Source organism: Burkholderia stabilis (genome assembly GCF_001742165.1).
Taxonomy (GTDB): Bacteria; Pseudomonadota; Gammaproteobacteria; order Burkholderiales; family Burkholderiaceae; genus Burkholderia; species Burkholderia stabilis.
This window is the reverse complement of record NZ_CP016443.1, coordinates 171,643-228,357: the sequence shown is the minus strand read 5'-3', so window position 1 is coordinate 228,357 and position 56,715 is coordinate 171,643. Positions and strand designations below refer to the sequence as shown.

Annotated in this window: 51 protein-coding genes and 1 pseudogene (2 of these 52 cut by a window edge); 26 read left to right on the top strand and 26 right to left on the bottom strand. The window is 67.1% G+C overall.

Going from position 1 to position 56,715, the window contains the following annotated elements; all coding sequences use genetic code 11:
- From BBJ41_RS19135 to BBJ41_RS19085, 11 genes are all read left to right on the top strand, one after another.
- Window positions 1-169 carry the 3' portion of a LysR substrate-binding domain-containing protein gene (locus tag BBJ41_RS19135; protein ID WP_069747927.1) on the top strand. 827 nt of this gene lie to the left of the window's left edge, so 169 of the gene's 996 nt are visible here — the last part of the coding sequence; its start codon lies beyond the left edge, outside the window; its stop codon occupies window positions 167-169.
- A 723-nt stretch (window positions 170-892) separates the two neighbouring features.
- The gene (locus BBJ41_RS19130) at window positions 893-1,303 is read left to right on the top strand and encodes a ubiquitin family protein (protein WP_069747926.1); all 411 of its coding nucleotides are present in this window, start codon (window positions 893-895) and stop codon (window positions 1,301-1,303) included.
- Window positions 1,304-1,366: 63 nt separating this feature from the next.
- Window positions 1,367-2,131, top strand: a complete 765-nt coding sequence (locus BBJ41_RS19125) for a hypothetical protein (RefSeq protein WP_069747925.1) — start codon at window positions 1,367-1,369, stop codon at window positions 2,129-2,131.
- Window positions 2,132-2,236: 105 nt separating this feature from the next.
- Window positions 2,237-4,567, top strand: a complete 2,331-nt coding sequence (gene pgaA, locus BBJ41_RS19120; protein ID WP_069747924.1) for a poly-beta-1,6 N-acetyl-D-glucosamine export porin PgaA — start codon at window positions 2,237-2,239, stop codon at window positions 4,565-4,567.
- Window positions 4,568-4,582: 15 nt separating this feature from the next.
- Window positions 4,583-6,673: a poly-beta-1,6-N-acetyl-D-glucosamine N-deacetylase PgaB gene (gene pgaB / locus BBJ41_RS19115; protein WP_069747923.1), complete on the top strand. Its 2,091-nt coding sequence runs from the start codon at window positions 4,583-4,585 to the stop codon at window positions 6,671-6,673.
- Window positions 6,670-7,941, top strand: a complete 1,272-nt coding sequence (gene pgaC, locus BBJ41_RS19110; RefSeq protein WP_069747922.1) for a poly-beta-1,6-N-acetyl-D-glucosamine synthase — start codon at window positions 6,670-6,672, stop codon at window positions 7,939-7,941. Before pgaB ends, pgaC begins: the two co-directional genes overlap by 4 nt.
- Entirely contained in the window at window positions 7,919-8,407 is a 489-nt protein-coding gene (locus BBJ41_RS19105; RefSeq protein WP_069747921.1) for a Biofilm PGA synthesis auxiliary protein PgaD, read from the top strand. Before pgaC ends, BBJ41_RS19105 begins: the two co-directional genes overlap by 23 nt.
- A gap of 118 nt (window positions 8,408-8,525) precedes the next feature.
- Window positions 8,526-10,349 (top strand): glutamine--fructose-6-phosphate transaminase (isomerizing), encoded by a 1,824-nt coding sequence (gene glmS, locus BBJ41_RS19100; protein ID WP_069747920.1) that lies wholly within the window; start codon window positions 8,526-8,528, stop codon window positions 10,347-10,349.
- Window positions 10,350-10,357: 8 nt separating this feature from the next.
- Complete coding sequence (locus tag BBJ41_RS19095) at window positions 10,358-11,629, top strand: hypothetical protein (protein WP_175972708.1); 1,272 nt, start codon at window positions 10,358-10,360, stop codon at window positions 11,627-11,629.
- Between the two features lie 266 nt (window positions 11,630-11,895).
- Window positions 11,896-12,732, top strand: a complete 837-nt coding sequence (locus BBJ41_RS19090; protein ID WP_069747918.1) for a c-type cytochrome — start codon at window positions 11,896-11,898, stop codon at window positions 12,730-12,732.
- 30 nt (window positions 12,733-12,762) lie between these two features.
- Window positions 12,763-13,242 carry a GNAT family N-acetyltransferase gene (locus BBJ41_RS19085; RefSeq protein ID WP_069747917.1) on the top strand — a complete coding sequence of 160 codons (480 nt, stop codon included), beginning with the start codon at window positions 12,763-12,765 and terminating at the stop codon, window positions 13,240-13,242.
- A 75-nt stretch (window positions 13,243-13,317) separates the two neighbouring features.
- Here BBJ41_RS19085 and BBJ41_RS19080 read toward each other — a convergent pair whose 3' ends face one another.
- The 3 genes from BBJ41_RS19080 to BBJ41_RS19070 are packed head-to-tail and all read right to left on the bottom strand — an operon-like array spanning window position 13,318 to window position 16,285.
- Window positions 13,318-14,583, bottom strand: coding sequence for a Zn-dependent hydrolase (locus BBJ41_RS19080; protein WP_069747916.1), 1,266 nt, complete (start codon window positions 14,581-14,583; stop codon window positions 13,318-13,320).
- Window positions 14,576-15,100 (bottom strand): L-2-amino-thiazoline-4-carboxylic acid hydrolase, encoded by a 525-nt coding sequence (locus BBJ41_RS19075; protein WP_069747915.1) that lies wholly within the window; start codon window positions 15,098-15,100, stop codon window positions 14,576-14,578. The genes BBJ41_RS19080 and BBJ41_RS19075 overlap by 8 nt, the downstream gene beginning before the upstream one ends.
- Before the next feature lie 18 nt (window positions 15,101-15,118).
- Window positions 15,119-16,285, bottom strand: a complete 1,167-nt coding sequence (locus BBJ41_RS19070) for a branched-chain amino acid ABC transporter substrate-binding protein (protein WP_069747914.1) — start codon at window positions 16,283-16,285, stop codon at window positions 15,119-15,121.
- 177 nt (window positions 16,286-16,462) lie between these two features.
- Here BBJ41_RS19070 and BBJ41_RS19065 point away from each other — a divergent pair, with 177 nt between their 5' ends.
- The 5 genes from BBJ41_RS19065 (at window position 16,463) to ahpF (ending at window position 20,755) form a co-directional block, all read left to right on the top strand.
- Window positions 16,463-17,359 (top strand): LysR substrate-binding domain-containing protein, encoded by an 897-nt coding sequence (locus tag BBJ41_RS19065; protein WP_069747913.1) that lies wholly within the window; start codon window positions 16,463-16,465, stop codon window positions 17,357-17,359.
- 124 nt (window positions 17,360-17,483) lie between these two features.
- On the top strand, window positions 17,484-17,702 hold the full coding sequence (locus tag BBJ41_RS19060; protein WP_069747912.1) for a ribbon-helix-helix protein, CopG family: 219 nt from the start codon (window positions 17,484-17,486) through the stop codon (window positions 17,700-17,702).
- The gene (locus BBJ41_RS19055; protein WP_069747911.1) at window positions 17,696-18,061 is read left to right on the top strand and encodes a type II toxin-antitoxin system VapC family toxin; all 366 of its coding nucleotides are present in this window, start codon (window positions 17,696-17,698) and stop codon (window positions 18,059-18,061) included. Before BBJ41_RS19060 ends, BBJ41_RS19055 begins: the two co-directional genes overlap by 7 nt.
- Window positions 18,062-18,464: 403 nt before the next feature.
- Window positions 18,465-19,028 (top strand): alkyl hydroperoxide reductase subunit C, encoded by a 564-nt coding sequence (gene ahpC / locus BBJ41_RS19050; RefSeq protein ID WP_006488685.1) that lies wholly within the window; start codon window positions 18,465-18,467, stop codon window positions 19,026-19,028.
- Between the two features lie 128 nt (window positions 19,029-19,156).
- Window positions 19,157-20,755, top strand: coding sequence for an alkyl hydroperoxide reductase subunit F (ahpF, locus tag BBJ41_RS19045; RefSeq protein ID WP_069747910.1), 1,599 nt, complete (start codon window positions 19,157-19,159; stop codon window positions 20,753-20,755).
- 121 nt (window positions 20,756-20,876) lie between these two features.
- Here ahpF and BBJ41_RS19040 read toward each other — a convergent pair whose 3' ends face one another.
- The 5 genes from BBJ41_RS19040 to BBJ41_RS19020 form a co-directional block, all read right to left on the bottom strand.
- On the bottom strand, window positions 20,877-21,602 hold the full coding sequence (locus tag BBJ41_RS19040; RefSeq protein ID WP_069747909.1) for an extensin: 726 nt from the start codon (window positions 21,600-21,602) through the stop codon (window positions 20,877-20,879).
- Window positions 21,603-21,752: 150 nt separating this feature from the next.
- On the bottom strand, window positions 21,753-22,307 hold the full coding sequence (locus BBJ41_RS19035; RefSeq protein ID WP_069750264.1) for a carboxymuconolactone decarboxylase family protein: 555 nt from the start codon (window positions 22,305-22,307) through the stop codon (window positions 21,753-21,755).
- Between the two features lie 46 nt (window positions 22,308-22,353).
- Window positions 22,354-23,688, bottom strand: coding sequence for an aspartate aminotransferase family protein (locus tag BBJ41_RS19030; protein WP_069747908.1), 1,335 nt, complete (start codon window positions 23,686-23,688; stop codon window positions 22,354-22,356).
- Window positions 23,689-23,703: 15 nt separating this feature from the next.
- Window positions 23,704-24,753, bottom strand: coding sequence for a C45 family autoproteolytic acyltransferase/hydolase (locus BBJ41_RS19025; RefSeq protein WP_069747907.1), 1,050 nt, complete (start codon window positions 24,751-24,753; stop codon window positions 23,704-23,706).
- 188 nt (window positions 24,754-24,941) lie between these two features.
- Window positions 24,942-28,481, bottom strand: coding sequence for an ABC transporter ATP-binding protein/permease (locus BBJ41_RS19020; RefSeq protein WP_069747906.1), 3,540 nt, complete (start codon window positions 28,479-28,481; stop codon window positions 24,942-24,944).
- A 120-nt stretch (window positions 28,482-28,601) separates the two neighbouring features.
- On the opposite strand from BBJ41_RS19020, the gene BBJ41_RS19015 reads away from it, so the two are divergent.
- Window positions 28,602-29,549 (top strand): LysR family transcriptional regulator, encoded by a 948-nt coding sequence (locus BBJ41_RS19015; protein ID WP_069747905.1) that lies wholly within the window; start codon window positions 28,602-28,604, stop codon window positions 29,547-29,549.
- Between the two features lie 49 nt (window positions 29,550-29,598).
- Here BBJ41_RS19015 and BBJ41_RS19010 read toward each other — a convergent pair whose 3' ends face one another.
- Window positions 29,599-29,970: an MAPEG family protein gene (locus tag BBJ41_RS19010; RefSeq protein WP_069747904.1), complete on the bottom strand. Its 372-nt coding sequence runs from the start codon at window positions 29,968-29,970 to the stop codon at window positions 29,599-29,601.
- A 304-nt stretch (window positions 29,971-30,274) separates the two neighbouring features.
- On the opposite strand from BBJ41_RS19010, the gene alr reads away from it, so the two are divergent.
- The gene (gene alr / locus BBJ41_RS19005; protein WP_069747903.1) at window positions 30,275-31,396 is read left to right on the top strand and encodes an alanine racemase; all 1,122 of its coding nucleotides are present in this window, start codon (window positions 30,275-30,277) and stop codon (window positions 31,394-31,396) included.
- 149 nt (window positions 31,397-31,545) lie between these two features.
- On the opposite strand, the gene BBJ41_RS19000 is transcribed toward alr, so the two are convergent.
- From BBJ41_RS19000 to BBJ41_RS18985, 5 genes are all read right to left on the bottom strand, one after another.
- Window positions 31,546-32,340 carry an enoyl-CoA hydratase gene (locus BBJ41_RS19000; protein ID WP_069750263.1) on the bottom strand — a complete coding sequence of 265 codons (795 nt, stop codon included), beginning with the start codon at window positions 32,338-32,340 and terminating at the stop codon, window positions 31,546-31,548.
- Window positions 32,341-32,473: 133 nt separating this feature from the next.
- A complete protein-coding gene (locus BBJ41_RS18995) occupies window positions 32,474-32,926 on the bottom strand; it encodes a DUF3592 domain-containing protein (RefSeq protein WP_069747902.1) in 453 nt (150 codons plus the stop codon).
- A 138-nt stretch (window positions 32,927-33,064) separates the two neighbouring features.
- Window positions 33,065-33,220 (bottom strand): hypothetical protein, encoded by a 156-nt coding sequence (locus tag BBJ41_RS40495; protein ID WP_156814824.1) that lies wholly within the window; start codon window positions 33,218-33,220, stop codon window positions 33,065-33,067.
- Between the two features lie 53 nt (window positions 33,221-33,273).
- Window positions 33,274-34,227, bottom strand: a complete 954-nt coding sequence (locus BBJ41_RS18990; RefSeq protein WP_069747901.1) for a hypothetical protein — start codon at window positions 34,225-34,227, stop codon at window positions 33,274-33,276.
- Window positions 34,228-34,557: 330 nt separating this feature from the next.
- Entirely contained in the window at window positions 34,558-35,463 is a 906-nt protein-coding gene (locus BBJ41_RS18985) for a LysR family transcriptional regulator (protein WP_069750262.1), read from the bottom strand.
- 90 nt (window positions 35,464-35,553) lie between these two features.
- On the opposite strand from BBJ41_RS18985, the gene BBJ41_RS18980 reads away from it, so the two are divergent.
- Window positions 35,554-36,084, top strand: coding sequence for a DMT family transporter (locus BBJ41_RS18980; protein WP_069747900.1), 531 nt, complete (start codon window positions 35,554-35,556; stop codon window positions 36,082-36,084).
- Window positions 36,085-36,124: 40 nt separating this feature from the next.
- On the opposite strand, the gene BBJ41_RS18975 is transcribed toward BBJ41_RS18980, so the two are convergent.
- The 5 genes and pseudogenes from BBJ41_RS18975 to BBJ41_RS18955 form a co-directional block, all read right to left on the bottom strand.
- Entirely contained in the window at window positions 36,125-36,490 is a 366-nt protein-coding gene (locus tag BBJ41_RS18975) for a response regulator (protein WP_006486240.1), read from the bottom strand.
- Window positions 36,491-36,525: 35 nt separating this feature from the next.
- On the bottom strand, window positions 36,526-37,485 hold the full coding sequence (locus BBJ41_RS18970) for a chemotaxis protein CheX (protein ID WP_069747899.1): 960 nt from the start codon (window positions 37,483-37,485) through the stop codon (window positions 36,526-36,528).
- Between the two features lie 22 nt (window positions 37,486-37,507).
- The gene (locus BBJ41_RS18965; protein WP_069747898.1) at window positions 37,508-38,080 is read right to left on the bottom strand and encodes a hypothetical protein; all 573 of its coding nucleotides are present in this window, start codon (window positions 38,078-38,080) and stop codon (window positions 37,508-37,510) included.
- Window positions 38,077-38,805: a methyl-accepting chemotaxis protein gene (locus BBJ41_RS18960; protein ID WP_069750261.1), complete on the bottom strand. Its 729-nt coding sequence runs from the start codon at window positions 38,803-38,805 to the stop codon at window positions 38,077-38,079. Before BBJ41_RS18960 ends, BBJ41_RS18965 begins: the two co-directional genes overlap by 4 nt.
- A gap of 22 nt (window positions 38,806-38,827) precedes the next feature.
- Window positions 38,828-41,208: pseudogene (locus tag BBJ41_RS18955) on the bottom strand (MCP four helix bundle domain-containing protein).
- Window positions 41,209-41,265: 57 nt separating this feature from the next.
- Between BBJ41_RS18955 and BBJ41_RS39320 the strand changes: the two are divergent.
- Window positions 41,266-41,502: a hypothetical protein gene (locus tag BBJ41_RS39320; protein ID WP_083281920.1), complete on the top strand. Its 237-nt coding sequence runs from the start codon at window positions 41,266-41,268 to the stop codon at window positions 41,500-41,502.
- 149 nt (window positions 41,503-41,651) lie between these two features.
- On the opposite strand, the gene BBJ41_RS18950 is transcribed toward BBJ41_RS39320, so the two are convergent.
- Window positions 41,652-42,059 (bottom strand): type II toxin-antitoxin system VapC family toxin, encoded by a 408-nt coding sequence (locus BBJ41_RS18950; RefSeq protein WP_069747897.1) that lies wholly within the window; start codon window positions 42,057-42,059, stop codon window positions 41,652-41,654.
- Entirely contained in the window at window positions 42,056-42,298 is a 243-nt protein-coding gene (locus tag BBJ41_RS18945) for an antitoxin (protein ID WP_069747896.1), read from the bottom strand. The genes BBJ41_RS18950 and BBJ41_RS18945 overlap by 4 nt, the downstream gene beginning before the upstream one ends.
- Before the next feature lie 262 nt (window positions 42,299-42,560).
- On the opposite strand from BBJ41_RS18945, the gene BBJ41_RS18940 reads away from it, so the two are divergent.
- Window positions 42,561-43,244, top strand: coding sequence for an alpha/beta hydrolase (locus BBJ41_RS18940; protein WP_069747895.1), 684 nt, complete (start codon window positions 42,561-42,563; stop codon window positions 43,242-43,244).
- A gap of 52 nt (window positions 43,245-43,296) precedes the next feature.
- Here the strand turns inward: BBJ41_RS18940 and BBJ41_RS18935 are convergent, their stop codons facing one another.
- A complete protein-coding gene (locus BBJ41_RS18935; RefSeq protein WP_069747894.1) occupies window positions 43,297-44,802 on the bottom strand; it encodes an amino acid permease in 1,506 nt (501 codons plus the stop codon).
- Window positions 44,803-45,245: 443 nt separating this feature from the next.
- Here BBJ41_RS18935 and BBJ41_RS18930 point away from each other — a divergent pair, with 443 nt between their 5' ends.
- Complete coding sequence (locus tag BBJ41_RS18930; protein ID WP_069747893.1) at window positions 45,246-46,220, top strand: LysR family transcriptional regulator; 975 nt, start codon at window positions 45,246-45,248, stop codon at window positions 46,218-46,220.
- Window positions 46,221-46,304: 84 nt separating this feature from the next.
- Here the strand turns inward: BBJ41_RS18930 and BBJ41_RS18925 are convergent, their stop codons facing one another.
- Window positions 46,305-47,369 (bottom strand): asparaginase, encoded by a 1,065-nt coding sequence (locus tag BBJ41_RS18925; RefSeq protein WP_069747892.1) that lies wholly within the window; start codon window positions 47,367-47,369, stop codon window positions 46,305-46,307.
- A 326-nt stretch (window positions 47,370-47,695) separates the two neighbouring features.
- On the opposite strand from BBJ41_RS18925, the gene BBJ41_RS18920 reads away from it, so the two are divergent.
- The gene (locus BBJ41_RS18920; protein ID WP_069747891.1) at window positions 47,696-49,927 is read left to right on the top strand and encodes a TonB-dependent receptor; all 2,232 of its coding nucleotides are present in this window, start codon (window positions 47,696-47,698) and stop codon (window positions 49,925-49,927) included.
- A 45-nt stretch (window positions 49,928-49,972) separates the two neighbouring features.
- Here BBJ41_RS18920 and phnY read toward each other — a convergent pair whose 3' ends face one another.
- The gene (gene phnY, locus BBJ41_RS18915) at window positions 49,973-51,427 is read right to left on the bottom strand and encodes a phosphonoacetaldehyde dehydrogenase (protein WP_069747890.1); all 1,455 of its coding nucleotides are present in this window, start codon (window positions 51,425-51,427) and stop codon (window positions 49,973-49,975) included.
- Between the two features lie 59 nt (window positions 51,428-51,486).
- Window positions 51,487-51,834: a GNAT family N-acetyltransferase gene (locus tag BBJ41_RS18910; protein ID WP_069747889.1), complete on the bottom strand. Its 348-nt coding sequence runs from the start codon at window positions 51,832-51,834 to the stop codon at window positions 51,487-51,489.
- A 266-nt stretch (window positions 51,835-52,100) separates the two neighbouring features.
- On the opposite strand from BBJ41_RS18910, the gene pdxR reads away from it, so the two are divergent.
- Window positions 52,101-53,627, top strand: a complete 1,527-nt coding sequence (pdxR, locus tag BBJ41_RS18905; protein WP_069747888.1) for a MocR-like pyridoxine biosynthesis transcription factor PdxR — start codon at window positions 52,101-52,103, stop codon at window positions 53,625-53,627.
- A gap of 158 nt (window positions 53,628-53,785) precedes the next feature.
- On the opposite strand, the gene BBJ41_RS18900 is transcribed toward pdxR, so the two are convergent.
- The gene (locus tag BBJ41_RS18900) at window positions 53,786-54,271 is read right to left on the bottom strand and encodes a hypothetical protein (protein ID WP_156814823.1); all 486 of its coding nucleotides are present in this window, start codon (window positions 54,269-54,271) and stop codon (window positions 53,786-53,788) included.
- Window positions 54,272-54,622: 351 nt separating this feature from the next.
- On the opposite strand from BBJ41_RS18900, the gene BBJ41_RS18895 reads away from it, so the two are divergent.
- Both BBJ41_RS18895 and xsc read left to right on the top strand, forming a co-directional pair.
- Entirely contained in the window at window positions 54,623-55,021 is a 399-nt protein-coding gene (locus BBJ41_RS18895) for a nuclear transport factor 2 family protein (protein WP_069747886.1), read from the top strand.
- Between the two features lie 175 nt (window positions 55,022-55,196).
- Window positions 55,197-56,715: the 5' portion of a sulfoacetaldehyde acetyltransferase gene (xsc, locus tag BBJ41_RS18890; RefSeq protein WP_069747885.1), read on the top strand. It continues 299 nt past the right edge of the window; only the first 1,519 of its 1,818 coding nucleotides appear in the window; its start codon is at window positions 55,197-55,199; its stop codon lies off the right edge, out of view.

Genomic DNA, 56,715 nt, shown 5'->3' with positions numbered 1-56,715 from the left:
GGAAATCCGCCTGTACCGGTCGGCGCGCAAGCGCGGGCTCGCGGCCGAGCAACTGTGGACCTACATCATGAACCGGCCGCGCGGGGCGCTCGAAACCGCGAGCGGCGCCGCGCAATCGGCCGCGCCGGCGATGCGCATCGCGCGCCGCACCGCGGGCGGCAGCCGCTGATACGCGCGTTCGTGCCGAGTCCGTTCGCGGCGTGAGCGCGGGTATCAGCGCGGTCCCGGGCCATCCGGCGTCCGCGTACCGGCGCGGTGCGCCGCGTCGGGCCGAACGCGCCCTTCTCTCCCGCAACAACCGGCGATCATGCCCGCCGCAGCCCGCAAAATCACCGGTGCAAGCGCGGAATCGATATCAAACAAATTGCAAACGTTTGCTTTTTAAAATCGTATCTTCTACTCCTGCCACACCGCCCCCGAATATCCCGTCATATTTTCCAGACAGAAATACCCCGTTACAAAACAAATTAAAAGTTTCGATTTATCTGTAACAGACAAAATCGTCAAAATCGCTGAATCATCATTTTTAAATTCCAGCCCTGTACCCGAACCCTCCTTAATTGCGATCGAACACAGGCGCAAAACTTCCTTTTATCAGTCGTTATTTTCCGGTACGAATGTCGATACCTCCGACCTGATTCAATGCGTGCTCGATCATCGCTACCTGCGAGCAATATTCATATCCGGCAATATCGACTTTCTTCAGCAATAAGCGATTCATACGAATCGACCGTTATCCTATTTAAATAAGACCTTTCATCCTCGTCGGATTCCGGCCACACGCGGTTGTTGGTTAAAAAACCATCGTGTATCAATAGCGTGTCGCAAAAAGAACGCAGGCAAATCTGACTCGGAATAAATGCGCGCCATTCATTCCGGAAAGGAGGTTGCAGTGTCTTCCTCGTTTCGAGAGCATGCTCGCCCTTTTCTAGGCGCCGTCGTATCCGCGCTCTGCATGAACGCCATGGCCCAGACACCGGCATCCGGTTCAGGCTCGGGCCGCTACGTGATTTCGTATATCTGCGGCGATGCACAGATCGACGGTACGGCGCCGCTTCCCCCAGACGGCCGTCCATACAACCTGGGCGTGTCGTTTGCGTCGGCCCGCACCGGGCAACCGCTTGCCAACGTACAGGTGCGCCTGAGGCGTCACGGCCGCGTGCTCGTCGAATTCAACGCGTCGGGGTCGCGCTGCCTGTTCAGCGTGCCCGATGCGAGCTACCGGGTCGAAGGCACCTATCAGGGGGCCACTCAGTTTGCGATCGTCGAAACGGGCGCACTCACCACGCAGTTGCGGTGGTGAGTGCCGCCTGAACCCGCCGCGACCGCGTCATGCGGCGCGGCGCATCGATTCGAGGAGCATGGAATGACGCGTGCAGAACGATCGGACGGTTCGCCCGCCGGCCAGCCGAAACCCTCCTGGGGCCCGGGAAAGAACGCGGCGCTCAGCTTCGTCGCGTTTGCCGCGATCTTCGGCATCTTCACGTATGCCGAGCGGGACGCGACGGTCGGCCACGCCAGCGTGACGCACGACCTCTCCGGCGTGATCGGAACCGCCGTCGGGAAATACCGCAAGGCGATCGTGGCCGCGACATCCCGCGCAACCGGCGCGTCCGGCGCAGCGGTCGCGCAGGAGCCGGAACCGGCAATCGCGCAGGCCACGCCGCCCGCGCCGCCGGTTTCAACAGCGCCGCCCGTCTCGCCCGCAGCCGAACCGCAGGCTGCGACGCCTGCGGCGCCCCGCACCGCCGCGAAACACCGGCAATCGCCGCATGTGCCGCCCGTGACGCTGGCGGCCGACACGCATGCCGTCCCGGCCCACAGCCGCGCCTTCGCGCGGTTCGGCGATGCGCATCGCGCGCCGCGAACCGAGACGCTGGCGGGTACGAGCAAACGCATGGATTTCGTGCCGAAACCCCGCTCGCGCAACACGGACACCGCGCGCATGCAGACGGCAAGCATCACGCACGCGGAACTGGAAGGCGCCCGTGCGCTGGCGAAGGCGCGCTGGTGCGCGCGGGTCGACCAATGGAACTGCGTGGAGCAAAACGCGAGCCGCGCGCTCGCGATCGACCCGACGAACAGCGAATCGCGCGCCTTGCTCGGGCAAGCGGTACGCAATCACCTGTGAGCCGGTTCCGCATGGCCGGGCCGTCGCGGCCCTGCCGTGCGACGAACGGCTGCGCCCATCGTCAGGTGTTCAACCGATGTGATCGTTTCGAAGTGAGGACACCCCGTGGCCAACTATCGTCAACGCAAACGCACCCTCGTCGCGCCGTCGAATCGGCGGCTCCTCGTGCACACACCGCTCGTGTTGCTGCTCGTCGCGTCCGGCCCCTGCTTCTCTGCCGAAGGCGATACGGAATCGGGCGGCATCCGCGAAATCGCCGGCGCCAACGGCGTGCCGGATCCGAAACCGCCGGACCCGGCGACACAGGGTTCGCTCGCGCCGGACGGGCCGGACGCTCAGGACGCACCGCTACCGAATGCACCGACACTGATCGCGCAGGCCTCGAGCGCCCAAATGCCGAATACCGGCGCGCCTGCTGCTCAGGCGCCATCCCCGCAGACACCCGGCACGCCGATGCCCGATGCGCAGCCGCCGGTTGCCCAACCCGCTGGCGCTCAGGCATCCGAAGCGGAAACACCGAATGCGCAGGCGCCCGACCTCCGCACCGCCGACCCGGCCACCGTCCGCAACGACGTGTTCGGCCTCGCGTCGAGCGGCGGCGCGATCAAGGCGCTGGAAGAAGCGAAAGCGCGCCCCGACGTTTTCTCCGCCGTCGATCTCGCGCGGCTCGAGGAACTGTCGATTCGCCAGCAGGTGCGCGGCGGGCGCGACAAATCGCGCGCGATGACGAGCACAGACCGCTTCGACGGGCTCGACGGCGCATTGCGCGCCGCCGACGCGCTCGACAAACGGATGCCGCCCACGCCCGAGTATTCGCCGGTCAGGACCGCGCTCGCCGGCGACCGCACGGTTGCCTATGCGGCGCGCGGCGACATGAAGACGGCCGTCGCGACGTTCGAGACAATTCCGCCGGATGCGGAAGTCTCGATCGACGCGCTGGCAGCCGTCGGCGACGCATACCTGTACCTGAGCGAACCGGGCAAGGCCAACGTCGTGTACCAGCGCGCGCTGAAGCAGGCGAGCGCGTCGCCGACGGACAGTGCGACGCGCGGCTTCCAGTACGGCGCGCGCACACGCACGATCGAATTGCGCGAGGGGCTGTTCTGGTCGTATGTCGACCAGGGGCGCCCGGCGGAAGCGAACCAGGCGCTCGACGATATCGGCAAATCGCTGCCGCCGGCCAACCAGGTGCGTACGTGGGGGCCGGAAAACGACGACTACCTGCGCTACTACCGGCTGCGCGCGCAGTACCTGATCTACACGGGCCGGGTGGACGAAGGAATCGCCGCGCTCGAAAAGCTCGAGAAGGAAGTGCCGTTCAATGCCGAGGTGCGCGCCGCGCATGCGGACGCCGTATCGGGCCAGTCGCATCCGCGCCAGGCGATCGCGATGTATCGCGCATCGCTGACCGACCACCCGGACAGCGTGGACATGCTCGCCGGGCTCGGCCGCGCGGCACTGTCGGCCGACGACTACGCGACCGCGAAGAGCGTCGACCAGACCGTCGACGACACGTTCCCCGACAGCGGCGCCGTGCGCGGATTCAAGCGCGACTACAACGCGTACCGCAGCCCCGTGTTCACGACCGACCTGAGCTACGAACACGGCAACAGCGCGCTGGCCGACAACAGCTTCACGTCGGACAGTTATGTGTATTCGCAACCGTTCGGCGACAACTGGCGCGTGTTTTCCCACACGTTCTTCGGTTATGCGCAAACCGACGGCGGCAACATCAGCCGCACGCGCACGGGTGTCGGCGGCGACTACCGGCACGGGCCGCTGACGGTCCAGGGCGAAGTCACGCGCTCGCTCGGCACCGACGGGCGAACCGGCGGCCGCGGTTCGATCACGTACAACCTCGACGACTACTGGACGGTCAGCGGCGCGCTCGATTCCAACGACAACTCGCTGCCGTGGAAGGCCTATGTCGCGCACATCTGGGGCCGTTCGGCGAACGTCGCGGTCGTGTACCGCCAGAACGACCGCCGCGAAGTCAAGCTGAGCTACGGCGTGAGCCGCTACAGCGATTCGAATCTCCACCAGGAGATCGCCGCGACCGCCACGCAGCGCGTGTACACGTCCGCGAACCAGCTCGTCAACGTGTCGCTGGATCTCGGCACCGACAGCAACACGCGGCAGGACGCGCCCTACTTCAACCCGGGCCGCGACTACGCGGCCGCCGCGACCGTCATGCACCAGCTGACGCTGTGGAAGAAAGGCGACATGTCGCTGCAGCAGCGCCTGTCGGCATCCGGCGGCGTGTACAACGAGCGCGGATTCGGCACCAGCCCGCTGTGGACCGCCCGCCTCGAACACGCGTGGACGTTCAAGCACGACATCACGCTGACCTACGGCGTCGAGGTCAGCAGCCATGCGTACGACGGCCAGCGCGAACGCTCCGAAACCGGCTTCCTGTCGGTCAACCTGCCGTTCTAGCAAGGAGATCGCGCCATGCAATCCAGACGGACCTTCATGTGCGGATGCCTCGGTACGTTTGCCGCCTGTTCGCTGTTCCCGGGCGTTGCGAACGCGCGGATGATCGACCTGCTGCCGCCGTCCGATCCGGTCGACGGCAAGACGTTCCGCGTGATCTGCCTGCACGACGTGCGCGACAACCTGCTGTCGACGTTCGCGACGTCGACGATGGTCGATCCGTATGCGGTCGATACCGGCACGTTGACCGCCATCTTCTCGTGGCTGCAGACCAACAACTACCACACCGTCACGGTCAGGCAGATCGAAGCGTCGCGGCACGGCGGCAAACCGCTGCCGCCGCGCGCGGTGCTGCTCACGTTCGACGACGGCTACCGCAGCCACTACACGAAGGTGCTGCCGCTCCTCGAACGCTTCAAGTATCCGGCCGTGATGGGCATCGTCACCGCGTGGATCGACGCGCCGCCGGATGCGCCGATCAAGATCAGCGACAAGATCGAGATGCCGCGCGACTACTTCATGTCGTGGGACGAGGTGCAGAAGGTCGGCCGGTCGGAGCTCGTCGAGCTCGCATGCCACACGCACAACCTCCATCACGGCGCGGTCGCGAATCCGCAGGGCAACGAGTTGCCGGCCACGACGTCGCACCTCTACCTCGAAAACGACAAGCGCTATGAAACCGACACGGAATTCGAAGCCCGCGTGCACGACGATCTGCAGACATGCGTGCGGCAGATTCGCGAACGCACCGGCATCGTCGCACGCTCGATGGTCTGGCCGTACGGCGCGGAAAACCAGCCCGTGCGCAAGATCTCGACGTCGCTCGGCATGGACATCCAGTTCAGCCTCGACGCCGGCCCGAATACGCCGGACGTGCCGCTCGACCGGCTGAGGCGGATCCTGATGATGTACGACGTCGACATCGGCGGGTTCGAGCGCTCGATGCGCGAACCCGCGACCAACCGCGGCGACGTCGACGTGCCCGAGCGCGTGGTGCAGGTCGATCTCGACCAGGTCTACGACCCGGACCCGGCACGGCAGGAGACGAATCTCGGCAAGCTCATCGAGCGCATCTACCGGATGCAACCGAAATCGGTGTACCTGCAGGCGTTCGCCGATCCGAAGGGCACCGGTGTGGCCGAATCGCTGTACTTCCCGAACCGGCACCTGCCGATGCGCGGCGACCTGTTCTCGCGCGCCGCGTGGCAACTGAGCACGCGCGCCAACGTGCAGGTGTATGCGTGGATGCCGGTGCTCGCATTCCGCCCGCCGCCCGACAAGCATCGCGGGCTCGAGGCCGTCAGCGCCTACGGCGGCGCGCCCGCGCGCGAGAACGGCTCGCGCGTGTACCGGCTGAGCCCGTTCGATCCCGGCGCGCGGCTGATGATCGAGCAGATCTACGAGGATCTCGGCAAGTACGCGTCGTTCAGCGGCATCCTGTTCAGCGACGACGCCGTGCTCGACGATTACGAGGATGCCGGCCGGCACGCGCTGGCCGCCTATTCGCAGTGGGGGCTGCCGGCCGACATCGGCAAGATCCGCGCGAGCCCGGACCTGATGAGCCGCTGGACGCGGCAGAAGACACGCTACCTGATCGACCTGACGCGCCAGCTCGAACAGGTCGTGCTCGCGAACCAGAACGCGGGCGACGTGCTGACCGCGCGCAACCTCTTCGCGCTGCCGGTGCTGAAGCCCGAGTCCGAAGCGTGGTACGCGCAGAACTACGACGATTTCCTCGCCGCCTACGACTTCGTCGCGCTGATGGCGATGCCGTACATGGAACAGGCCCGCGACCCCGAGCGCTGGATGGACCAGCTCGTCGACGCCGTGCGCGCGAAACCGCGCGGCTTCGCGCGCACCGTGTTCGAGTTGCAGTCGTACGACTGGCGCGCGCGCAAGGACATCTCCGGCGGTGCGCTGCTCGCGCAGATGCGGCGGCTGCGCAGCCACGGCGCGGTGAACTTCGGCTACTACCCGGACAACTTCCTGAACAACCAGCCGGATCTCGACACGATGCGCGACGTGATGTCGCTGAAGTCGCGTCTCGATCCGACGTCGATCAACGCGCTGATGCAGATGCAGCACGCGCAGGGGACGAAGACACCATGACGACCCACGGCATCATCCAGCGCCTGCAGGATTTCGTCTTCTACTACCCGTTCTTCATGTCGTATCTGTGGATGATCGGCGGCGTCGTGCACTACTTCCTGCTCGAGGAAGGCCGCGTGCTGTCGACGCGGACGATCGCGTCGAGCGGCATCCCGAAGATCTCGATCGTCGTGCCCTGCTTCAACGAAGCCGCGAACGCGCGCAGCGTGATCGGCCACCTGAACGCGATGCAGTATCCGAACTACGACATCATCGCGGTCAACGACGGCAGCAAGGATCGCACCGGCGACATCCTCAACGCACTGGCCGTCGAGATCCCGCGGCTGCTCGTGATCCATCACGCGCGCAACGAAGGCAAGGCGGTCGGGCTCACGACCGCGGCGGCCGTGTCGAACGCGGAATACCTGCTGTGCATCGACGGCGATTCGCTGCTCGCGCACGACGCGATCGGCTGGATGCTCGAGCACTTCCTCACCGACCCGGGCGTGGGCGCCGTGACCGGCAACCCGCGCATCCGCACGCGCACGTCGCTGCTCGGCCGCATGCAGGTCGGCGAATTCTCGTCGATCGTCGGGCTCATCAAGCGCACGCAGCAGGTGTACGGCCGCATCTTCACGGTGTCGGGCGTCATCACGATGTTCCGCAAGACCGCGCTCGCCGACGTCGGCTACTGGAGCTCGGACATGCTGACCGAGGACATCGACATCAGCTGGAAGCTGCAATGCCGCGACTGGCGCGTCGTGTACGAGCCGCATGCGCTGAGCTGGATCCTGATGCCCGAAACGCTGAAGGGGCTCTACCGGCAGCGGCTGCGCTGGGCCAAAGGCGGCATCCAGGTGCTGATGAAGTACGCGGGCACGCTCGCGCGGCCGACGCAGATGATGATGTGGCCACTGTTCATCGAGTACCTGATCGGCATCGCCTGGGCGTACTCGATGTCGTTCATCCTGCTGCTCGCGCTCGTCGACGTCGTGCATCCGCTGCCGCCGAGCTGGCACGTATCGGTCGTGCCGCACTGGCACGGGATGCTGCTGGTCGCGACCTGCATCCTGCAACTGATCGTCGGCAGCATGATCGATCGTCGCTACGACGAGAAACTCCTGATGTATTTCCTGGACACCGTCTGGTATCCCGTCGCTTTCTGGCTGATCAGCATGGTCACCACCGTCGTCGCCCTGCCCGCCATCGTGCTGCGGGGCCGCGGCAAGCGGGCCGTATGGGTCAGCCCCGACCGAGGCATTCAACATGAAGAACGCGCCGATTATTGATCTCTCCCTGCGCACCCCGCGCGAAATGATCGCCGAACGCGGGCGCATCGCCGGTTCCGTGCTCGTCGTCTGGTTCCGGCTCGTGCGGCCCGCGCTGGTGGGCGCCGTATGGGCGTCGATCTGCATCTACACGTATCGCTACCTGCTGCCGTTCAACGAGGCGGAGATGCCGATCGAGCAGATCGTGTTCTATGCGACGTGCATTGCGCTCATCGCCGGCACGATCGTCATGTGGCTGATCGCGGGACGCGTCGTGCATCCGCTCGCCTACCGGCTGCGCGTGTCGAAGATGCTGCGGCGCTCGGCCAGCGTGAAGGTGCGCTCGGTGCCGGCGTCCGCGCTGGCCGGCGCCCGCCGGCGCGGCGCGCGGCGCACGACGCGCATTCTCGTCGCGTCGCACGATGCGAACGGCGCGATCTCCGGGATCGAATGGGTCACGCATGCGGGGCCGCCGCCCCGCGAGTAGGTCGGCGGAGCCGCGCCGCCGCGCACGGGACGGCATCCGCGCGGCGTGGCGCCGCGCCTGACGCCGCGCTGCCGCGCATCGCCGGCGGGCCGGTAAATTCTTGTGAACGAGGTGAATCATGTGCGGAATCGTCGGAGCGAGCGGCCTGAACAATCAGGTGCCGCAACTGGTCAATGCGCTGAGCCGGCTCGAGTATCGCGGCTACGATTCGTGCGGCATCGCCGTGCAGGACGCCGGACGCCTGCGCAGCGAACGCACGCTGCGGCGCGTGACGGACCTGCAGGATCGCGTGATGACGCTCGGTCTCGAAGCGCAGACCTGCATCGCGCATACGCGCTGGGCGACGCACGGTGCGCCGTCGGAGATGAACGCGCATCCGATCATGTCGGGCGACACGATCGCGGTCGTGCACAACGGGATCATCGAGAACCACGACACGTTGCGCGCCGAGCTGCGGCAGCGCGGCTACGCGTTTCGCGGCGAAACCGACACCGAGGTGATCGCCCACCTGATCCACAGCGTCTATCGCGACGACCTGTTCAACGCGGTCGTGCACGCCGTCAAGCGGCTGCACGGCGCATACGCGATCGCGGTCCTGAGCGCGCGCGAGCCGCAGCGCCTCGTTGCCGCGCGCGCCGGTTCGCCGCTCGTGATCGGCATCGGCGCCGAACAAAACTACCTCGCGTCGGACTGCGCGGCGCTCGGCGACCTGACCGATCGTTTCGTCTACCTGGAGGACGGCGACGTTGCGCTGATCACGCCGGAACGCATCGCCGTGGTCGACTCGGGCGGGCACGACGCGCAGCGCCCGCTGTGCCAGGTGAAGGCGCGCGACGGCGATGCGGCGCTCGGCCCTTACCAGCACTTCATGCAGAAGGAGATCTTCGAGCAGCCGAAGGCGATCGGCAGCACGCTCGACGGCATCGACACGATTTCACCCGCGCTGTTCGACGCGAGCGAAGGTACGCGCGCGCTGTTGTCGCGCGTGAGGAGCGTGCTGCTGCTCGGCTGCGGCACCAGCTACTACGCGGGCCTGACCGCGAAATACTGGCTCGAGAGCATTGCGGGCGTGCCGGCGCAGGTCGAGATCGCCAGCGAATTCCGCTACCGCGACACGGTGGCCGATCCGCGCACGCTCGTCGTCGGCATCTCGCAGTCGGGCGAAACCGCCGACACGATCGGCGCGATCGAACGTGCGCGCGAGATGGGCCAGGACCTGTCGATGGCGATCTGCAACGTGGCGACCAGCACGATCGCGCGCCACGCGCCGCTGCGGTTCCTGACGCGGGCCGGCATCGAGCTCGGCGTCGCGTCGACCAAGGCGTTCACGACGCAGCTCGTCGCGCTGTTCGTGCTGACGCTGACGCTCGCGCAGTTGCGCGGCCGGCTCGACGCATCGCAGGTTGCGATGCAGCTGAAGCAGTTGCGCGCGCTGCCCGAACGCATCAGCCACGCGCTCGCGCTCGAAACGCAGATCATGGGCTGGGCCGCGAAGTTCGCGCGCACCGAGAACGCGCTGTTCCTCGGGCGCGGCATTCATTTCCCGATCGCGATGGAAGGCGCGCTGAAGCTCAAGGAAGTGTCGTATATCCACGCGGAAGGCTATGCGGCCGGCGAGCTGAAGCACGGGCCGCTCGCGCTCGTCACGAGCGCGATGCCGGTCGTCACGATCGCGCCGGACGATCGCCTGTTCCAGAAGCTGAAGTCCAACATGGCCGAGGTGCGCGCGCGCGGCGGGCGGCTCTACGTGCTCGCCGGCGATCAGCTCGGGATCGACGCCGATCGCGACACGCACCTGATCCGCGTGCGCGAATCGGGCGACCTGCTGTCGCCGATCGTCAACGTGATTCCGCTGCAGCTGCTCGCGTATCACGTCGGTTGCGCGCGCGGCGCCGACGTCGACAAGCCGCGCAACCTCGCGAAATCGGTGACCGTCGAATGATGCGGCGAATGCGCCCGGCGCGGGCGGCGTTGCGGCCGAACGCCGCTCGGCGCGTCGCTACTGCGCTCGGCGGCGCGTGGTGCATCCTCGCGACGCCGCCGCCCGCCCTCGCGGTCGCGCCGGCCGCGCATACGGCCACCGTTCCGGCATCCCCGTCGACGCAGGACACCGGCGACCCGCGACGCTTCATGCACGGCATCGGCGTGGCCGACGCAGGCAACGGCAACCGCTGGGTATTCTTCAGCAGTTCGGGCATCGTGCCGCGCGGCGCAATGCGCAACGGCAACTGGCCGCACGACGTATACGTCGGCGAATGGCAGCCCGGCAAGCCGCGCCTGCTGCACGTCCATACGTTTATCAGCCGCCCGGAAGCGCAGGAACCCGTGTCGATCGCGCAGAACGCGCGCGGCGACATCTTCGTCACGTTCGAGGACGGCTGGAACGCGCCGCAGGAAGTCAGCCAGCGCTACGGCGTGTACCGCCGCGACCTGAAGCCGGTCAAACCCTACCCGAACGACGTCGAGCCGGGCGGCCACTCGGGGCATGTCGCGACAGTCGGCGAGCGTTTCGTCGTGTTCTATTCGGCCGACTGGATCGACGGCGGCGGCGTCGACAACCTCGGCACCGGCAACGGCGTCTACCTGAAAACCTACGACGCGGCCGGGCGCGCACTGAACCACGTCGCGGTCGCGCCGCACCGCCGCGAATGGTGGCCCGTGATTGCCGGTTCGCCGCGCAAGGCATTGCTCGTGTGGCAGAAATTCATCGAAGGCAGCACGAACGCGACGCTCGAATACGCGATGTTCGATCCGGTCACGACGAAGCTGGACAAGCTCGGGCCGCTGAACGACGCGATCCGGTACTACGTGTATGCATCGGCTTACGTACCGGCGATCGACCGCTTTCTCGTCGTCACGACGACGGCGGACGATCGCGGCGTCGCGCTGCTGATCGACGCGGACGGCCACCGCACGGCGACGCTCGACTGCCTGCCGGCGTCGGTGCGCGAAGCCGGCATCGGCATCGCCGGCACGCACGCGTATGTGCCGACCCGCGACGGTCGGCTGCTGACGCTGGCGCTTTCTCCTGCGGCCATCGCGGTGAGCGGCGCGCAACGTTCGCCGATTCCGTGGGGCACGACGGGCATCGCCGGGTTCCCGGCGCGCGGCGCGTCAATGCACTTCGTGTCGCTCACGCCGTCGGGCACGCGCGAAGCCGATTTCGAGCCGGAGCAGGAAACGCCGTTGCCGAAGGGTGACGTGCCATGTTCGAGCCATTGACGACGGCCCTGCATCGGTCATGCCGCGAACGCGGACAGTCTGCGTGCCCGCCCCTGCCCTGCATCGTTTCCCTGCCCGAGCCGCGCCGATCCGGCGCCCCATCGGCCTGACACGCGGTCGCGCGCCTGTCCCACCATCACCGCCGCCGCCTTCCCCGCGCCGAAGTCGCCAGCGCCTTCCGTACCGGATAGACTGTCGCCCGATTCCTTCCATCGGCGCGGCTCGTGCCTCCTGCCGCCGCCGGAACGCTTCCTCCCGGAGAACACATGCTGAAGCGCCAGTGGTTTTCGCTTGTGCTGCTGACGGTTTGCCTGATCGGACAACGCGCGTCGGCCCAGTCCACGCTTGAACTCGACACCGACGGCACGGCCCGCGCGCTCACGCGGCAGACGCTGCTCGCGCGCCCCGATGCGACGGACATCCACGTGCCGCGCGACATCGCATACGGGCGGCCGATGACGTTCCGCGCCGTGCCGTTCGCCGCGCTGCTCGGCGATACGCCGCTGCCGGCCGAAACCGTGCTCGAAACGCGCGCGGCCGACGGTTTCGCCGCGCAGTTGCCGATGGAGCTCGTGCGCCGCCGCGCGCCGGCCGGCGCCGTCGCGTGGCTCGCGATCGAGGACCCGGCGCACCCGTGGCCGAAGCTGCCCGGCAAGCAGGTCAGCGCGGGGCCGTTCTATCTCGTGTGGCTCGGGCCGGACGCGTCGTCGGTGCGCGGCGAGCAGTGGCCCTACCAGATCGTGCGCGTGACGATCGAATCGTCGCCGGTCGCGCGCTGGCCGTCGCTCGCCGTCGATCCCGCCTTGCCGGCAAACGATCCGGCCCGCGCGGGCCAGCACCTGTTCATCACGCAATGCCTCGCGTGCCACCGTCTCGACGGCGCGGGCAGCAGCCACGCCGGGCCCGACCTCAACGCGCCGATGAATCCGGTCGACTACTTCAAGCCCGCCGCGCTGCGCCGCTACATCCGCAACCCGGCATCGGTGCGCGACTGGCCGGGCCGAAGCATGCCCGCGTTTCCGCGCGATCAGTTGAGCGACGGGGAACTCGAGCAGATCGTTGCTTACCTCACGTATATGGCGCGGCGAAAGACCGGCAAGTAACGCGCGGCAGAAAAATCCCGAGGAACGTTGATGACGTCAGGCGACCCGCTGTTCACCATCGCATCGATCGACGCCGCACAAACGCACCCGCTCAGGGCGATGGTCCTGCTGAACGGCGACCTGAACGCGTGCGAACTGGCCGGCGACCATGCGCCGACGACGCTGCACGTCGGCGTACGCGATCGCACGGGCATCGTCGCCATCGCGTCGCTCTGCGAGGAAGCGCGCGACGATGATCATGCGCGGCCGGCGTGGCGGCTTCGCGGCATGGCCGTCCACCCGGCCGTGCGCGGGATGGGCTTCGGTCGCGTGCTGGTGCAGGTTTGCGTGCGGCACGCGGAAGAACGCGGGGCCGCGCTCGTCTGGTGTACAGCACGCGAATCCGCGTACCGCTTCTACGAAAAGCTCGGCTTTGCAACCGACGGCGCGTCGGTGACGATGCCGGGGCGCACCGATACCGCGTTCCATGTGATGCGGCGATATCTCGATCGACACTCGCCGCCTGCGTGAAGCGAATCGCGTCGCCGCGCCGTCACGCGACGATCCGCGCGACCCGGCGACCGGCCGGCCGCCAGGCCGCGTCCATCACGCTCCCGCTTCCTGCGCGCTCTGCAACACCGCGCGCAACAGCACGTCCGCGCCCGCCGCCGCCCATTCGGGCGTGATCGCTTCGGCCTCGTTGTGGCTCAGCCCGTCGACGCACGGCACGAAGATCATCCCGGTCGGCGCGACGCGCGCGACATAACACGCGTCGTGGCCCGCACCGGACACGATGTCCATGTACGACAGCCCGAGCGCCTGCGCCGCGTCGCGCACCGCATCGATGCAGGTCGGCGCGAACGGGATCGGCGGGTACTTGAAGATCTGCTCGATCTGCGCGCCGAGGCCGGCCTCGTCGGCAACGCGCGCGAGTTCCGCGCGCAGCGCCGCGTCCAGTTCGTCGAGCACCGCGTCGTCGGGATGGCGGAATTCCACCGTGAAGAAGCAACCGCCCGGCACCGTGTTGCGCGAATTCGGCCGCGCCTCGATCATCCCGACCGTCGCGCGCGCATCCGGCGCGTAACGACGGCCGAGCACTTCGACGAACGCGATCATCCGCGCGGCGCCGACCAGCGCGTCGCGGCGGAATGCCATCGGCGTCGTGCCCGCGTGCGCGTCGACGCCGGTGAGCGTCACCTCGTACCAGCGCTGCCCCTGCCCGGCCGTCACGACGCCGATCGTCTTGCCGGCCCGCTCCAGAATCGCGCCCTGCTCGATATGCAGCTCGTACGCCGCATGCACCGGATAACCGCCGACGGGCTCCGCACCCGCGTAGCCGATCCGTTCGAGCTCCTCGCCAATGGTTCTGCCCGCGCCATCGGTGCGCGACAGCCCGTATTCGAGCGTATAGACGCCCGAGAACACGCCGGCCGAGATCATCGCCGGCGCGAAGCGCGACCCTTCCTCGTTGGTCCAGATCACGACGTCGACCGGACGCTCGGTCTCGATGCCCGCATCGTTCAGCGCGCGCACGACCTCGAGGCCGCCGAGCACGCCGTAAATGCCGTCGTATTTGCCGCCCGTCGGCTGCGAATCGGCGTGCGAGCCGGTCATCACCGGCGCAGCGTCGGGATTGCGGCCCGCGCGACGCGCGAACACGTTGCCCATCCGGTCGACGCGCACCGTGCAGCCGGCGTCGCGCGCCCACTGCACGAACAGGTCGCGCGATTCGCGATCCAGATCGGTCAGCGCGAGACGGCAGACGCCGCCCTTCGGCGTCGCGCCGATCTGCGCCATCCGCTCGAGCGACGCCCACAGGCGATCGCCGTCGACGCGCGGCGCGCGCACGTTGTCCACGTTGCCGTCACGCATCGCCGTTCTCCGGCGCGGATTGCAGCGCGTAGCGGAAATCGCAGCGCTTGCCGCCCTGCATGATCGTGCTCGTGCGCGTGAGCGCGATGTCCGGCGCATAACCCTGGATGAAATAGCTGTCGCGCGCGCAGCTCAGCAGATGGCCGATCTCGCCGAGCCCCATCGCGTGATACATCTCCGCATAGCTGCAGCGATGCACGTCGTAGTCGTAGTGCGTGTCGTCCGCGCGCCGCACCTCGACGTCGAGCGCATCGTCCTTCTCCCACAGCACCTGCAGCGCGACGAACGACTTCACGCTCGTGCCGCCGGGTTCCTGCGCGGCGAACGTGCGGCCCGCGTCGACGGCCGCGCCGCGCACGGCTTCCGCGATCACGGCCTGCGCGCGCTCGGCGCCGAACTCGCGCTTCATGATCTCGTAGATCGGCTTGATGATTTCCGCTTCGATGCGGCGCCGCGCGAGGATCCCGAGGCGCGTGTCCTCGGGTGCGGCGGCGGATGTCCGGGTCGGTTCGGTCATGGGGATCGTCTTTGTCGTTTATTGGGTGGCGGTGCGCGTGCCGCCGAGCACGTCGACGACGGTCCACTTGCCGCCGCGCACCTGGTAGATCGTGAAGGCCGGGTCCTTCAGGTTGCCTTCGCCGTCGAATGCGATCCGCCCCGTCACGCCGGGCCGGTCGATCGCGCGAACCGCCGCGACCAGCTTCGCCGGTTGCGTCGTGCCGGCCTTCTGCGCGGCCGCGATCAACGTGGCGGCAGCATCGTACGCGAACGGCGCATGCAGTTCGATCGGCGCGCGGTAGCGTGCCTGGTATTGCGTGTCGAACGCCTTGCCGCCCGGCATCCGGCCGAGCGGCAGGCCCGGTTCGAGCGCCGTCACGCCGTCGCCGTCCTTGCCCGCGAGCGACAGGAAGGTCTGGCTCACGAAGCCGCCCGCACCGAGCAGAGTCGCGTTCACGCCGAGCTGGCGCATCCGGCGTGCGAGCGGCGCGGCCTGCGCATCGAGGCCACCGAAGAACACCAGATCCGCGCGCTTGCCTTTGATCGCGGTCAGCACGCCGCTGAAGTCGGTCGTTTTGTCGTTCACGTACTGGCGATCGACGATCGTGCCGCCGCTCGCCTGCACGCCCTTGATGAACTGCTCGGCCAGCCCGGCGCCGAACGACGTGCGATCGTCGATCACCGCGATGCGCTTCGCCTTCAGCGTCTTCACCGCATACGCGCCGGTGAAATTGCCGCCCGCATCGTCGTGACCCATGATGCGGAAGGCCGTCGCGTAGCCCTGCTGCGTGTATTGATGGCCGGTGGACGCCGGCGCGATCTGCGGGATGCCCGCATCGCGGTAGACGCGCGACGCCGGCACGCTGCAGCCCGTGTTCCAGTGACCGACGACGCCGATCACGTGACGGTCGACGAGCTGCTGCGCGACTGCGACGGCCGTACGCGGATCCGACTGGTCGTCGGCCGCGGCGAGCTTGTAGACGACCGGCTTGCCGCCGATGGTCGGATGCTTCGCGTTCGCGTCGTCGATCGCGAGTTGCGCGCCGTTCTGCAGGTCCTTGCCGATCCGCGCGGACGGGCCGGTGAGCGGCGCGGCGAGACCGATCAGGATCGTCTGCGGCGCGGATTGCGCGAACGCGGGAACGGATGCGGCCAGGGCGGCCGCCGAGAATACGAGGCTGGCGGGAAGGAAAGCGATTTTCATGTGCAGGGATCGGTGAATCGGATCAAAACATGAAAAATATTAAATATTCAGCACCCAAACCCCAAATACCCAATTGTTGGATGCTTATACCGTTCCCGACACATCAAACCAACACCCTGTAAACAAACGATATTTTATGATTGTCGCTCATCCCGACTTTTCGATAAAATTCGATACATGAAAAATATCGAACAATTGCCGCACGATCCGCCGCTGCGCGCGGTCCGTGCGTTCGAAGCCTTCGCGCGCCTCGGGTCGGTCACCGCGGCGGCGGGCGAACTCGACATCACGCCGTCCGCGGTCAGCCATCAGCTGCAACTGCTCGAAGCGTTCATCCAGACGCCGCTGACGGTGCGCGAGGGCCGGCTGCTCGCACTCACCGACGAAGGACGCGACTACTACCGCTCGATCAGCGCCGCGTTCTCGGTGCTGCGCAGCGCGACGCGCTTCGTGCGCGACCGTTCGTCGCTGCGGCAGATCACCGTCAGCCTGATTCCGCTGCTCGGCATCGGCTGGTTCATTCCGCGGCTGCACTCGTTCCTGGCCGACAACACGGACGTCGACGTGACCGTGCTGTACGCGCATCACCGCAACTACCGAAGCGATGCGTCCGACCTGTCGATCCGCTTCGGTACCGGCGACTGGCCCGGCTACCGCTGCGAGCGGCTGCTGCCGGGCGCGATGGTGCCGATGTGCAGCCCGTCGTTCCTGAAGCGCCACGGGCCGTTCCGCACGCCGGCCGATCTCTCGCGCGCGCCGCTCGTGCACGACGAAGACCGCAGCACCTGGGTCAACTGGCTGCAAGGCGCAGGCGTGCGGCACGTGTCGCACGTGGTGGGGCCGATGTTCGAGGATGGCCAGCTCACGCTGAGCGCGGCGCGCGCGGATCTCGGCGCCGCGTTGCTGCGTGCGCCGCTGGTCGAACGCGAACTGGCGAACGGCGAGCTCGTGAAGCTGTTCGACCACGTGCTCGACGACGGGCGCGATTACTACCTGTGCACGCGCGAGGATGCGGACATGCCGGACGGGGCGCGGCGGCTGGCGGCGTGGTTGAGGAAGATGGCGGGGATTTGAGCGGGACGCCCTCTCGCGTTGCCGGAAAACAGCTTGCGCAGCATGCTACGCGCACACCCAACCCGAGCCTTGCATCCCTTTAATCGAGTATATATGATATGCATATCATATATCGGAGGTCATCTTGAGTCGGATTCTCATTGATCTGTCGGACGGCCAGCTCGACGAGCTGGCCGTCATCGTCGAGACTGAGCATCGTCCCCGCGCCGCGATCATCCGCGACGCGATCGATGCCTACATTGCCCTGCACAAGCGCCCGCTCGCCGACGACGTCTTCGGTCTCTGGAAAGATCGCACAATTGACGGGCTCGCCTACCAGGAGGAACTGCGCTCGGAATGGTAAAAGCTCTCTTCGACACCAACATCCTGATCGACTATCTCGGCGGTGTGGAATCCGCCCGCACAGAACTTGCCCGCTATGACTATCGTGCGATCAGCACGATCTCGTGGATGGAGGTCCTGGTCGGTACGTCAACACATGATGAAGCCCCGATCCGTGCATGGCTTTCGTCGTTCGATGTCATCGCGCTCGACAGCACAATTGCGAATCGCGCCGTGACCATTCGCAAGGAACGCCGGATACGCTTACCCGACGCGATCGTCTGGGCATCGGCGCAAGTGAACGGGCTGCTGCTCGTGTCGCGCAACACGAAAGACTTTCCCGCCGCAGAACCCGGCGTTCGTGTGCCCTATCAAATCTGAGCCGATGTTCGCGACGTAAATGCAAATGCGTCAGCACGACGCACACGCCAGACCGCCGCAGCAGAAAGTGCCGCGCGTAGCCCGGCGGAAAATCAGCTAGTTGACCGGGCACGATGCAATCCGGGCGCTCGTAGCACCGCTTCCACCGGGATCGGTTCACGCGGCCACGCGCTCTCCTTCCACCGCATCCGCGCCGCACGCACGAACAGGTCGGACCCGCCGCCTGTCGTGCGCGCGGGCCCCGTCCTCGTCGGACGAACAGGCTGACACCCCGCACAATCAAGGGCCGGAAGCAGATAGAAAATCCCGATGCCTCGCATTGAAACAAGCAATTTCCCAAAGTCAGGGTGAACCCGGATACTGGCATCACTCCATTCACTCCCGACGCAAAGGAAATCACCAGATGCCGATCATCAACACCCAAATCAAGCCGTTCAAGGCAACCGCATACCACAACGGCGACTTCGTGCCCGTCTCCGAAGAGAACTTCAAGGGCAAGTGGTCCGTCGTCGTGTTCTACCCGGCCGACTTCACGTTCGTCTGCCCGACCGAGCTGGGCGACCTCGCCGACCGTTACGCGGAATTCCAGAAGCTGGGTGTCGAAATCTACGGCGTGTCGACCGACACGCACTTCACGCACAAGGCATGGCACGACACGTCGGACACGATCGGCAAGATCAAGTACCCGATGATCGGCGACCCGACGCTCACGCTGTCGCGCAACTTCGACGTGCTGATCGAGGAAGAAGGGATGGCACTGCGCGGCACGTTCGTGATCAACCCGGAAGGCGAGATCAAGCTGTGCGAAATCCACGACAACGGCATCGGCCGCGACGCAGGCGAACTGCTGCGCAAGGTGCAGGCTGCGCAATACATCGCGGCGCACCCGGGTGAAGTGTGCCCGGCCAAGTGGACGCCCGGCGCGGAAACGCTGACCCCGTCGCTCGACCTGATCGGCAAGATCTGACGATCGCTCCGCGCGCCTCGCACGAGGCGCGCGAGACACACGAATTCGGGCCGCCGCATCGTGCGGCCCGCGCCCTCCTCCGGCACGACGTGCCCGACCAGAATCATCAATACGGAATCCGAATCGCCATGCTCGACGCCAATCTCAAGAACCAACTCAAAGCGTACCTCGAAAAAATCTCGCGCCCGATCGAACTCGTCGCCTCGCTCGACGACAGCGCGAAATCGCAGGAACTGCTGGCGCTGCTGAACGAGATTGCGTCGCTGACGGATCGCGTGACCGTCACCGAACGCCGCGACGACGCCGAGCGCAAGCCGTCGTTCTCGATCGGCGAGCCCGGCAAGCCGGCCGGCATCCGCTTCGCCGGCATCCCGATGGGCCATGAATTCACGTCGCTCGTGCTCGCGCTGCTGCAAACCGGCGGCCACCCGATCAAGCTCGACGACGACGTGATCGAACAGATCCGCGCGCTCGATGGCGATTACGCGTTCGAGACGTACTTCTCGCTGTCCTGCCAGAACTGCCCGGAAGTCGTGCAGGCGCTGAACGTGATGTCGCTGATCAACCCGCGCATCCGTCACGTCGCGATCGACGGCGCATTGTTCCAGGATGAAGTCGAGTCGCGCCAGATCATGGCCGTGCCGACGATGTTCCTGAACGGCGCGTCGTTCGGCCAGGGCCGCAGCAGCGTGAAGGAAATCCTCGCGAAGCTCGATACGGGTGCCAGCGCGCGCGCTGCGAAGTCGCTCGAAACCAGGCCCGTGTTCGACACGCTGATCGTCGGCGGCGGCCCGGCAGGCGCGGCCGCGGCAATCTACTCGGCGCGCAAGGGCATCGCGACGGGCGTCGTCGCCGAGCGTTTCGGCGGCCAGGTGCTCGACACGATGGCCATCGAGAACTTCGTGTCGGTGCAGGAAACCGAAGGGCCGAAGTTCGCCACCGCGCTCGAGCAACACGTGAAGCAGTACGACGTCGACATCATGGACGTGCAGCGCGCCGACGCGCTGATTCCGGGCGACGTGCACCAGATCCGCCTCGCGAACGGCGCGGTGCTGAAGGCGAAGACGATCATTCTCGCGACCGGCGCGCGCTGGCGCGAAATCAACGTGCCGGGCGAGCGCGAATACCGCAATCGCGGTGTCGCCTACTGCCCGCACTGCGACGGCCCGCTGTTCAAGGGCAAGCGCGTCGCGGTGGTCGGCGGCGGCAACTCGGGCGTCGAGGCCGCGATCGATCTCGCCGGCATCGTGAAGGCAGTCACGCTGATCGAATACGGCGCACAACTGCGTGCGGACGAAGTGCTGCAGCGCAAGCTGCGCAGCCTGCCGAACGTGACGATCGTCACGCAGGCGCAAACGACCGAGCTGACCGGCGACGGCAGCAAGCTGAACGGGCTCGTGTACAAGGATCTGCGTTCGGGCGAAACGAAGCGCGTCGAGCTCGAAGGCGTGTTCGTGCAGATCGGCCTCGTACCGAACACCGAATGGCTGAAAGGCACGATCGAACTGTCGAAGCACGGCGAGATCGTCGTCGATGCGCGCGGCGCGACGTCGGTGCCCGGCGTGTTCGCGGCCGGCGACGTGACGACGGTGCCGTTCAAGCAGATCGTGATCGCGGTCGGCGAAGGCGCGAAGGCATCGCTCGGCGCATTCGACTACATGATCCGCCAGGATGCGACGCCGGCCACCGCTGCGCAGCCGCAAGCCGAGGAAGCGGTCGCCGCGTAACGCACGCCGCGCAACGGCGCAACGATTTGTCTCTCTTGGCCCCGCATGCTTTGGTCGGCGTGCGGGGTCCTTTTTATTCCAAAGCCGATCGGCAACGCACGACAGCGGGCGCCGATCGCGGTTACTTGGTCGCGGCCGGGCCGCCGTTCGCCGGCGACAATGCTTGCGACTTCAAATTGCTCGATTCCCTGACCAGTTGCTCGGTCATCGCGGCAGCAACGGGATTCGATCCCGACGCCGAACCGCCCTGCCGATACGAACCGGTACTCGCCGGCATCGACGACATCGGCGGCGCCGGCAACGACGGATCGAGCTTCGCCGATTCCCTGACGAGCGCGGCCGTCTCCGGCGTTTCGGATTTCGTTGCGGCCGTCGTTCCGGCCGCGTGACGCTCGAGGCCGTCGCGCTTGCGCGACGCGTGTTGCGTCGCCTGCGCGGGCGCGGCAGGCGGGGTCGAATCCTGCGCATCGACCGTGACGACGTTGACCTTCGGCGGCGGCGCGAGCGGCTTCGTCACAGGTTGCGCTTTCTCGCTGACGACCGGAACGGCGGGGACGGATGCAGGTGCGGCGCTGACGCGCGCGGGGGCTGTCGGTGCAGGTGGCGGCGGCACGGCCGCCGGTTGCGGCACCGTTCCGGCGCGGGCAGCCGGGGCCGGCGGCGCGATGGCGCCCTGCACGGCGTGATCGTTGCTCGCGGGCGCCGCGACAACGGGCGCGGCAGAATCGCCGATGCCGGCGTCTTCGATCGCACGATGGTCCGCGCGCAGGAGCATCACGTACGCGGTGCCGGCGGCGGCTACCAGGAGCCCTCCGGCGATCATCAAGGTCTTGCGGGTACTCGTCATGCTTGCTCACCGATCATTGCGACGTGAACAAGCCATCATACGCGGCCATCGGCCGATGATCCCCTACGAATACATTTGGTTGCATTGATGTCGGCGATGCGAACGTCAGACGTATCGCCGACATCATTCGGGCACCCCGGCGCGCCGCAATTACTCCGGAAACGGCAACTCGGTCTGCCCTTGCGCGCGCATGCCGAACGTGTTCAGCGTCATCGCGACGAGCGCGTAGTAGCCGAGCAGCGCGACGAGGTTCACGACGGTTTCGTGACCGAAGCGCGCTTCCGCGCGCGCGAACGTCGCGTCGCTGACACGCCGCGTGTCGTACAACTCGCTCGCGAACGCATGGATCAGCGCATCGTCGTCCGACTCGAATGCGGGTGCGACACCGCGCCGGATCGCGTCGGCCGTCGCGGCCGGCACGCCCGCGTCGAGCGCGATCGGATGGTGGATGTGCCACTCGGCCTGCGAGCGCCAGCGCGCGGCCGTCACGAGAATCGCGAGCTCCGACAGCCGCAGCGGCAGCCCCGTGCGGTAGCGGCAGAACGCGCCGAGCTTCTGCGCGTGCTGGGCCAGTTCGGGGCTCGCGATCCAGCCGAGAAACGGCCCGTTCAGGTTGCCGCGCGGGCCGCTGAGGATGTCGGCCAGCACGGCCTTCTGTTCGTCGGTGGCCGACGCGGGATCGAAAGGCGGCAGTCTGTTCGTCATGACGATGATCCGGTGAGATTCGGTGAGGTTCAGTGCATCGATGCCGTCATGCGCCGGCCGACGCGAGCGCCGCGTCGATCGCACCCGACAGCCGCTCGACGATCGTATCGATCTGCTGCGCGGTACAGATGAACGGCGGCGCGACCAGGATGTGATCGCCGTGGACGCCGTCGATTGTCCCGCCCATCGGATACACCATCAGCCCGCGCTGCATCGCTTCGCGCTTGACCGCCGCATGCAGCTTCAGCGCGGGATCGAACGTCGCCTTGCTGTCGCGATCGCGCACAAGCTCGACGCCGACGAACAGCCCGCGCCCGCGCACGTCGCCGACATGCGGATGCGTGCCGTAATGCTCGCGCAACGACGCGCGCAGTTGCTCGCCGCGCGCCTTCACGTTGTCGAGCAGCCTTTCTTCGGCGATCACGCGCTGCACTTCGAGCGCGGCTGCGCATGCGGTCGCGTGGCCGAGGTACGTGTGACCGTGCTGAAAGAAACCCGAGCCGTCGACGATCGTCCGGTAGATGCGGTCGCTGACGAGCGTCGCGCCGATCGGCTGGTAACCCGCGCCGAGCCCTTTCGCGATCGTCAGCAAGTCGGGCGCGACGCCGTCTTCATCGCACGCGTACAGGTAACCAGTGCGCCCCATCCCCGACATGATCTCGTCGAGAATCAGCAGCACGCCGTACTTGTCGCACACCGCGCGAATCTTCTTCAGGTACGTGCGTACCGGCGGCACCGCGCCGGCCGTCGCGCCGACCACCGTTTCCGCGACGAACGCCGCGACGTTTTCCGCGCCGAGTTCGACGATCTTCCGTTCGAGCTCGTCCGCCAGACGCTGCGCATACGCTTCGTCGGTTTCGCCCGCGAGCTGATCGCGATACGCGTAGCACGGGCTCACGTGATGCGCTTCGATCAGCAGCGGCAGGAACGGCTCGCGCCGCCATGCGTTGCCGCCGATCGCGAGCGCGCCGAGCGTGTTGCCGTGATAGCTCTGGCGCCGCGCGATGAAATGGCGGCGCTGCGGCTCGCCCTTTTCGACGAAATACTGGCGCGCGAGCTTCAGCGCGGCCTCGACCGCCTCGGAGCCGCCCGACACGAAATACACGTGCTCGAGGCCGGCCGGCGCGGCATCGACGAGCCGGTCGGCGAGTTCCTCGGCTACGTCGGTCGTGAAGAACGACGTGTGCGCGTACGCGAGTTGCTGCGCCTGCCGCTTGATCGCGTCGATCACGCGCTGGTTGCTGTGGCCAAGGCACGACACGGCCGCGCCGCCGCATGCGTCGATATAGCGTTTGCCGGTCGAGTCAATGATCTCGATGCCGTCGCCCGCGACTGCGACGGGCAAGGTAGCGCGCGGGGCGCGATGAAAAACGGTCGTCATGCGTTGCCTCATGGATCAGGATGCGCGCTGCGCGCGTCCGGACGGCACGATGCGCGTCGCGAAGCGCTGCGTGCCGTGTTGGTGAATGCTGAAATCGATCGCCGCCGCGCCGATCGCGAACACCGCGGTTGCCAGCGTGTTCTCGTCGTCGGGGTCGGCCGGGTCGTCGCGATAGATCGGCAGCCCTTCCGGTGCGCGATCGCCGAGCACGCGCAGCAGCGCGGCTTCGTCGATCGTGTCGATGCCGGGCGTCAGTGCATCGACGCGCCGCTGGCGGTCGGCCGACGATTGCGTGACGATCTGCGCTTGCGCTTCGCAGCCGGGATGCACGAGATGGTTCGCGTGACCAGCAAGTCGCGCCACGTCGACGACCGAGCAGCGCGCGGCACTCGCCTCGATGCTCAGGAGCCGCGTGTCGCCAGTCGCGCCGAGCGTATGGTGGAAGCCGCTCGCGCGCGCATTCGCGCGCAGCACGTCCGCTGCCTCGTCGAGCGTCGTCGCATCGAGCACGGCGCGCGCGAGGATCATCCGCGGCACGCCCGGCGCGGGCGTCCCGATCCGCAGGTTGTTGATCGCCTGCGCGATGCCCGCGCGGTTCGCGGCAAAGGTATGCCCCGGCAGCGAGCCGGGGTAATAGAAACTGATGAAGCCCGGCTTGCCCGCAGGCTGCACGTCGACGAGCAGGCAACGCTCGCGCAGGAACGGATCGCCGTCCTCGTTGTGCGCGATCCAGCGCGTGCCGTCTGCATTGCGTGCGGCAAGCGTCGTGCAGCCGTCCGGCGCGTTGTGGATCAGCTCGCCGCGGCAGTTCCACAGGAAGATGTCCTCGGACGGCCAGCCGACGCCCGCCGCGATCCCGTCCAGTTCCGCGACGAGGTCGGGGTACGCAGCCAGTGCGGCCTGCCGCAGCGCGCCGACGAACGGATGGCCGCGCCAGCGGCGCACGGCCTGCCACGCGCTGCTCTGCTGCATGTATGCGTCGAACACGGGACGGGCGAGCGCGCCGAGGCGCACGCCGATGTCGAACGGCGCGCCGGCGATGACGGGAGAAAGGGAAAGCGGCATGTCGTGCGAAAGGGTCGGATTCCGGTGGCATGTGGCGCGCACCCGGCTGGCGCGGCCCGTCCAATGATGCCGGAACGGCCGCCGCCGGTGTCACCGCAACACGCGATGAAGAATTAGACAATCACACAACATATGTTGTCAATAGCCATATCCCGACAACACCGGATGCGGCGGCGATCGCCGGTCCGTCACGCCGCCACCCCGCTCGCCTGATGCGACACCAGCCGCGCATACGCGCCCTGCCGCGCCAGCAGTTCCGCATGACGTCCGGCCTCGATGACGCGGCCCTGCTCGATCACGAGAATCATGTCGGCATTGCGCACGGTCGACAGCCGGTGCGCGATGATGATCGACGTCCGTTGCGTCATCAGGTCTTCCAGCGCCGCGCGGATCTGCTGCTCGCTGATCGTGTCCAGATGCGACGTCGCCTCGTCGAGGATCAGCACGGGCGCATCCTTCAGGAACGCGCGCGCGATCGCGATGCGCTGGCGCTGGCCGCCCGACAACTGCACGCCGCGCTCGCCGACGCGCGTCGCGAGCCCGTCCGGCAGCCGCGCGACGAATTCGCCGAGCGCCGCTTGATCGATCGCGCGCTGGACGTCCGCGTCGGACGCGTCGTTCGCGGCGAGCCGGATGTTCGCCTCCAGCGTGTCGTTGAACAGGTAGGTATCCTGCGCGACCAGCGCGATGTGCTGCCGCAGATCGTCGAGCCGCAGGTCGCGCAGATCGACGCCGCCGAGCGTCACGCGACCCTGCTGCGGATCCCAGAAGCGCAGCAGCAGGCTCGCGACCGTCGACTTGCCGGCGCCCGACGCGCCGACCAGCGCGACCGTGCTGCCGGGCGGCACCTCGAAGCTCACGTGGTCGATCGCGGGCACGCTGCGGCCCGGATACGTGAAACGGGCGCTCTCGAAACGCACGGCCGAATCGCCGGGCATCGGCTGCGTGCCGTCCGTCACGGTCACGGGCTCCTTCTCCAGCGCGCGCAACCGGCGCGTCGACGCAATCGTATCGGCAAGCTGGCGCGCGACCTGGCCGATTTCGGCAACCGGCATGAACGCGGCCACCGCGACCAGCACCAGCAGCGGCAACGATTCACGCGGGAATCCGCCGCGCGCGCACAGGAACGCGCCGAGCGCCGCGACGGCAAGACCGCCGAGCCCGCTCGCGATTTCCAGTGCCGCACTTTGCGACGACAGATCGTCGAGCAGCTTCGCGCGCTGCTTGCGGTACGCATCGGCTTGCGCGACGAATGCGTCGCGCCGACGCGCGATCGCCTGGAACGCGGTCAGTTCCGCGAGCCCCTGGATCGTCTCGGTCAGGTGCGCGCCGAGCTGGCCGAGCGCTTCGCGCGCGCCGGTGCCGAGCCGGTCGACGTCGCGCCGCGCCAGCACGGGCGCCAGGCCCGCCCACAGCAGGAACGGCAGCAGCACGAGCGCGAGCGGCCATGCGACCGACGCCAGCAGCACCAGCACGCCGGCCGGCACGAGCACCGCGACGAACGCGGGCGCGAGCGTGTGCGCATAGAAATATTCGACGGTCTCCACGTCCTGCGTCGCGAGCGCGACGAGATCGCCGGAACGGCGGCGCAGCAGCCCGGCCGGCGCGAGGCGTTCGAGCGTCGCGAACAGCGCGATGCGCATTTCCGCGAGCAGCCGGTAAGCCATGTCGTGCGCGAGCCACGATTCGAGCCAATGCAGCACGGCCGCCACCGGCGCGATCACGAGCAGCGCCGCGACGAGCGCGGGACTCGCATGCCCGGCCGACACCGTGCCGACCACCATCGCGCCGATCACGCCGACGCCGATGAACGCGAGCACGCGGCCGATCCCGAACAGCACGGTCAGCGCGACCTTGCCCTTCCACGGCCGCACGAAGCGCAGCAGCGTCTGCAGGGTTTCCGGCCAGCCGATCGTCGCCGCATCGTCGTTCAGCGGCCTGACCTGCGGCCCCGACGACGCGCGCGCGGTCGCGCCCGCCGTCGCCGCCGCGCCGACGGTTTCGGCAACCGCTTCCAGCTGCGGCCCCATCAACCGTCGATACGGACCGTCGCGCGCGATCAGCACCGCGTGCGTTCCTTCGTCGACCACCTGCCCCTGGTCGAGCACGAGGATGCGATCGGCGCCGATCACGCTGGACAGCCGGTGCGCGAGCACGAGCGTCGTTCGCCCGCGCGTGAGCCGGTCGAGCGCCTGCTGGATCAGCGCTTCGTTCTCCGCATCGACCGACGACAGCGCCTCGTCGAGCAGCAGGATCGGCGCATCGCGCAGCAGCGCACGCGCAATCGCGATGCGCTGACGCTGGCCGCCCGACAGCATCAGCCCGCGTTCCCCGATGCGTGTCGCATAACCGTCGGGCAGCGCCGAGATGAAATCGTGCGCGTTGGCGGCGCGCGCGGCCGCGATCATGTCCGCGTCGCTCGCGTCGGGGCGGCCCAGCCGCAGGTTGTCGGCAACGCTGCCGTCGAACAGCGTCGCATCCTGCGCGACGACCGCGATCATCTCGCGCACCTGGTCGGCGTCGAGCGCGCGTACGTCATGGCCGCCGATGCGGATCGCGCCGCCCTGCGCATCATGCTGGCGCAGCAGCAGGCGCACGATCGTCGATTTGCCCGCGCCGCTCGGGCCGACGATCGCCACCGTTTCGCCTTCGCGAACGGAAAAACGCAGCGGCGCATGCGCGTCCGCGCGGCGGCCGGGATAAGCAAAGCTGACGTCGTCGAATGCGATCTCAGGCCGCAGGGCCGGCACGCGCGGCGCTTGCGCTGCCGGCGCCTGGCTGCCCGCGTCGAGCAGCGCGTGGATCGCATTCGCCGCCGACTGGCCGATCATCCCCTGGTGCAGCACCGCGCGCAGGTCGCGCAGCGGCCGGAAGATTTCGCTGCCGGCCATCAGCACGATCAGCAGCGCCTCGAGGCTCATGTCGCCATGCCGCACGCGCCATGCGCCGACCGCGATCGCCGCGGCCGCGCCGAGGCCCGTGCCGAGATCGGTGAAGAGACGTGTCAGCAGGCCGAGCGCGAGCACCCAGAACGTGCTGCCGGACAGCGCGCGCGCCTTGTCGGCCAGCTTCCGGCCGAACGCGCTGCTCTGCCCGAACGCCTTCAGCGTCGGCAAGCCCTGCACCGCGTCGAGAAACTCTTCGCCGAACGCCTTGAATGCGGTCGAGCGCGCGAGCGCCGCGCGCCGGTCGGCGCGATGCACGAGCTGCGGCAGCGCGAGCGTGACGAGTGCTGCGACCAGCAGGATCGCGGCCGTCGGCACGTCCCACCACGCGAGCACCGCGAAGATCATCACCGGCGCGCACGCGGCGATCACGAGCTGCGGCAGGTAGACGCCGAAGAAAGTCTGCAACTGCTCGACGCCGTCGACGACGGCCAGCATCACGCCGCCCGTGCGTTCGCCGCTGAACCACGCGGGGCCGAGCGCGGCGATCCGGTCGAACAGCCGTGCGCGCAGCGTGGCCTGCACGCGCCCGGCCGTCCGTTGTGCGAGCACCGTGCGGCGATGGTCGAGCCATGCGCGCAGCAGCACGCAGGCCGCCGTTGCAACGACGGCTTCGCCGATGCTGCGCGCCGGCGCGCCAGAAAAAACGAGCGCCAGCACGCGGCCGAGAAAGACGAAACGCAGAATGCCGACACCCATCGCGAGCAGCCCGAGCGCGACGGCGGCGGCCACCCGCCAGCGCAGTCCCGCCATCATTGCCCATAGTCGTCGGTCGAAATACATGAAGCCCTCCGGTCGGTGTTTCGTTACGGTTTTTATTGACCGGATCGAGGCTACCCGCGCCGCCCGCGCGCGGCAAAAGATGATTTTTCAACGGGTGTTGAGTCAACTACAATACCCCGCATGTCGCACCTTCCTCCCCTTAGCGCACTGCGAGCTTTCGAGGCGACCGTCCGCCTCGGCGGATTCGCGCGCGCGGCGGCCGAGCTGAACGTGTCGACGAGCGCGGTCAGCCACCAGATCCGCGCGCTCGAGGAATCGCTCAACGCGCGGCTGCTCGAACGCAGCACGGGGCTCGGCGGCATCAGCCTCACGCCGGCCGGCGCTCGCCTGCTGCCGGCCGTCAGCGACGCGCTGGCGCGCCTGACCGACGCGTGCGCCGAAATTCGCGGCACCGCACAACGACTGACCGTTTCCGCCAACGCGCCGTTTTCGTCGATGTGGCTCGCGCGCCGTCTCGCGGAATTCTCGTCACTTCACCCCGAAACCCCGCTGCATGCCGTCGTGCTCGACGACGAACCGGATTTCGCGCGCAGCGGCGTCGATCTGGCGATCGTGCACGTGCCCGCGCACCGGCAGCGGGCCGACGATGACGTATTGATGCAGGAAACCGTGTTCCCGGTATGCAGCCCCGAGCTGTATCCGTACGCATCGGGGCACGTGTGCCGCTCGCGGCTGTTGCAGGAGATGCACGAGGACAGCCCCGAGATCGACTGGCGCAACTGGGCGTCGGCATTCGGCCTGCCGGGCGACTTCGAAACGAAGATCGTGCGCTACAGCAGTTTCAGCCAGGTGATCGGCGCGGCGGTCGGCGGCGCGGGCATCGCGCTCGGCCGCGTGCCGCTGATCGAGCCCGAGCTGCGCAGCGGGCGTCTCGTGCCGCTGGTGCCCGGCCTCGAACGCGATGCGTCGTGGCGCTTCGTGCTGCGCCGCCATCCGTCGACGCGGCACCGGCTGCTCGATCCGTTGATCGCGTTCCTGCGCCGCGAAGCGGACGCACCGCCGTTCGTCACGAAAATCGTTGCGTCCGCATCCAACGACAGTCACGCGCGCGGCGCGGGCGGCGCTTAGGCGCGGCGCGCAGGCCGGCATGCGCCGGCCTCGGCTGCCTACCGGCCGGTTACGGCGCGGCGAAGAACAGCGCGACGACGCACGCCATCCCGCCGAACCACACGAGCGAACGCAGCGACGCCCAGTTCAGCAGATACATCAGCGTATAGACGACGCGGATCGCGACGAAACCCATCGCAAGCTGGTCGACGTGGTGCGCGTTCGCGCCGTTGTGCCACGCGACGACCAACGCGGCCGTGAACAGCGCAAGCGCTTCCCATGCGTTCTGGTGCGCGGCCTGCGCCCGCGCGCGCCAGCCTTCGAGTTTCGCCAGGTAGTCGCGCGGCGCACGGTTGTCGTAGCCCTTGCGCGCCTTGGCCAGGAACGTCAGCGGGAACGGCAACAGCGCCACGATGAACAGGCACAGCTGGGACGTCGTCATCAAAGTCTCCTCCTTTATGATTACATTGCTCAATGACAAGATCGTCGAGAGCTTAGCATTGCGCCGTGCTGTTCGTGCACCGGTTTTCTAGACGAGGGACTCGGCTGCGCATCTCGCCGACGGCCGCAGCTAGAGCGATCCACCACACAAATTTCCACCAAATCGTCGATAAATACGTTAATTAAAACTGGTCGAACACCAATAAGATAGCGCTCGACACTGGCTTGGCGCGCAATGACGCGTCAGCCTGCCACACCTTGTCGCGCCACCGCGCGCCGAACGACATCCGACCCGAGCCATCGTCATGCCCCGTCCCATCGTCGCCCATATCCGCCCCGACGCCGTCCGCCACAACCTCGACTTCATCCGCCGCACCGCCGCGCAATCGCGCGTGTGGGCCGTGGTCAAGGCCAACGCATACGGTCACGGCATCGAACGCATCTACCCGGGCCTCGCTGCCGCCGACGGCATCGCGCTGCTCGACCTCGACGAAGCCGTGCGCGCGCGCGAGCTCGGCTGGGACAAACCCGTGCTGCTGCTCGAAGGAATCTTCGAGCCGGCCGACGTCGAGCTGGCCGATCGTCACCGGCTGACGGTGGCCGTGCACTGCGACGAACAGCTCGACCTGCTGATCGCGGCGAAGCCGCAGCAGCCGATCGCCATCCAGCTCAAGATGAACTCGGGGATGAACCGCCTCGGCTACCGGCCCGACGTTTTCCGCGCCGCGTGGGAGCGTGCGGCGAGCGCACCGTCGATCGGCAAGATCACGCTGATGATGCACTTCGCGAACGCCGACGAAGGCGAAGTCGACTGGCAGCTCGAGCAGTTCGATGCGGCCACGGCGGGGATTCCGGGCGAGCGCTCGGCGTCGAATTCGGCGGCCGTGCTGTGGCATCCGCGCGCGCACCGCGACTGGGTGCGGCCCGGCACGATCCTGTACGGCGCATCGCCGACGGGCGCGTCACGGCATATCGCCGACACGCCGCTGATGGCCGCGATGACGCTGACGAGCAAGATCATCGGCGTGCAGACGCTGGCGCCGGAAGAAACCGTCGGCTACGGCCGCCGTTTCAAGGCCGACCAGCCGATGCGGATCGGCGTCGTCGCGTGCGGTTACGCCGACGGTTATCCGCGCCATGCGCCGACCGGCACGCCGATCGCGGTGGACGGCGTGATGACGCGCGTCGTCGGCCGCGTGTCGATGGACATGCTCACCGTCGACCTGACGCCGTGCCCGAACGCGGGCATCGGCTCGAGCGTCGAGCTGTGGGGCGACCAGGTGAAGGTGGACGATGTGGCGCAAGCCAGCGGCACGATCGGCTACGAGCTGATGTGCGCGCTCGCGCGCCGCGTGCCGGTCGTGATCGTGCCGCCCGGCGCGTCGACGATGGAGCCGGCGCTGCGCACGGGAAGCTACGGGCGCTGAGGTCGACACGGCGGCGCGTCGCCGCGTGTGCCGCTTCATGTGCGGGCCGCCTCGGGCGGCCCGTTTGCTTTTCGGCGAATACGAACCCGGGCCGGCGAAAACGCGTAACGGCCCTTCCGCTGCGCCGAACGCGCCCACCCTGCGGCGCGCTACGAACGCCACGTCGGCTTGCGCTTCTCCAGGAACGCGTCGATCCCTTCGCCCGCATCCTCTTCCATCATGTTGCGCGCCATCACGTCGCCCGCATACGCGTAGGCGTCGTCGAGCGGCAACTCGCGCTGGCGGTAGAACATCTGCTTGCCGTACCGCACGGCGGCAGGACTCTTCGCGACGATCTCCGCGACCTTGCGCGCGACGGCCGCGTCGAGCGCGTCCTCCGGTACGGCCTCGTTGACGAGCCCCCACGCGGCGGCCGTCGCCGCATCGACGAAACGTCCGGTCACGAGCATGTCGAACGCGCGCTTCGCCGTGACGTTGCGGCTCAATGCGACAGCCGGCGTCGAGCAGAACAGCCCGACGTTGATGCCCGAAACCGCGAAGCGCGCGGTATCGGCCGCGATCGCGAGGTCGCATGCGGCCACGAGCTGGCAGCCGGCCGCCGTCGCGATGCCTTGCACGCGCGCGATCACCGGCACCGGCAATGCGCGCATCGCGAGCATCACGCGGCTGCACTGCGCGAACAGCGTGCGGTAGTAGTCGAGTTCGGATTTGCTGCGCATCTGCCGAAGATCGTGGCCCGCGCAAAACGCCTTGCCCTGCGCCGCCAGCACGACGCAGCGTACATGCGGATCGGCCGCCAGCGTGTCGAACGCATCGTGCAGGCTCGCCAGCATCGCTTCGGACAACGCGTTGAACTGCTGCGGTCGGTTCAGGCGCAGCGTGACGACGCCGTCGTGCGCGTCGCGCAACAGGATCGGCTCGGCAGTGTCGTGATCGGGTTCCATGATGTTCGGCTCGGCGAGGATCGGCGGGATTCGGGGCCGCACGAACGGGCGGCTATCGCACACGCCCGCCGGCGGCATACCGATAAATGGTCCTCCAGATTCCGCGCGACGTCCAGCCGCGCGGCGCCCGCGCTCAATCGCGCACGCGGGCGCTGCGCCATGCACGCACGCCGGACCACAGCTGCCCGGCGCCGCCGAGGAAAAAAACGGCGCCCATCGCGCCGAGGGTCAGCACCCCGCCCCAGATCGCGCCGAACGTGTTCATCCGCGCAGTCATCCTGGGCGCATCCGGCGAGTAACGCACCTCGACCGTCGCACCGTCCTGCACGCTGACTTCGCCGCCCTGCGGATATTCGACGTGCTCGCCCGCGAGCGTGGTGAACGCGATCTCCGGATGATGGGGGCCCGCGTTCAAGTGGATGACGCGGCCCGGCACGACGATCGATATCCGCAGGAATTCGCGCGTCGACTGCGCCCACATGCAGACGCCGATCAGCATGCACGTGCCCGCGATGGTGAACACGATGCCCTTGAAGATCTGCATCTCCGTGTGCTGCCTGGCGGCGCGCGCCGATTCGGAGGCCATCGCGCCGGCCCTACGGGCGTGACTGCCGCCCGGTGCTCGCGCACCCGACAGCCGGCGTGGCCGCGAGCGCCGCGCGTGCGCCGCGCACGAGCGACGCCCGATCGATTTTGATTTTCATTGGAATCCGGTTCCTGATTGTCATGGATGCCGGACGTGATGCGCATGACGCGCAGGCACGCCGCCCTCGGCATCCGGCAGGATACGGACATCGCTGCGCGCTGTAAATTGCGCGCCAGCCGAGATCGGCAGAAGCGCGCCTGTGAGCAACGCTACGCGGGCCTTGAATACCGCCATGCCGGATTCCTCCGTCACGTTCGACGCGCATGGCTGTCAAAGGCCGCGTCACTTCAGCGCGGCAGATACCTGCCATCACGCGCCGACCAGCGAAACGTCCGGCGCCATTTGCCGCCGCGCTCGCGTAGCTGCAGGTCGTGAAAACCATCCGTCGATGTCGACAGTACGTTAAGCACATTGCTGCCTTCGGTGATGTCGTGATCGCGCGTGCCGTCGGGATGCCAATCGCCGGCGATGTTCCGGTAGAACATCATCGGCTGCGCGAACACGACGCGCAGCGCATTGCCGTCGATCCGAAGCAGGTACAGCGCCTCGAACGATGCGCCGCCGCCCGCATAGCCGATCGACCAGCCCGCCCGTATGCCGAACGCCGCGTCGCCGGCCCGCAGCCCATATGGCGCGAGATCGAATCGCGACCATTGCTCGGGCTGCAACGCGAGATCGCCGGCCTGTTGCTCCTGTTCGAGATCGTCGGGTTTTTCGAGATTCGTGTTGCTCCAGTCGGTCGCCTGACCGAGCGGCTGTTCGGTGCGTGCGACGAGGCGCGGCGCACCGTCCGGGCCGCGCTCGAACACGCCCAGCCAGACCAGCCCCTGCACGGTGCCGGCATAGGCGCCGCGCCCATAACCGTCACAATCGCTCGGCGCACGGAATTGCAGCGCCTGGCGCGCGAGTGCGTCGCTCGCCGCCGCACAGACGATCGCGACGAACGCACCCGGACGTTGCGGCCAAGGCTTCGCACCGACCAGCACGATGCGCTTCGGGTCCTCGCCCGGTGCAAGCTGAGTGACGAGCGTCTCTTTCGTGAAGCCCTGCGGCAGGCGCGTGCCAAAACCGTCCGCGTCAGGCCCGCTGCCCATGTCGCGCGAGAACGCGGCACGCGCATCGGGCGAAGCGAGCTTCGCGGGCACCTGATCAAGCGAGTGCGCAGTACCTGCCGCATGCGCGGCAGCACCTGCGAACACAGTGCCGATCGCGATCGCCCACGGTACGAAGCGGATTGTCATGCTGGCATTTCCCGGTGAAATGACGAGACGGCCGGCAGCGGCGTCGCGCACGCGCAGCCGACTGCCATGGTGGCCATCGGTTCGTGAACCGCTCTCGTTCTTGATGTCGTTCGATATGGACTGGATGCGTTCCTGGCGAACGCACGCCATCCCTCGGCTGCGAGGCAGGATACGGATATTCCGGAACGCTGTAAATTGATCGCGCGAACGGCGGCTTCGCCGCATCCGGACCATGGGTCACGCCGGTTGCTTGTCGCGACCGGCCACCCGGATGCCGACCGCCCGGACGCCGGGTTCCCGCTCGCTGCCAATGGCTGAACAGCCGCGCCGCTACTCCCCGCTCGCGACCCGCGCGATCGTCTGCCGCAGCCAGATGTGCGCGGCATCGCCGTGCCGCCTCGCATGCCAGTGCTGCGCAAACTCGAACGAATCGATCGGGAACGGCGGTTCGAACACGCGCAGCCGTGCATCGTCGCGCACGCGGTCGAGGTTGCGGCGCGCGACGGTCAGCACGAGATCGGTGCCGGCGATCAGGTCGTTCGCGACACCCCAGAACGGCAGGATCACCGCGATGTGCCGCTCGCGCCGCAGCCGGGCGAGCGCGCGATCGACCTCGTTGTCCATCCCGTCCCGCATCGCGACGAGCGCATGCGGCCGTGCGAGCCACGCGTCGAGCGCGAGTTCGCCGCGGCGCGGCAGGCCGCTCGCGTCGGCCACGCATGCGAACGATTCGACGAACAGCGGCTGCGCATGCAGTTCGCGCTGCAACGCGGGCAGCACACCGAGCGCGAGATCGACCTCGCCGTCCATCAACTGCATCCGCATCGCTTCGCGCGTGGCCTGCGACACGATCAGCTCGATGCCCGGCGCGTCGGCGCGCAGCGTTTTCACGAGCGCCGGCAGCACGATCCGCGCGCCGTAGTCGGACATCGCGATGCGAAAGACGCGCGCGGCCGCCGACGGATCGAACGCCGGCGGCTCGATCAGCGCGCCAAGCCGGCCGAGGACGTCGTTCAGCGGTTCGACCAGCTCGTTCGCGCGTGCCGTCAGTTCGAGCCGGCCCGCACGCCGGACCAGCAGCGGATCGCCGAAGATCTCGCGCAGCCGCGCGAGCGCATGGCTCACGGCCGGCTGGCTCTTGTGCAGCCGCACCGCCGCGCGCGAAATGTGGCGTTCGCTCAGCAGCGCATGCAGCGTGACGAGCAGGTTGAGGTCGATACGAGCCAGATTATTCATGACGCGAATATGAAGCATCCGAAAGACGAATTTCCATTCGCCATCTTAATGGATGACAATCGTTTCGACACCCTTTCATGACCGACCACGATGCCGACTTCGCTTTCCCCCACCACCCTTGCTCTCGCTCTCGCGGCCTTCGTCGCCGGCGCGCTCGTGCCGCTGCAGGGCGGCAGCAATGCCGCGCTCGGGCGCGCGCTCGGCCACCCGCTGTGGGCGAGCGTCGCGTCGCTGACGGTCAGCCTGCTCGCCGTGCTGCCCGTGCTGCTGGCCACCCGCGCGAACGCGCCGCTCATCGGCGAGGCGCTGCAGCGCCCGCTGTGGATGTGGCTCGGCGGCCTCGCGGGCGTGATCTACATCACGCTCGCGCTGATCCTGACGCCGCGGCTCGGCGCGACGACCTTCATCGTCTGCGTCGTCGCCGGGCAGATGCTCGCGTCGCTGCTGATCGACCACCATGGGCTGATGGGCCTGCCGCAGCGGCTCGCGACGCCCGGCCGCATCGCGGGCGTCGCGCTGATCTTCGCGGGAATGATCGTCGTGCAATGGCAGACGCCCGCACCGCGCTCGCCGGATGCGACCGGCGACGCGACGGCCGCGCAACCCGAACCGCAACGCTGAATGCGGAACCGGCAGCCGGCCCGCAGCGGCGCGGCGCGCGTCAGCCGGCGAGCTTCTTCAGCGCGTCGAGCACCGCGTCGCCCTTGAACGGCTTCACGATCCAGCCCTTCACGCCGGCGGCCTTGCCGCGCTCCTTCATCGCCGGGCTGCTTTCGGTCGTCAGCATCACGACGTTGACCGCCGTGTTCGCCAGTTCGCCGCGGATCTTCTCGACCATCGTCAGGCCGTCCATGTTCGGCATGTTCACGTCGCTGATCACGAGACGCACGCCGGGCGTCGCCTTGAGCTTCGCGAGCCCGTCCTTGCCGTCGACGGCCGTCGCGACGTCGAGCCCGTGATTGCGCAGGAAGCCCGCGACCTCGTCGCGCACCGTGCCCGAATCGTCGACCACCAGAATCTTTGCCATGCCGTATTCCCCTTTCGTTGTTGCAACTTCAACATTCAAAACAGTTCGAGTTCACCCGATTCGACCATCGGCCCCACGTCCTGCACCGATTCGCGGAAATCCTCCGGCGACCAGCTCAGGCTGAACACGAAACGCTGATCGAGACAGACGGAGCGCCCCGAGGCCGGGTCGGTCATCCGGTACTTGAAGCAGAGCTGCGGACAATCGCCGCCGAACGAGATGAATTTCTGCTTGTGATTGACGACGAGCGGCACCTGCACCGGATGGCGCGCGAGCGCCTCGGCGTCGCCAAGATAGCGGTTCTTGAACGCGCCCCACACGAGGTTGGTCAGCTCGCCGAGCACGCTGTTCACGTCGCGGAAATCCGGCGCGCGGCCGTCGTCGCGCGTGCCGCCGATCATGTCGAGCAGCGGCTGCTCGCTGGTCTGCAGCAGCATGTAGCCGCGGCACCACGCGCTTTCGAGCGCGATCAGGCTGAACACTTCGCCGAAGATGATCTGGTCGCGGACGATGCACGGCGTGTCGCGCTCGATCGTCATGCCCTGGAACAGGCTGTCGATGCGCGCCTCGGTGATCTCCGAGATGCCGCGCACGAGTGCGTTCGGATAGTCGCGGCCGAACAGGTATTCGTCGATCGCGCGCTTGAGCGGCGTCATGTCGTCGGCCACGTACGCCGCGCACGCGACGCGCGCGAGCGCATCGGGCAGCCCGTCGCGCGACGCGAGCGATTCGCGGCGCAGGATGATCGGCAGCTCGGGGCGCAGCGCGTCGATCTGCGTCGCGATGATCGCGCTCTCGGCGGGCGAGCCGCCGTAATCCTCGGCGAGCAGGATCGCGCCGAGATCGATGTTCGAGCGCAGCACCTTCAACAGCCGGTTGCGCCGCACGGTCAGGCCGACCAAGTTGTGCTCGTCGCAGAAACGCTTGATCGCGTCGGCATGCGCGCGGCTGTCGTCGAGCACGAGCACCTTGCTGACGGGTTGGTCTTCGGTCATCTCGCGGGTTCCTCAGGGTCGGTCAGAACAGTTCGAGCTCGCCGCCGGTATCCACGGCAGCCGTTTCCGGCACGTGGAAATCGACCGGCGCGTTCGCGCACACGCACAGCGTCGCGCCGACCCGCACGTCGCCATCGAGCGTCAGGTCGTAGGCGGCGACGTAGTCGGGATCGAGCGCGGGCAGGTAGTCGATGCTCGCGCCGCTCAGCAGGTAAGGCGTCGACATCCCAAGATCGGGAAACGGCACGGTCAGCGCCTGGTTGATCGCGCCGCAGCACAGGTTCGCGACTTCCATGAACGCCTCGGGCAGCGGCCGCTGGCCGCTCGTGCCCGCCGTCGCGCCGGCGAAATGGCGACGCGTCGGATCGTCGTCGCTGAAGCGCAGCGCGAGCAGCAGCCGGAAACGCAGCGCCGAGATCGTCAGCACCGCGACGTGTTCGGGCACCTTCGGCTTCGATCGCGACTGCGTGCGCGCATGTTCCTGCGCATCGGCCATGGACGGCCGGATGTCGCACGCGCCGCCGGACGCGAGCCGCGTGCGCGCCGCATCGAAAAAGATCCGCTCGAAACCGGCCCTGGCCTGCGCGCTGATCACGCCGCCTCTCCTTCGATTCGCGCGTGCAGTTGCCCGGCCAGCGTCTCGACGGTCGCGAGCGCGGCGGTGATCATCTTGCCGCCGGCCTGGATGTCCTGGAACGTCGCGGCCGTCACGAGATCGTTGCGGTTCAGGCTGTCGCGATAGCTGTTCGACAGTTGCTGCGAGCGCGCGGCCAGCCCGCGCACCTCGCTCGCGACGATCGAGAAACCGCGCCCGGCGGTGCCCGCGCGCGCGGCCTCGATCGACGCGTTCAGCGACACGATCGACACGTGCGCGACGATCGCCGACAGTTCCTGGTTCTTCGCGCGCATGTCCTGGTTCTGCGTGGTCAGCGAGATCATCTGCTCGTGCCAGCGCTCGAACGTGCCGGCGAGCCCGCGCAGGCGCGCGGCTTCGTCGGCGATCTTCATCGCATGCTGCGCGAGCGCTGCGCGATCGGCCGACAGCGCATGCAGCGCGTCGCGCTGCGTGCCGGTCGCGGACGTCTCGCGCGCCAGCGCATCTTCCAGCTGCGCCTCGCGCTGCGCCCATGCGTCGGCCGCTTCGGCATGGGCCGACGCCGCGTCTGCGGCCCGCGCGTCGGCCGCGTCGAGCGCGCCGCGCAATGCGTCCATGTCGTCATCCAGCTTCGCGACGAGCCGCCGGCGCGTCACGCGAAACACGATCGCCGCCGCCACCGCGACGACGCAACCACCCGCCAGCGCGGCGGCAATCTGAATCATCCACGCCTGCACGATCACTCCGTCACTCCGCCGCGCCGATATCCGCGACGCGTGCGCGCTCGTGCGCCACGCCGTGACCGGCGCCGTCCGCCGCGAAGCGCGCCGGCAGCGTCACGATCGTCTCGAACGCGCGATACGGCGCGCCGACGCGATCGTCGGTGAAGCGCAGCGCGATGTCACCGCCGTCGCGCTTCAGGAAGTTGCGCACGGCATCCATGCCGACGCCGCGCCCCGATACCTCGGTCACCGCATTCGCGGTCGAGAAGCCCGGCCGGAAGATCAGCTCGGCCACCGCGTCGTCGGACAGCGCGGCTTCGTCGGCATCGATCCAGCCGCGCTCGCGCGCGATGCCGCGAATCCGGTCGAGCGCGAGGCCGCGCCCGTCGTCGCCGAGCACGAACCACAGCTCGCCGCCGCCCACGCCGACCGCGATGTCGATCGTGCCGGATGCCGGCTTGCCGGCCGCGCGCCGCTCTTCGGACGACTCGATCCCGTGGTCGATCGAATTGCGCAGCAGGTGCATGAACACGTTCTTCAGCGTCGCGCCGATCTCACTGCGCACGCGTTGGCCATGGCTGTCGATATGCACGACCGGCGCCGGCTTGCCGAGCTCGGCCGCGAGCGACGGCAACGATTCGATCACGCCGCCGAGCGCGTCGCCGATGCCCTGCGTGCCGAGCTGGCTCAGCATGCGGCGCACGGAATCGCGCGCCGCGTGCCAGTCGGCCGCGTTCGCCGGATCGGCGCCGTCGAGCACGCGCAGGCTCTCGCTGATATGCGCGCGCTCGACCATCAGGTAGTCGGCCCCGCCCGCACCGGCTCGCCGCTGCGGCCGAGCGTGACCGCGCTGATCGTCGCATAGTGATCGACTGCCTCGCGCACGCGGGACAGGTCGTCCATCAGCGCGTCGCGGTTCCATTCGGGGCCGCCATCCGCGCGGCGCAGCGTTTCGTATGCCTGCTCCGCTTCATGAACGATGTTCGTCAGGTGCTGCAGGCTGTACGTGCGCGCGTTGCCCTTGATCGTGTGCATGTTGCGGAACAGCGCCGCGACGATCGAGTGATCGGCGCGCTCGTGCTGGCGGATCATCCGCTCGTTCTCGCTGAGGAAGCCCTTCGCGCTGTGCACGAAGTCGTGGAACTTGTCCTGGCTGATCGACAGGATCTCGCCGATCATCTCGAGGCGGCGCTGCTGCTCGCCGGCCTGCGCGGTCAGCTCGCGAATCTCCGTCACGTCGCGCACGCACAGCATCAGGCGCACGACCGTGTCGGTCTCGTCGGTGATCGCCGACCAGCTCAGGTCGAGCCATTTCTCGCGGCCGTCCGGCATCCGCTTCGCGACTTCGTTGACAAGCAGGTGTTCGTTGAATTCGAAGTTCATGCTGTCTTCGCCGAGGCACGCGTGCACGGCCGCGTCGACCTGCGAGCGCGCATCGGCGCCGATCGCCGAATCGTCGAACACGAGCGCCATCAGGTCGCGGCCGGCGATGTCGTTCGTCTCGAAGATGGTTTCGAGGTACGCCGAATACTCCGCATGCACGACGCCGCCCTCGACGACGGTCAAAATCCCCTGCTGCATGTTCTGCAGCATCGCCTGGATGTCGGCCGTCTTTTGCTTGAGCTGCGCGGCGTTCTCCTGGATCTTCTCGATCATTCCGTTGAACGCGACGATCGAATGGCCGATTTCGTCCATCCGGCCCACCGGCACGCGGCGCGTGAAATCCTGGCTCGTCGCGATCTCGCTCATCGCCGTCTGCATGCCGATCAGCGGGCGCGTGATCTGGCGATACAGCACGAAGCCGAGCGCGGTCAGCAGCACGATCACCGCGCCCGCGACGCCCGCGATCGCGGTTGCCGTCGTCGCGAGCATCCCGTTCAGTGCGTTGATCGCGTCGTCCTTCTGGCGGTTCTTCTCGACGCGCAGCGTGTCGACGATGCTTTCGAGCTCGTCGCGATACTGCGCGACGTTCGCGAACAGGTAGGCCTGCGCCATCTCGGCCTTGCCGTCGGCTTTCATCTTCACGGTGTCGTCGATCGCCGCGAAATAGTTTGTGGCGCTGTCCTTCGCCTGCGTGACGAGGCCTTCCTGCGCGCGGCCGACCGCCGATTTCGCCTGCACGTCGAGCGCGGCGCGCAGCGCGGCCTGTTTCGCCTTCAGCTCGTCGCGCGCCTGCGCGGCGGTGTTCGCGTCGGGCGCGTAGACGAGCGTCATCGTCGCGATCTGGATGTTCTTCACATCGGCGACGAGATCGGCCGACGCGAGCGCGCTCGGCACGATGCCCTGGGTGACCTGGCGCACCTCGGACGCGCTCTTGCGCGTCTGGTACACGGCATAGATGCCGATCGCGGACAGCGCGAAGAACGTCAGGACGACTAGCAGCGTAATGCGATGACGGATGGTCATGAGTACAGCTCCCCGCAGCGATCCGGCTTCGATCGCCCTTTGGTCTATTGAAAGAATGTGAGCGGCGAATTATCGGGGATGGTGTATGACCGTCCGATGACCGAAAATCAATCGGTCATTGAGGAAAATGAAATGATTAATTGCGGCCGAAAAATCCTAAAGTATTTCGTGGATTTGCCGTTAACCCCTGACCTGCAAGGCTTGTGCGACCGCCCACTTCGCCGAACCGGCAATGCTGCGGATATTCATTCTTTTATTATTTTCCGCAAAAGCAATTTGATTGAATGTCGGTAAAACGTTTGCGCATTATCACGCGAGTTGATTCCGTTTATTTCTATCGAGGCGAAAAATATCGGGATCGATGCAAACAGGATCGCAAGCGCTTCGCGAACCGGATTCGACGCGAAGAACTCTGTTCCAGTCGGTGCGCGGCTGCAATGCAGTCAGCTTTCGTTCACGCCTGCGAGCCAATCCTCGACCTGAAGGCCGGGAACGCTTTCGAATTCGCGCATGTTATGCGTGACAAGCACCAGCCGCCGCGCACGCGCCTGCCCCGCGATCAACGCATCATACGGACCGATGGGCGTTCCTGCCGCCGTCAAATGCGCGCGGATCGCGCCGGCATGCTGAGCATCTTCCGCGTCGAACGTCACGACCTCCAACTGAAGCGCCTCGACACGCGCCACGTTCGCAGCCATTCGCTGGCTTTTGTAGGCGCCGTAATAGAGCTCGTGCGCGACGATTGCCGGCACCCCGAAATCGGCCGGTTCATGCTGCCGCAATCGGGCCAGCACGACCGGCTCGCCTTTGAGAATGGCGATGACCGCATTGGTATCCAGCAGAAACTTCATTCAAACACGTCCAGTCCCGGGCGCTCCTGATCGGCCTGCCGGGCGGTTGCAGCAGCCTCGAAATCGGCGTCGACCGGACCGATCAGCGGTGTCAACCACACCCAATCTTGCGGCACCGGCTCGAGGATGACGGCCGCCCCGTGGCGGCGAATCCGGACCTCCGTCGTCTCGAAGCGAAAATCCTTCGGCAGCCGAACGGCCTGCGATCCGCCATGCTTGAAGATTTTGGCAATATCCATCTTCACGCCCCTTGTATCTACAAAATGTATCTATTTTATCAGGGGCGCCCAAGAAAGACGAGTCGTCCGATCGGCCTGTCGCCAGCGGGCATTTCGATCTTCGTCCCGCGTCATGCATTGCGATACCGGCGATCGAGCCCCGGTACAAACCACGATCGGATTGATTCCCATCAGGAAACAATCAATCGCGCCACGGCGATTCACCTCGCCGCGGGCACGCTCTAGACTGTCGCATTGCTCCCCCCTTTCCCGGACCCACGCGATGACCGACGTCCTGCCGCTGACCACCGATCCCGATTCGGGCCTCCAGTACCGGCTGCGCCCGACCGCCGGCCGCCCCGCCGCCCGCCTGTTGCTGCTGCATGGCGTCGGCGGCAACGAAACCAACCTGCTGAACGTTGCCGGCGCGATCGATCCGCGCATCGAGATCGCGTTCCTGCGCGCGCCGCTGACCTTCGGCCCCGGCCAGCATGCGTGGTTTCCGGTGCGGTTCGGCCCGAACGGCCCTGAAATCGATCCGGCCCGCGCAGACGCGAGCCGCGTAAAACTGATCGCGCTGCTGCGCGCACTCCGCGCACAAGACGGCACAGGCCCCGCATTGCCGACGGTGATCGCCGGCTTCAGCCAGGGCGGCATCATGAGCGCGAGCGTCGCGCTCACGTCGCCGGGCGACGTCACCGCGTTCGCCGTACTGTGCGGGCGCATCCTGCCGGAAATCGATCCGCTGATCGCGCCGCGCGATGCGCTTGCCCCGCTTCATGCGCTGATCGTGCACGGCCGCTTCGACGACAAGCTGCCCGTCTCGTGGGCCGATACGGCCGATACGAAGCTCACGGCGCTCGGCGTCGCGCACGACACGCGGCTGTACGCGGCCGGCCACGAACTGACGGCGGAGATGGCCGGCGATTTCGGCCAGTGGGTCGGCGAACGCACCGGGTTGAACTGACCGCGCCGGGGGAGCCGGCCCACGAGCGGCCCGGCTCCCCCGGCGCGTGCCGTCAAGCGTTCTGCGCGGGATCTGCGACGGTGCGCGCATGAGCGTGCGAAGCAGTCATCTGCTCGCGCGCGACACCCCGCTTCGCGAGCTTCCAACCGACGACCAGTGCAAGCACGACGACCGGAATCGTCGCGACGGTCCACGTGCCGCCCGGGTAGTCGAACGCCATCAGCACCAGCACGCCGACGAGAAAGGCCAGCGTGAGCCACGACGTGAACGGCGCGCCGGGCATCCGGAACGACACGGCCTTCAGCTCGCCGCGATCGACCGCGCGGCGGAACAGGATCTGGCACATCACGATGAAGCCCCACGTGGTGATGATCCCGAGCGACGCCATGTTCAGCACGATCTCGAACGCCTGGGCTGGCACGACGTAATTCAGCGGCACGCCGATCGCGTTGATCGCGACCGTGATCAAAATCCCGCCGTACGGCACGCCGCGCGCGTTCATCCGCGACACGAAGCGCGGCGCCGACCCACCCATCGCGAGCGAGCGCAGCACGCGTCCGGTCGAATAGAGGCCGGAGTTCAGGCTCGACAGCGCGGCGGTCAGCACCACGACGTTCATCACCGTGCCGACGTACGGCACGCCGAGCTTGCCGAAGAACGTCACGAACGGGCTTTCGTGCGCGCTGTAGGCGGTCCACGGCAGCAGCAGCGTCAACAGCACGACCGAGCCGACGTAGAACAATGCGATGCGCCACATCACGCCGTTGATCGCCTTCGGCAGCACCTTGCGCGCATCGGCGGTCTCGCCCGCCGCGACGCCGACGAGCTCGATGCTCGCATACGCGAACACGACGCCCTGCACGATCAGCACGGCCGGCAGGATGCCGTGCGGAAAGATCCCGCCGTGATCCGCGACCAGGTGAAGGCCCGGCATCTGGCCGGCAACCGGATGGCCGCTCGCGAGAAACACCGCGCCGACCGCGAGGAAGACCGCCAGCGTGCCGACCTTCACGAGCGAGAACCAGAACTCCATCTCGCCGAACACCTTCACGCCGATCATGTTCATCACCGACACGATCCCGAGCGCACCGAGCGCGAACACCCATTGCGGCACGTCCGTGAACACGGCCCAGTACTTCATGTAGATCGCGACGGCGGTGATGTCGACGATGCCCGTCGTCGCCCAGTTCAGGTAGTACATCCAGCCCGCGACGAACGACGCGCGTTCGCCCATGAACTCGCGCGCGTACGACACGAAGCTGCCGCTGGTCGGCCGGTGCATCACGAGCTCGCCGAGCGCGCGCATGATCAGGAACGCGAACACGCCGCAGACGAGATACACGAGCGCCAGCGCCGGCCCGGCGCTCTGTAGGCGGCCGCCGGCGCCGAGAAAGAGGCCGGTGCCGATTGCACCGCCCATCGCGATCATCTGCACGTGCCGCGGCTTCAACTGCTTCGCATAGCCGGCTTCATGCGACGCGAACAGCGCATCGGGATCGGCGTGACGGGAATCCGCGCCGCCGGCCGTGTCGGCCGGCCGCTCGCTGGTGTGTTTCATCGTGAGTCTCCGTTTCTTGATGTATCGCCCCCGTTGCGGGGGCACTTCTGGAACTTGCCGCGCGCGTGCAGCCGACGGTCGCGTTCAGCGCGATGCAAGTGCAGCCGCGCGCCGTCGGTTCGTGTCGCTGCTCGCGGTGCACGGCCGCTCGCTCGCGCATCGCGTTACAAGCGTCGCGACACTTCGGCTCGGCATGTCGAAACTGCTTTCGCGCGCTGCATACCGATGCAGTCGCGCGCCGCTGCCGGGATGCTTCGTTTAACTAAAAGAACCGCTTCGACGTAGAGCCGGTCATCCGCTATCCCGCCCGCCTGAATGTCTCGCGCTGCGCGTCGTTCGCCGCTTCCCGACGCGACGGGTTCGCATTCTATGCCTTTGCAAAAACAAGCTCTCATCTGTATTATCGAAATCGGTTTTGCGTGGGACGCAACAGCGAGAATCGAATGAAAAAAGGCGCGAGAGAAACCGGCATCGATCACCTCGGCGCGATGCGCGCGTTCGTGAGAGTGGTCGAAACGGGGAGTTTTTCAGCGGTCGCAAAGGAGATGCACGTGTCGACGTCGACCGTCGCGCGCAAGGTGACGGCGATCGAGGAAGCGCTCGGCGTCGCGCTGCTGCATCGTTCGACGCACAGCGTCACGCTGACCGAAGCCGGTCACATCTATCTGGAACGCGCCGTCACGCTGATCGCCGATCTCGACGACACGCTGCGCGTCGTCGCCGAGCTGAATGCGCGGCCGAGCGGCCCGCTGAAGCTCACCGCGCCGGTCGCGTTCGGCCGCCGCCACCTCGCGCCGCTGGTCGCGCCGTTTCTCGCGCGCTATCCGACGATCCAGCTCGACGTGCGGCTCACCGACAACCACAACGACCTCGTTGCCGGCGGCTTCGATCTCGACATTCACGAAGGCGAGAACTACCTCGACAACCTGGTCGTCCACCGCCTGTCGCGCAACGACAGCATCCTGTGCGCGACGCCCGGCTATCTCGATCGCTGCGGGCGCCCGTCGACGCCCGACGATCTCAGGCACCACAACTGCCTGCGCTACGTGCACCCCGAAGGCGATCCGCGCTGGAGTCTCGTGAACGGCGACGCGCAGCACAGCGTGCTGCCGGCCGGCAATCTCGTCACCGATCATTCGGAGCTGCTGCTCGAAGCGACCTGCGCGGGGCTCGGCATCGCGGAGTTCGAGATCTGGCTCGTGCGCGACCTGCTCGCGAGCGGCCGGCTCGAAGCCGTGCTGCCGCGCTACCGGCTGCAGAACCGCCTCACGGGCGAATTCATCTACATCGCGTATCTGGCGAACCGGCGCAGCTCGGCGAAGCTGCGCGTGCTGAAGGATTTTCTCGCGGAACACCTCGCGCATATCGGCGAGTTGTCGGACGTGGAGCTGACGAAGATTCGCGGCGCGCACGCGTAGCGCACACGCTCACACCCGCCGCGAAACGCGGCGTACGCCGATGCGCGGCCCGGCAGGCCGGCCGCATCGGCGCGAAAGCACCGCTCAGGCTTGCTGCAATTCGAACGGGAACGTTGCGTGCCCGATCTCGATACCTTGTGTATTGAGCATCCGCGGCCGATGGAAACCGGCTAGTTGCGCACGCTGCGCCGCCGTGCCGATCTGCAGCCGCTCGAGGATTTCACTGACGACCCTGTAAAGCACGTCGAGATTGCCGTCCTCGATCTTCACCGAAATACCCAGCGCGCCGTCGGCGCCGAGCGCCCGCGTATGTTCCGACGCGCGCACGCCGATCCCGTAGCACGCATCGGCGCCGAGCTTGCCGACGACCTGCCCGCCGAACGCGTTCATCAGCACCGTGCAATAGCGCCCGTCTCCGGCCACCAGTTCGGGATACGCGGTCATCGAACGATGAATGCGCGCCAGCGCATGCACCCGCTCGGTGATCGCGCCGCCGCCTGCCTCGACCGTATCCGCGCCGTCGGCCAGCGACGCGTAGAGACGCGCAAGACGATCGAGCGAAAACGCCGGCGTCGGCAGGTTGCACCCGTCGATCGCCCAGTCGACCTCGTCGTCGCGCAAGCCGCACGCATCGGCAACGACATGCTTCACGCGCACCTGCATCGGATGGTCGGGCAGATGGTAATCGGCCATCGCGGCGCCGATCGCCTGCGCGCCGGCCAGCATCCCGACATGCTTGCCCGAACAGTTGCTGCACACGCCGGTCGGCGTGTAGTCGCGCTTGATCCAGGACCGGTACACCGCGTCGGACAACGGCGCGTGGCCGCCGCAGCGCAGGTCCGACTCCTGCGCATCGACCTTGGCCAGCATCGCGCGCGTGCGTTCGATATGGCGGTCCTCGCTGCTGTGCGACGCGCACATCAGCGCGATGTCGGCCTCGTCGAACCCGAACCGCTCGGGCGCGCCCGTCTCGATCACCGACAACGCCTGCGCCGGCTTGGCGGCCGAGCGCGCCAGCGTCATCCGGAACGGATCGCCGTACCGGTACAACAGCCGGCCGCGTGCATCGACCACCGCCACATGGGCGACGTGCGTGTTCTCGATCGCGTTGCCGCGGTAAGTGACGACCGCTGCGCGTTGGGTGTCCATCGTGTCCTGTCTCCTTGCTACGGGGCCTGGTTGCCGGGGCCCGTCCAACCGGTCCAGCAGTGTATCGAGCCGTCGCCGCCACGAGCGGATCGGCCAATGGAAAGCGGTGTTGCGCACGACGCAAAGGCAACCGCGCCGCTCACGAAAGCCTGACTGAATTAGTACAAGAACGTGTCGATCGTTTACATATTCCGTACTAATCCGTACAATTGCGACCGCAAACACGAATCATACGCATTTACATTGACGTCTTCCTATGTCAGGGGCCTGCCCCGCCGGCATCGAGAATACGCGCCCGATCACCGAACCTTCCGCTGCTTCCCGATATGCCTGCCCAGTTCAAGACGAGGCCTCGTGCCCTCGTGTCGGCGCTTTACTGCTCCGTTTTCCTGACCCCGCTGCTCGCCTCCGCCGAAACCGCTCCCGCCACCGCCACCGAGCCTGCCGCCGCCGCCGATGCACCGGCGACGCTGCCGACGATCGCGGTCCAGTCGTCCGCGCTGTCGGACATGCAGGTGAAGCGTTCGCCGTCGTACAAGTTCACCGCGCCGCTGCTCGACACGCCGCGCTCGGTCACGGTGATCCCCGAGCAGCTGATCAAGGAAAAGAACGTCACGTCGTTCGCGGACGCGCTGCGCACGGTGCCGGGCATCACGTTCCTCGGCGGCGACGCGGCCGCGAACCCGTCGGCCGACCGCCCGGTGATCCGCGGCTTCGAATCGCGCAACTCGATCTTCGTCGACGGGATGCGCGACTCGGGGCTGCAGAACCGCGAGACGTTCGCGGTCGAGCAGATCAGCGTGATCAAGGGCCCCGACTCCGTCTACGCGGGCCGCGGCTCGGTGGGCGGCAGCGTCGACATCGTCACGAAGACGCCGAAGAACGACAACTTCATCAACAGCAGCATCGGCTTCGGCACCGACGGCTACAAGCGCGCGACGGTCGACGCGAACCGCAAGATCAACGACACGACGGCCGTGCGCCTGAACGTGATGGGCCACGACGCGAACCAGGCCGGCCGCAACGACGTGTACAACAAGCGCTGGGGCGTCGCGCCGTCGATCGTGTTCGGGCTGAACACGCCGACCACGGTGACGGTCAGCTACTACCACATGAACTCGTACGACATGCCGGACTTCAGCGTGCCGTTCCGTTCGTCGGGCGGCACGCCCGTGCCGACCGATCGCGGGCAGTTCTTCGGGCTGAACACGCGCGACTACCGCTACGGGCAGACCGACACCGGCGAAGTGCGCGTCGAGCATCGCATCAACGACGACTGGAAGCTGAAGAACACGACGATGTTCGGGCGCACGACGCTCGACTACGTCGCGACGAATCCGCAGATCCTCGCGTCGAACCCGAACCTGCTGAGCCTGCAGGCGAAGAGCGGCAAGTACGCGACGAACGGCATCGCGAACCAGACCGAGGTGACCGGCCGCACGAACCTGTTCGGCATGCAGCACACGCTGACGGCCGGCGTCGAGTTCAGTCTCGAACAGAACCGCTACGAGGGTTACCTCGTCACCGACGCGATGGGCAACAACATCCGCTCGGGCGGCCCGTGCACGGTGCCGGGCAACTGCACGCCGCTCGCGGGCGGCTGGAACCCGAACATGCCGTGGACCGGCAATATCGTGCTGAACGGCGACAAGGGCTTCCCCGGCGCGACGACGAATACGCGCACGACCACCGCGTCGGCCTACCTCTTCGACACGGTGAAGCTGACCGAGCAATGGCTGTTCAACGCGGGGCTGCGCTTCGACCGCTACGATCTCTCCGCGAAGCAGGCCGGCGCAGCCGACCTGTCGAACACGTCGAACCTGTTCAGCTATCAGTTCGGCCTCGTGTACAAGCCCGTGCGCACCGTGAGCCTGTATGCGTCGTACGGCACGTCGTCGAACCCGCCGGGCTCGAACGGCGGCCTCGGCGGCGGCACCGACCAGATCACCGCGAACAACCAGAACCTGACGCCCGAGCGCACGCGCAACATCGAGGTCGGCGCGAAGTGGGACGTGATCGACCAGCAGCTTTCGCTGACGTCCGCGCTGTTCGACACCGAGAAAACCAATGCGCAGGTCAGCGACGGCCTCGGTCACACGATCAACGCCGGCAAGCAGCGCGTGCGCGGCGCCGAACTCGGCTTCGCGGGCAACCTGACGGACAAGTGGCACGTGTTCGGCGGCTATACGTACCTGAATGCGGTCACGGTCGATGCCGGCCCCGGCAACCCGGGCGGCGCCGGCCTGCCGATGGTGATGGTGCCGAAGCACAGCTTCACGCTGTGGACGAGCTACGACGTGATGCCGAAGCTGACGCTCGGCGCGGGCGCGACGGTGATGAGCAAGACCTACGCGTCGGTCTCGCCGACCGTGAAGAAATGGACGCCCGGCTACGCCCGTTTCGATGCGGCCGCCACGTGGCGCGTGAACAAGACGATGGACGTTCAGCTGAACGTGCAGAACCTGTTCGACAAAAAGTACTACTCGAGCGCGTATCCGATCTACGCGACGTGGGCGCCAGGCCGTTCGGCGATGGTCACGCTCAACTTCTACCAGTAACGCCGGTTGCGGCGGGAAGGCGCGATGCGCCCTTCCCCGCCGCGCTCACCACGGCAACGAGTACGTCTTCACGTTCGTGAAGCTCTTCATCGCTTCCTGCACGCCTTCCTTGTAACCGAGCCCCGAATCCTTCACGCCACCGAACGGCGTCAGTTCGAGCCGGTAGCCCGGTACTTCGCGCACGTTCACGCTGCCCACTTCCAGCTCGGTGATGAAGCGCGTGATGTTGTCGAAGCGGTTCGTGCACACCGACGACGACAGCGCGTAGTCGGTGCTGTTCGACATCCGGATCGCTTCGTCGATGTCGCGAAAGCGCATGATCGGCGACACGGGGCCGAACGTTTCATACTTCACGAGCGGCATGTCGGGCGTCACGCAATCGACGACCGTCGGCGAATACAACGCGCCGTCACGCACGTTGCCGACCAGCAGCCGCGCACCGCGCGCGATCGCGTCGTTCACCTGCTGCTCGCAGAACTTCGCGGCCGCTTCGTCGATCACCGTGCCCATGTCGACCGACGGATCGGCCGGGTTTCCGTACGACCACGCGCGCGTCTTTTCGACGACGAGTTCCGTGAAGCGATCGGCGACCGACTCGTGCACGAGCATCCGCTTGATCGCCGTGCAGCGCTGCCCGGAGTTCTTGTACGAGCCCGACACCGCGAGCGTGCTCGCTTCGTCGAGATCGGCGTCCTCCATCACGATGATCGGATCGTTGCCGCCGAGCTCGAGCACCGCGCGCCGATAGCCCATGCGCGACGCGATCGACTTGCCGATCGATACGCCGCCGGTGAACGTGATCAAATCGATCGCCGGGTTCGTGATCAGCTCGTCGGCGATTTCCTTCGGATCGCCGGTGAGCACCTGCAGCATCTGTGGCGGCAAACCGGCTTCGTACAGGATGTCCGCGAACAGGTAACACGACAGCGGCACCTTCTCCGACGGCTTCACGATCATCCTGTTGTTGGTCGCGACCGACGGCACGACCTTGTGCGCGACCTGGTTCATCGGGTGGTTGAACGGCGTGATCGCCGAGATCACGCCGAGCAGCGGGTCGCGCTGCGTGTACACGCGGCGTTTCTTGCCGTGCGGCGTCAGATCGCACGAGAAGATCTGCCCGTCGTCCTTCAGCACTTCGCCGGCGCCGAACGTCAGCACGTCGGCCACGCGTCCGGCTTCATACGTCGAATCCTTGATGCACAACCCGGCCTCGGCCGTGATCAGCGCCGCGATCTCGGCAGTGCGTGCGCGCACGATATCGGCCGCGCGACGCAGGATCGCCGCGCGATCGTGACGCGTGAGCGTCGGCCGATACGCGCGCGCAACCGCGAATGCGCGCCGTACGTCTTCCAGCGTCGCTTTCGGCACGGTGCCGACCAGCGAGCCGTCGTACGGGTTGCGCACGTCGATCACGGCGTCGCGCCACACGCGCTGCCCGTCGATGCGCAACGCTTCGTGCCGCTCATCGGATACGGGTATCGGCTTCAGGACCGTGTTCATGTCGTCTCCATTCCTGTGCTGCGCGATCGTGGTCACGCATTCGGTTGCTGCGGCTCGGGTCAGCGAACCTCGACCAGCCCTTCGTATTCGAGGCAGCGGCACAGCGTCGCCCAGGCCGGCGAATCGGGCCATGCGCGCGCGCCGGTGTCGATGCGGATCGGCCGCCCGAATTCGCGCGACGCGCACGCCAGCAGCGTGTGTGCGATGCCGCTGCGCCGGTACGCGGGTTCGACGTACAACCGTGCGAGCGTCGGCGATCGCGCGATGCCTTCGTCGCGGCAATCGTCGTCGATACCGAGTTCGCCGATCGCTTCGTCGTCGCGATATGCGGTGGCCGTCGCACGCGCATCGTCGAACACGATGCGGATCACGCGCTCGCAGCGATCCCTGAACACGACGACGTGCATGCCGCCCTCCGATTGACGATGCCGACGAACGCGACGCGCGCACGCCGCCCTGCGCCCTCGTACCGGGGAGTTATCCGGATCGTCCGGGCGCGACGAGTTGAGTATCGTCTTGCCACGTCGGCGCGCAGTAGTGCCAGACGACACATTTCATTGAGTCCACATCCGCGGCGCGACGCGCGTATGCTCGCGACACCGCGCCCTTCGCGGGCCCGCACGCACACCACGCGCACCGCCTCGCGTTTTCCGTACCGATCACAGGAGGAAGCATGCCGAGTCGTACCCCGACCGCCTTATGGGCCCAGCAGTTCCGGCGGTCGTCGACGTCGAGCCTGCAGGACCAGATCCGGCGGATGCTGGTGGCCGCGATCCTCGACGGCCAGCTCGCGCCCGATGCGGCGCTGCCGTCGAGCCGCGAGCTCGCCGACCAGCTCGGCGTCGCCCGCAACACGGTCGTGCTCGCGTACCAGATGCTCGTCGAAGAGGGTTACCTGATTTCGCGCGAACGCAGCGGGCACTTCGTGAACCCGAAGATGCTCGAAGGCGTGCCCGGCTTCGCGGCCGCCAAGCCCGATACGAAACCCGCCGGCGACGACGACATGCCGGGCCGCCCCGCATGGCAGAAACGCATCGCGCATCCGCCGTCGAGGCAGCGCAACATCGTGAAGCCGGCGAACTGGCAGCACTACGAATATCCGTTCATCTACGGGCAGTTCGACCAGTCGCTGTTTCCGACCAACGACTGGCGCGAATGCTGCCTGAAGGCGCTGTCGGTGATGGAGATCCGCAACTGGGCGCCCGACCTGATCGAGCGCGACGACGAATCGCTGATCCAGCAGATCCGCACGCGCGCGCTGCCGCGGCGCGGCGTGTTCGCGATGCCCGACGAGATCGTCGTGACGAACGGCTGCCAGCAGGCGCTGTACCTGATCGCGGATCTGCTGTGCGGCAAGCACACGACGGTCGGTTTCGAAAACCCCGGCTACCCCGATGCCCGCAACATCTTCGAGAACCGCAACGCGCAGTTGCTGCCGCTGCCCGTCGACGGGCACGGCATCGCGCCCGATGCACTCGGCGACACGCTGTCGCGCTGCGACTACGTGTACGTGACGCCGAGCCACCAGTGCCCGACCACCGCGACGATGCCGGTCGAGCGCCGCCGCGCACTGCTCGATTGCGCGCAGCAGCATGATTTCGTGATCATCGAGGACGACTACGAGAGCGAGAACACGTTCTCCGGCACGCCGCATCCGGCGCTGAAGAGTCTCGATACGGCCGACCGCGTGATCTATGTCGGTAGTCTGTCGAAGACGTTCGCGCCGGGCCTGCGGCTCGGTTACGTGGTCGGGCCGCGCGAGCTGATCCGCGAGTTGCGCGCGTTGCGGCGACTGATGGTGCGCCATCCGGTTGCGTATATCCAGCGCGCGTTCGCGACCTTTCTCGCGCTCGGCCATCACGATGCGCTGCTGCGCCGCCTCGCGCATGCGTACAGCGAGCGCTCGCAGGTGCTGATGGCCGCGCTCGATACGCATCTGCCGGAAGCGCGCCACGTGCGTGTGACGGGCGGCGCGTCGTGCTGGGTCGAAGGGCCGCCGTGGCTCGACGCGACGCGTCTCGCGATCGATGCGCAGGAGGCCGGGATTCTGATCGAGCCGGGCAGCGTGTTCTTCATGAACGACGACAGCCATGCGCGGCGCTGCTTCCGGATGGGGTTCTCCGCGATTCCGCTGGAGCGGATCGAGCCGGGGGTGCGGGCGCTGGCGGCATGCGTGCGAGCGCAGCGGCCGCGAGGCTGATCGGATGCGGATCGGCGTTTCGGGTCGGAACCGTGCCGTCAAATGGAAGCCCGCTTTCCCGGTGAACCTGCGCCCGGGACGCATCGCACGGCGACGCTTTCAGCGGGATGAAGCACGCGACGGGTGCCGCGCGCATTCACGGGGGGCGCGGCGTCGTTTCATGGCTTGGCGTCCGGTGCGATGTCGTGATCCTCAGCGGCATCACCGCTTCGCGATTTTCCGAAGGTGAAGCCCTCCTTCCCGACCATTGGCCCGGCTATGCGCTTTTCCGCACCGGGTCCGGGGCGGGTGGCCAAGTGCCGATACACCGCCCAGGCCATCACGTCCTTTTGTGCGTCCGTCACATCACGTGCTTTAAGCTCGTCCTTGAAATATTTGGGGACGAGGCGTCCGACCTGCTGCCGGGTGTCTTGTTCGAGCGCCCGATTTTCTTTCCGTTCCTTTTCGATCTCGGGCGGCACCGGTGCCGATTCGCTCCTCGCGCGCTGTGGCGCCCTCATTTGATTCAATTGCTGCAACTGGAACGACGGCACCGGATTCGCTGGACGCTTGCCTGCGGCACGCTCGCTGGTCGGGTTTGCGGTCGACTGGTTTGCATGGGCCGTGTCCGGCCCGTCCGTCTCGCGGCTGATCGTGCATCCCATATGCCTCTCCATTCGATTCGCAGGTGAATGCCATCCACCTTATCGAGCCGGCGAGGTGCGGCCTGCCTGCCATGCGAAGGAGCGATCCGTCATGCGAAGGCATCGCTGCTTCAGGAGGCGGGGTTTCGAACGAAGAGATGGCACGGCCCGAACAAGGAGCAGAAAAAGCGCGACTTGCCCCGTGGAGAACCCGTCAATCGATGGCCTCGATACGCCGTCCCCCGCTGGCCCAACCGAAACTCCCGAACTGGCGCTACCGCCAAAAACGAGCGCTCACTAACGTGTCGATACCGCGTGCCGCATGCGCGCCAGCGCCTTGCGCACCGCCCACCATTCGACAGGAGACACGTTATGTCCGACACGCTCACCGCCCCCGTCACGGCCGCCATGCTCGCGGCATTTTCCGACGCGTTCAACCGGCACGACGCCAACGCGCTGATGGGCTTCATGACCGAAGACTGCGTCTTCGACGCGGCCGGCGGCCCCGACATCCACGGCACGCGCTTCACCGGCCGCGACGCCGTGCGCGCCGCGTTCGAAGCGGTGTTCAAGACCTTCCCCGACGCGCACTGGGGGCATGGCCGCCACTACGTGGCCAGCGATCGCGGCGTATCCGAGTGGGTGTTCACCGGCACGCACGCCGAAGGCTGGCGCATCGAGGCCGAAGGTTGCGACCTGTTCGAGTTCCGCGACGGCCTGATCGCCGTCAAGCGCGCATTCCGCAAGGAACGGCCGAAGCAGCCGGCCTGAGCGCGCATCGCGCGCAAGCGGCACGGCACCGCCCTGCCCGCACACGCGTTTTGAAACGAATCATTTCAATTCATTCCACATTCCCCGGCAGCAGATGGAATGGCTTGACCGGCTTTCACCAGCCAATAGCATCTGGAACAAGACGTTCCGTTAATCGAAAAATCGGAGACAACCCATGAGCGAACAATCCACCTCCCAGCGCGTTTCGGCCAACGGCCCGCAGGACATGACGCCGTCCGAAGCCTTCGTCGAGACCCTCGCGGCCAACGGCGTGACCGACATGTTCGGCATCATGGGCTCCGCGTTCATGGACGCGATGGACATCTTCGCGCCGGCCGGCATCCGCCTGATCCCGGTCGTGCACGAACAGGGCGCGGGCCACATGGCCGACGGTTATGCGCGCGTATCGGGCCGCCACGGCGTCGTGATCGGCCAGAACGGCCCCGGCATCAGCAACTGCGTGACGGCGATCGCGGCCGCGTACTGGGCGCACAGCCCGGTCGTGATCGTCACGCCGGAAGCCGGCACGATGGGCATCGGCCTCGGCGGCTTCCAGGAAGCGAACCAGCTGCCGATGTTCCAGGAATTCACGAAATACCAGGGCCACGTCACGCACCCGGCGCGGATGGCCGAATTCACCGCGCGCTGCTTCGACCGCGCGCAGGCCGAGATGGGCCCGACGCAGCTGAACATCCCGCGCGACTACTTCTACGGCAAGGTCAAGGTCGAGATTCCGCAACCGCGCAAGCTCGATCGCGGCGCCGGCGGCGAGCAAAGCCTGGACGACGCGGCCGAACTGATCGCGCAGGCGAAATTCCCCGTGATCATCTCGGGCGGCGGCGTCGTGATGGCCGACGCGATCGAGGAATGCAAGGCGCTCGCCGAACGGCTCGGCGCGCCGGTCGTCAACAGCTACCTGCACAACGACTCGTTCCCGGCGAACCATCCGCTCTGGTGCGGCCCGCTCGGCTATCAGGGCTCGAAGGCCGCGATGAAGCTGCTGTCGCGCGCCGACGTCGTGATCGCGCTCGGCTCGCGCCTCGGGCCGTTCGGCACGCTGCCGCAGCACGGGATGGACTACTGGCCGAAGGACGCGAAGATCATCCAGATCGACGCCGACCACAAGATGCTCGGCCTCGTGAAGAAGATCTCGGTGGGCATCTGCGGCGACGCGAAGGCCGCCGCGGTCGCGCTCACGCAACGCCTCGACGGCCGCACGCTCACGTGTGACGGGTCGCGCGGCGATCGCGCCGACCAGATCGCGACCGAGAAGGCCGCATGGGAAAAGGAACTCGACGACTGGACCCACGAGCGCGACGCGTACAGCCTCGACATGATCGAGGAACAGAAGCATGAGCAGACCTTCAACGGCGGCCGCTACCTGCATCCGCGCCAGGTGCTGCGCGAGCTCGAGAAGGCGATGCCCGAGGACGTGATGGTGTCGACCGACATCGGCAACATCAACTCGGTCGCGAACAGCTACCTGCGCTTCAACAAGCCGCGCAGCTTCTTCGCGGCGATGAGCTGGGGCAACTGCGGCTACGCGTTCCCGACGATCATCGGCGCGAAGGTCGCGGCGCCGCACCGCCCGGCCGTGTCGTATGCGGGCGACGGCGCGTGGGGCATGAGCCTGATGGAAACGATGACTTGCGTGCGCCACAACATCCCGGTGACGGCCGTCGTGTTCCACAACC

What these genes read in the sequence shown, in the direction of transcription:
- BBJ41_RS19025 (WP_069747907.1), bottom strand. Translation starts at nt 24,753, where the DNA reads ATGCCGCTTTCCCTTTCTCCCGTCATCGCCGGCGCGCCGTTCGACATC.
- BBJ41_RS18960 (WP_069750261.1), bottom strand. Translation starts at nt 38,805, where the DNA reads ATGATTCAGATTGCCGCCGCGCTGGCGGGTGGTTGCGTCGTCGCGGTG.
- BBJ41_RS19040 (WP_069747909.1), bottom strand. Translation starts at nt 21,602, where the DNA reads ATGACGAGTACCCGCAAGACCTTGATGATCGCCGGAGGGCTCCTGGTA.
- BBJ41_RS19085 (WP_069747917.1), top strand. Translation starts at nt 12,763, where the DNA reads ATGACGTCAGGCGACCCGCTGTTCACCATCGCATCGATCGACGCCGCA.
- BBJ41_RS19090 (WP_069747918.1), top strand. Translation starts at nt 11,896, where the DNA reads ATGCTGAAGCGCCAGTGGTTTTCGCTTGTGCTGCTGACGGTTTGCCTG.
- BBJ41_RS18940 (WP_069747895.1), top strand. Translation starts at nt 42,561, where the DNA reads ATGACCGACGTCCTGCCGCTGACCACCGATCCCGATTCGGGCCTCCAG.
- ahpC (WP_006488685.1), top strand. Translation starts at nt 18,465, where the DNA reads ATGCCGATCATCAACACCCAAATCAAGCCGTTCAAGGCAACCGCATAC.
- BBJ41_RS19000 (WP_069750263.1), bottom strand. Translation starts at nt 32,340, where the DNA reads ATGGAACCCGATCACGACACTGCCGAGCCGATCCTGTTGCGCGACGCG.
- BBJ41_RS19080 (WP_069747916.1), bottom strand. Translation starts at nt 14,583, where the DNA reads ATGCGTGACGGCAACGTGGACAACGTGCGCGCGCCGCGCGTCGACGGC.
- BBJ41_RS19125 (WP_069747925.1), top strand. Translation starts at nt 1,367, where the DNA reads ATGACGCGTGCAGAACGATCGGACGGTTCGCCCGCCGGCCAGCCGAAA.
- BBJ41_RS18945 (WP_069747896.1), bottom strand. Translation starts at nt 42,298, where the DNA reads ATGGATATTGCCAAAATCTTCAAGCATGGCGGATCGCAGGCCGTTCGG.
- pgaB (WP_069747923.1), top strand. Translation starts at nt 4,583, where the DNA reads ATGCAATCCAGACGGACCTTCATGTGCGGATGCCTCGGTACGTTTGCC.
- BBJ41_RS18995 (WP_069747902.1), bottom strand. Translation starts at nt 32,926, where the DNA reads ATGGCCTCCGAATCGGCGCGCGCCGCCAGGCAGCACACGGAGATGCAG.
- BBJ41_RS19105 (WP_069747921.1), top strand. Translation starts at nt 7,919, where the DNA reads ATGAAGAACGCGCCGATTATTGATCTCTCCCTGCGCACCCCGCGCGAA.
- BBJ41_RS19010 (WP_069747904.1), bottom strand. Translation starts at nt 29,970, where the DNA reads ATGACGACGTCCCAGCTGTGCCTGTTCATCGTGGCGCTGTTGCCGTTC.
- BBJ41_RS19020 (WP_069747906.1), bottom strand. Translation starts at nt 28,481, where the DNA reads ATGTATTTCGACCGACGACTATGGGCAATGATGGCGGGACTGCGCTGG.
- BBJ41_RS19070 (WP_069747914.1), bottom strand. Translation starts at nt 16,285, where the DNA reads ATGAAAATCGCTTTCCTTCCCGCCAGCCTCGTATTCTCGGCGGCCGCC.
- BBJ41_RS18980 (WP_069747900.1), top strand. Translation starts at nt 35,554, where the DNA reads ATGCCGACTTCGCTTTCCCCCACCACCCTTGCTCTCGCTCTCGCGGCC.
- BBJ41_RS18925 (WP_069747892.1), bottom strand. Translation starts at nt 47,369, where the DNA reads ATGGACACCCAACGCGCAGCGGTCGTCACTTACCGCGGCAACGCGATC.
- BBJ41_RS19095 (WP_175972708.1), top strand. Translation starts at nt 10,358, where the DNA reads ATGCGCCCGGCGCGGGCGGCGTTGCGGCCGAACGCCGCTCGGCGCGTC.
- BBJ41_RS19035 (WP_069750264.1), bottom strand. Translation starts at nt 22,307, where the DNA reads ATGACGAACAGACTGCCGCCTTTCGATCCCGCGTCGGCCACCGACGAA.
- BBJ41_RS18985 (WP_069750262.1), bottom strand. Translation starts at nt 35,463, where the DNA reads ATGAATAATCTGGCTCGTATCGACCTCAACCTGCTCGTCACGCTGCAT.
- BBJ41_RS18910 (WP_069747889.1), bottom strand. Translation starts at nt 51,834, where the DNA reads ATGCACGTCGTCGTGTTCAGGGATCGCTGCGAGCGCGTGATCCGCATC.
- BBJ41_RS18930 (WP_069747893.1), top strand. Translation starts at nt 45,246, where the DNA reads ATGAAAAAAGGCGCGAGAGAAACCGGCATCGATCACCTCGGCGCGATG.
- alr (WP_069747903.1), top strand. Translation starts at nt 30,275, where the DNA reads ATGCCCCGTCCCATCGTCGCCCATATCCGCCCCGACGCCGTCCGCCAC.
- BBJ41_RS19015 (WP_069747905.1), top strand. Translation starts at nt 28,602, where the DNA reads ATGTCGCACCTTCCTCCCCTTAGCGCACTGCGAGCTTTCGAGGCGACC.
- pgaC (WP_069747922.1), top strand. Translation starts at nt 6,670, where the DNA reads ATGACGACCCACGGCATCATCCAGCGCCTGCAGGATTTCGTCTTCTAC.
- BBJ41_RS18900 (WP_156814823.1), bottom strand. Translation starts at nt 54,271, where the DNA reads ATGGGATGCACGATCAGCCGCGAGACGGACGGGCCGGACACGGCCCAT.
- BBJ41_RS19030 (WP_069747908.1), bottom strand. Translation starts at nt 23,688, where the DNA reads ATGACGACCGTTTTTCATCGCGCCCCGCGCGCTACCTTGCCCGTCGCA.
- phnY (WP_069747890.1), bottom strand. Translation starts at nt 51,427, where the DNA reads ATGAACACGGTCCTGAAGCCGATACCCGTATCCGATGAGCGGCACGAA.
- BBJ41_RS18920 (WP_069747891.1), top strand. Translation starts at nt 47,696, where the DNA reads ATGCCTGCCCAGTTCAAGACGAGGCCTCGTGCCCTCGTGTCGGCGCTT.
- BBJ41_RS18935 (WP_069747894.1), bottom strand. Translation starts at nt 44,802, where the DNA reads ATGAAACACACCAGCGAGCGGCCGGCCGACACGGCCGGCGGCGCGGAT.
- glmS (WP_069747920.1), top strand. Translation starts at nt 8,526, where the DNA reads ATGTGCGGAATCGTCGGAGCGAGCGGCCTGAACAATCAGGTGCCGCAA.
- ahpF (WP_069747910.1), top strand. Translation starts at nt 19,157, where the DNA reads ATGCTCGACGCCAATCTCAAGAACCAACTCAAAGCGTACCTCGAAAAA.
- BBJ41_RS18990 (WP_069747901.1), bottom strand. Translation starts at nt 34,227, where the DNA reads ATGACAATCCGCTTCGTACCGTGGGCGATCGCGATCGGCACTGTGTTC.
- BBJ41_RS18970 (WP_069747899.1), bottom strand. Translation starts at nt 37,485, where the DNA reads ATGACCGAAGACCAACCCGTCAGCAAGGTGCTCGTGCTCGACGACAGC.
- BBJ41_RS18895 (WP_069747886.1), top strand. Translation starts at nt 54,623, where the DNA reads ATGTCCGACACGCTCACCGCCCCCGTCACGGCCGCCATGCTCGCGGCA.
- BBJ41_RS40495 (WP_156814824.1), bottom strand. Translation starts at nt 33,220, where the DNA reads ATGGCGGTATTCAAGGCCCGCGTAGCGTTGCTCACAGGCGCGCTTCTG.
- BBJ41_RS18950 (WP_069747897.1), bottom strand. Translation starts at nt 42,059, where the DNA reads ATGAAGTTTCTGCTGGATACCAATGCGGTCATCGCCATTCTCAAAGGC.
- BBJ41_RS19065 (WP_069747913.1), top strand. Translation starts at nt 16,463, where the DNA reads ATGAAAAATATCGAACAATTGCCGCACGATCCGCCGCTGCGCGCGGTC.
- pdxR (WP_069747888.1), top strand. Translation starts at nt 52,101, where the DNA reads ATGCCGAGTCGTACCCCGACCGCCTTATGGGCCCAGCAGTTCCGGCGG.
- BBJ41_RS18975 (WP_006486240.1), bottom strand. Translation starts at nt 36,490, where the DNA reads ATGGCAAAGATTCTGGTGGTCGACGATTCGGGCACGGTGCGCGACGAG.
- BBJ41_RS19075 (WP_069747915.1), bottom strand. Translation starts at nt 15,100, where the DNA reads ATGACCGAACCGACCCGGACATCCGCCGCCGCACCCGAGGACACGCGC.
- BBJ41_RS19055 (WP_069747911.1), top strand. Translation starts at nt 17,696, where the DNA reads ATGGTAAAAGCTCTCTTCGACACCAACATCCTGATCGACTATCTCGGC.